We start from the raw sequence: 56,767 nt of genomic DNA, 5'->3' as shown, positions 1-56,767 counted from the left end.
CTCGCCTTGGAGCTGACAAAGCCACTCAATTGCACCACCCCTTTGAAGGTTTCCACATTGATTTCTGCCGATTTGAGTTCAGGGTCGGAAAATATCGCAGAGATCACCTTGGTAGTGACCACGGAATCATCGATATATTCTCCCGTTCCTTCCTTGTTGGCCGTTGAGGCGCAGCCCATGGCGATGGCGGCCAGCAACAGGGTGGCAACGAAGGTATTGGTAACATGGTTAGGGTTTTTCATGACGATCTGACTCCCTCTCGAGTGAACATGACGCTGGCAACATCTGGAGAATGACCAGCCATGGCGCCCTGCCTCTCACACCACAGAGCTGTTACCGTTGCTGCACGCTGACTGGCGCATTGACGGCAACCTGTATACCTGACAGCCAGATTATTCCCCTTCCCCCTCCCCGTCTGTACGCTGGCGAACACAGCCATCCTGCTTTCCACCCGGGTTCCGCCGAACCCACCCCACTCAATGCCACGCACCATCAAGGGTGATAAGGCCCTCCGTCAGCAAGGCCCCAAGGTTCAGCCCAAAAAAGAAGGCCCCCGCATCAGCAGGGGCCTTCCGGCACTCTTCAGGCACTCTTCAGGGCACAAGGCCGGGGATCAGCAGTAGCCGTAACCCAGCAGGCGCTGGTAGCGCTGCTCCAGCAACTGGTCGCTGTCCAGCGGGCGCAAGGCAGCCAGGTCTTGCTTGATGCGATCCTTCAGGCGCTGGGCCATCAGCTCCACGTTGCGGTGGGCGCCGCCGAGGGGCTCTTCGACGATGCTGTCGATGAGTTTGAGCTCCTTCAGGCGCTGGGCCGTGATGCCCATGGCATCGGCTGCCACCGGTGCCTTGTCGGCGCTCTTCCACAGGATGGAGGCGCAACCTTCCGGCGAGATGACGGAGTAGGTGGAGTACTGCAGCATGTTGACGCGATCGCCGACACCGATGGCGAGGGCGCCGCCGGAGCCGCCTTCACCTATCACGGTGCAGACCACCGGCACTGTCAGACCGGCCATGACTTTCAGGTTGCGGGCGATGGCCTCGGACTGGCCACGCTCCTCGGCACCCACGCCGGGGTAGGCGCCCGGGGTGTCGATGAAGGTGATGATCGGCATCTTGAAGCGTTCGGCCATCTGCATCAGGCGCAGGGCCTTGCGGTACCCTTCCGGGCGCGGCATGCCGAAGTTGCGACGGATCTTCTCCTTGGTCTCGCGACCCTTCTGCTGACCAATCACCATCACGGGCTCGCCGTCCAGGCGGGCTATGCCGCCGACGATGGCCTTGTCATCGGCGTAGGCGCGATCACCGGCCAGTTCGTCGAAGTCGGTGAAGATATGCTCGATATAGTCGAGGGTGTAGGGGCGCTGGGGATGACGCGCCATCTGGGACACCTGCCAGGCCCCCAGATCGCCGAAGATCTTCTTGGTCAGCTCTTCGTTTTTCTTCTCCAGCCGACGGATATCTTCGCTGAGATCCACGGCACTGTTGTGCTCGCTCACATGGCGAAGTTCATCGATCTGAGCCTGCAATTCGGCGATCGGCTGTTCAAAATCCAGAAAAAGACTCATAGGGACAATAGATCCTCTAATCAAAAACCAATTCAACCCGCTCTCGTCCAAGCAGGACTCGCAAGTCATCTATCAGTTGATCGGTGGGCGTCACCCGCCACTCGGTACCGAGCGTCAATCGCGCCCGGGAGCCGGGCCGACGATAGTTTACCTGAACCGGACAGACTCCGGCACGGGCGGGCTCCAAAATCTCGCACAAACGCGGGAAAAAGCGTTCGTCAATGCGTTGTTCATCGAGGGAAATGCGGATCGCCCTGGCGAAACGCTCCCTCGCATCGTTGATATCCAGCAATTCGCGGGCCGACATTTTAAGGCCACCGGAGAAGTCATCAAAGCTGACCTGTCCAGAAACCACTAAAATACGGTCTTTTTGCATCAATTCTTCGTATTTTTCCAGCGCTTCACTGAAGAGGGTCACATCCAGACGGCCGGATCTGTCGTCCAGGGTGAAGATCCCCATCTTGTTACCGCGCTTGGTCACCATGCTGCGGGCCGCAATCACCAGCCCGGCTGCCGTGGTCACCGTATCCCGGGAGGTGGGATGCAGATCACACAGACGGCCCGAGGTGTAGCGACGCAGCTCGCTGCTGTACTGGTTGATGGGGTGACCGGTGAGGTAGAGCCCGAGGGTCTCGCGCTCCCCCTCCAGCCACACCTTGTCGGGCCAGTGCGGTACATTGGCGAACGCCTTCTTGACGTCGTCTATCTCCTCGGTGAGCACGCCGAACATGTCGACCTGCCCCACCGCCTGCGCCTTGGCGTGCTGCTCGGCGGCGCGCATCGCCTCTTCCAGCGTCGCCATCAGGGCGGCGCGGTGCGGGCCCAGCCGGTCCATGGCACCGGAGAGGATGAGCTTCTCCATCACCCGCTTGTTGAGCTTCTTGATGTCGACTCTGTTGCAGAAGTCGAACAGGTCGCGGAAGGGACCGTCCTGATCCCGCGCGCTGAGAATGGCATCTATGGGGCCTTCGCCGACCCCTTTCACAGCACCTATGCCGTAGACGATATGGCCGTCCTCATTGACGCTGAACCGGTAGCGGCCGGTGTTCACGTCAGGGGGTATGACGGTCAGCCCCATGCGCTGGCACTCGTCCACTAGCGTCACTATCTTGTCGGTGTTGTCCATGTCGGCGGTCATCACCGCCGCCATGAACTCGGCCGGGAAGTGGGTCTTGAGCCAGAGGGTCTGGTAGGAGACCAGCGCATAGGCGGCGGAGTGGGACTTGTTGAAGCCATAGCCCGCAAACTTCTCCACCAGATCGAAGATCTTGATCGCCAGCTCGCCGTCGACGCCGTTCTTGACCGCCCCTTCCTCGAAGCCGGAACGCTGCTTGGCCATCTCGGCGGGGTTCTTCTTGCCCATGGCCCGGCGCAGCATGTCCGCGCCGCCCAGGGTGTAGCCCGCCAGCACCTGGGCTATCTGCATCACCTGCTCCTGGTAGAGGATGATGCCGTAGGTGGGCTCCAGTATGGGTTTGAGGCTCTCGTGCTGCCACTTCTCGTCCGGGTAGGAGATAGCCTCCTTGCCGTGCTTGCGCTCGATGAAGTTGTCCACCATGCCGGACTGCAGCGGGCCCGGACGGAACAGGGCCACCAGGGCGATCATGTCTTCGAAGCAGTCGGGCTGCAGCCGCTTGATCAGATCCTTCATGCCGCGGGATTCGAGCTGGAACACCGCCGTGGTCTCGAAGCGCTGCAAGAGCGCGAACGACTTCTTGTCGTCGATGGGGATGGCGGCGATGTCGACCGGCGGCTTGCCCTCCTTGGCCAGGCGCGGGTTGATCATGCCGAGCGCCCAGTCGATGATGGTGAGGGTCCGCAGCCCCAGGAAGTCGAACTTCACCAGGCCCGCGTACTCCACGTCGTTCTTGTCGAACTGGGTAACAGGGTGATGGCCGGAGTCGTCGCAGTAGAGCGGCGCGAAGTCGGTGATCTTGGTGGGGGCTATCACCACGCCACCGGCATGTTTGCCGGCGTTGCGCACCACACCTTCCAGCCGGCGCGCCATGTCGATGAGGTCCTTGACCTCCTCGTCCTGCTCGTAGAGCTCCGGCAGCTTGGGCTCGGCCTCGAATGCCTTGGCCAGCGTCATGCCCGGATCCGGCGGAATGAGCTTGGAGATGCGATCCACGAAACCATAGGCGTGGCCCAGCACCCGGCCCACGTCCCGCACCACCGCCTTGGCCGCCATGCTGCCGAAGGTGATGATCTGGGACACCGCCTCCCGGCCATACATCTCGGAGACGTGCTCTATCACCTCGTCCCGTCTGTCCATGCAGAAGTCGACGTCGAAGTCGGGCATGGAGACCCGCTCGGGGTTGAGGAAACGTTCGAACAGCAGATCAAACTCGAGGGGATCCAGATCGGTGATCTTGAGGGCGTAGGCCACCAGGGAGCCCGCCCCCGATCCCCGGCCCGGGCCAACGGGGATGCCGTTGTCCTTGGACCACTGGATAAACTCCATCACTATGAGGAAGTAACCCGGGAAGCCCATCTGGTTGATCACCTTGAGCTCGATGTCGAGGCGCTCGTCGTATTCGCCACGCTTGGCGGCGCGTACCTCGGGATCTGGGAACAGGAAGGCCAGACGGTCCTCCAGCCCCTCCTTGGACTTCATCACCAGGAAGTCTTCGGTGCTCATGTCACCGGTCGGGAAGTTCGGCAGGAAGTATTCGCCCAGACGCACAGTCACGTTGCAGCGCTTGGCGATCTCCACCGTGTTTTCCAGCGCCTCGGGAATGTCGGCAAACAGCTCGCACATTTCTTCCTGGCTGCGCAGGTACTGCTGCGGGCTGTAGCGGCGCGGACGGCGCTTGTCCATCAGGGTGTAGCCGTCGTGGATGGCGACCCGGATCTCGTGAGCATCGAAGTCGTCGGCCCCGAGGAACACCACCTCGTTGGTGGCCACCACGGGCAGCTCGAACTCGGCGGCGATGGCCACCGCCATGTGCAGGTAGACCTCTTCATCGGGTCGGCCGGTACGCAGCAGCTCCAGGTAGTAGGCATCCGGGAAGTGAGTCCGGTAGAAGGCGAGGCTCTGCTCCACCATCTGGCGGTTGCCCTTGAGCAGGAACTTGCCCAGATCCCCCTCGCGACCGCCTGAGAGCACTATCACCCCCTTGGCATGTTCGACCAGCCAGCCCTTGTCGATGACGGGGCGCCCCTGCACGTGACCGCGCTGGTAGCCGCGGGAGATGAGCAGGGTGATGTTCTGGTAGCCGTCGTTGTCCATGGCGAGCAGGGTGAGGCGGAACTGCTCGTCGCCGAGCTCATCGCTCTGCACCCAGAAATCCGCCCCGACCAGAGGCTTGATCCCCTTGCCGTGGGCCGAGCCATAGAAGCGCACCAGGCCGCACATGTTCATCTGGTCGGTCAGGGCCAGGGCCGGCATGTTGTTGGCCGCGGCTGCCGAGACGATGGGGCCAATCTTTTGCAGGCCATCGACCATGGAGAAGTCGGAGTGGACCCGCAGGTGGACGAAGCGAGGATCGGCCATGGTTATTCGATCCCCAGCGCCCGGCGCACCGGTTTGAAGCTCTGCCGATATTCGGGCAAGGGGCCGCGCTCGGCCAATATGGCGAGGTGTTCGGCGGTGGGATAACCCTTGTGACGGGCGAAGCCGTACTCGGGATGACGGCTGTCCAGCTCTGTCATCTCGGCATCACGGGTCACCTTGGCAAGGATGGAGGCGGCGCTGATGGCGGCCACCAGGCTGTCACCCTTGACCACGGCGCGCGCCTCCATGGGCAAGTTGGGGCAGCGGTTGCCGTCGATAAAGACCAGCTCGGGGGTCATGGAGAGGCCCGCCACGGCCCGCTGCATGGCCAGCATGGTGGCGTGCAGTATGTTGAGCTGGTCGATCTCATCCGGGGTGGCGCGGCCTATGGACCAGGCCAGCGCCTTTGCCTTGATCTCGCCATACAGGGCGAGGCGCTTCTTCTCGGAGAGCTTCTTGGAGTCGGCGAGGCCTTCAATGGGATTGGCGGGATCCAGGATCACCGCGGCGGTGACCACGTCACCCACCAGGGGGCCACGGCCCACCTCGTCAACCCCGGCAACCAGCTTGTCTTGTGGAATATCGATCGTCATATCACAGGCCTTGAATCAAAACCGGCCCCGCAGGGCCAGTATCAGCACAACATAACGCCAAAAGCGCGCCGCCAGCCACCCTAGCTGTCGAGCAGCTCGGCCACCGCCTCGGCGGCCTGCACATCGGCGTTGCAGCGGATCTTCTGGTGCAACTTGGTGAAGGTGGCGATGAGCTCGCTGTTGTCGTGCTCCAGCAACTTGCTGACCTCTTCCACCAGATTGGCCGGGGTGCACTCATGCTGGATGAGCTCGGGCACCAGCATCCGGTCTGCCAGCAGATTCGGCAGGGAGACGTACTCCGTCTTCACCAGCCACTGGGCCAGCCAGTAGCTGAGCGGCTTGAGCTTGTAACCCACCACCATGGGCCGCTTCACCAGCATGGCTTCCAGCGCGGCCGTGCCGGACGCCAGCATCACCACGTCGGCGGCTATCATGGCCTCACGGCCCTGACCGTCCAGCAGCACCATGTCGAGATCCGGCGCAACTTCGGCCTTGATGGCGAGGAACTGCTCGCGCCGTGTCTCGTTCACCAGTGGCACTATGAAGCCGAGATCCGGGCAGTGCACCGTCAGGTGCTTGCACGCCTCGAGGAAGACGGGGGACATGAAGCCGACCTCGGCGCTGCGGCTGCCCGGCAACACCGCCAGCCAGCGGCGGCCCGGCTCCAAGCCGAGCGTCTCGCGCATCTCCTGCTGATCCGGCACCAGGGGAATGTCGTCCGCCATGGTGTGGCCGACGAAGCGGCAGGGGGCATCAAAACGGTCGTAGAAGGCTTTCTCGAACGGCAGGAAGGCGAGCACCATGTCGGTGGCGGCCTTGATCTTGTGAATGCGGCCCTGACGCCAGGCCCAGACAGAGGGGCTGACATAGTGGACCGTCTTGATACCGGCGCGGCGCAGTTTCAGCTCCACCCCGATATTGAAATCTGGTGCATCCACCCCGACGAAGATGTCAGGAGGATTGGCAATAAAATGCCGCAGCAGCTCGCGGCGTACCTGGAGGATCCGGGGCAGACGTCCCAGCACCTCGCTGATGCCCATGACGGAAAGCTCTTCCATCTCGAACAGGGCCTTGACGCCCAGGGCCTGCATGCGCGGCCCGGCGATCCCTTCGAACTGGGCATCGGGATAGCGAGCCAGCAGCTCGCGCACCAGACCGGCAGCCAGGATGTCGCCGGAGGTCTCTCCGGCGACTATGCCGATGCGGATAGGCTTAGGCACGGATGATCCCGCGCTCGTTGCCCTTGAGGAAATCCACATAGAGCTGGACGGCCGGCTCGGTGGCCGCCATCTCGCTCAGTACCGGCAGCACCTCTTCGATGGTTTTGCCGGAGCGGAAGATCTCCTTGTAGGCACGCTTGACGGCCGAAATGGCTTCCGCGCTGAAGCCACGACGACGCAGCCCTTCGGAGTTGACCCCGAACGGCTTGGCGTAGTTGCCTGCGGCCATCACGTAGGGCGGCACGTCCTTGTTCAGGGCGGCGCAGCCACCGACGAAGGCGTGGGAGCCGACGCGGCCGAACTGGTGGATGGCAGACAGACCGCCGAAGATCACGAAGTCACCTATGTGAACGTGGCCCGCCAGGGTCGCGTTGTTGGCGAAGATGCAGTTGTCACCGATCATGCAGTCATGGGCCACGTGGACGTTGACCATGAAGAGGTTGCCGCTGCCGACCCGGGTCAGGCTCTGATCCTGGGTGGTGCCGCGGTGCACAGTGCAGTTCTCGCGAAACACGTTGTTGTCGCCGATTTCGAGGAAGGTACGCTCACCGGCGTACTTCTTGTCCTGGCAATCCTCACCTATGGAGGTGTGCTGGAAGATCTTGTTGCCGCGACCTATCTTGGTCGGGCCCTTGATCACCACGTGGGAAGCCACCCAGGTGTCGTCACCTATCTCCACCTCGGCACCAATGACGGTAAAGGGGCCGATTTCAACCCCTTTGCCGATCACGGCAGACTCATGGACGATGGCGGTATCGTGGATGATGGCAGTCTGGTCAATCACGGTTACACCTCGCGTTTGGCGCACATCAGTTCGGCGGTACAGACCACTTCACCGTCGACGGTGGCAACGCCGGTGAACTTGGCGATGCCGCGACGCTCCTTCAGGAACTCTACGTCGAGCACCAGCTGATCGCCAGGGCCGACCGGACGCTTGAAGCGGGCGTTGTCGATGGAGGCGAAGTAATAGAGCTCATTGGGGGACGGCTTGCCCACCATGGTAAAGGCCAGGATACCGGTCGCCTGGGCCATGGCCTCCAGGATCAGCACGCCGGGGAACACCGGCTTGGCCGGGAAGTGCCCCTGGAAGATCGGCTCGTTGAACGAGACGTTCTTGATGGCGCGCAGGGTCTTGCGCTCATCGCTGATCTCGTAATTTTCCACCTTGTCCACCATCAGGAACGGATAACGGTGGGGCAGCAGATCCATGATTTCCTGGATCCCCAGGCTTTTCTTTTCAGTAGTCAAAACAGTACCCTATACCAATCGTGATTATTCTTGATCCAGCTTTTTCTCAAGTCGGCTCAACCGCTTGTGCATCTCTTCGATACGCATCACCCGGGCGGCGGTCTTGCGCCACTCTTTATTGGTTTGCAGGGGGATGCCGGAAGAGTAGATGCCGGGCTCGGTAATGGGTCGCATCACCATGGCCATACCGGTGACGGTGGCCTGGTCGCAGATCTCCATGTGCCCGTTAAAGACGGAAGCGCCGCCAATGATACAGTATTTGCCGACCTTGAGACTACCGGCCATCACGGTCGAGCCCGCCACGGCGGTGCCGTAGCCAATCTCGACGTTGTGGGCGATCTGGCACTGGTTGTCGATGATGACGTTGTCCGCGATGCGGGTGTCTTCCAGGGCACCGCGGTCTATGGTGGTGCAGGCACCGATTTCCACCCGGTTGCCTATGGTCACGCCGCCGAGCTGGGGGATCTTGATCCACTCGCCACGCTCGTTGGCATAACCGAAACCGTCGGCCCCGATCACGGTGCCGGCTTGCACCAGACAGTCCGTGCCCAGGGTCACGTTATGATACAGGGTGACGTTGGCCCACAACCGGGAGCGTGCTCCCAGTTGGGTATTCTTGCCAACGAAACAGCCCGGACCTATGCGGACATCATCCCCCAGCACGACGCCGGATTCGATGACCGCATTGGCGCCGATGGCCACTCTCTCGCCCAGTTGCACATCCGCCGCGATGACGGCACTCGGATGAATATCCGTGGCCGGCTGCGGTGTGGTGTCCAGCAGTTGGGCTACCCGGGCAAACCCCACATAGGGGTCTTTGAGCACCAGGGCATTGGTGGGGCAAAACGGCAGGTCCGCCTCAGTGATGAGCACGGCAGTCGCCTTGCTCTGCTCCAGGAAATGCCGGTACTTCTTGTTGGACAGGAAGGCAATCTCCCCCTCCCCGGCTTTTTCCAGTGTCGCTACCTTGCGGATTTCCCGGGTCCCATCCCCATGGACCTCGGCCCCCAGTTGCTGGGCCAGCTGTGCGAGAGTGAATGCCATCAATTAGTTGCTCTTGCTTACCTGAGAGATAACCTGGCTGGAGATGTCCAGCTTGCTGGCGGCATAGGGAGCAGCATTGCGCTCCAGCACCAGATCATAGCCATTGCTCTTGGCGATGGAATCGATGGCAGCCTGTACCTTGGTCAGGATCTTGTTGCGCTCTTCAGCCTGACGACGGCCGTTGTCCTGCTCGAACGCCTGACGCTTCTGGTTGAACTCCATCTGCAGCTTGGCCAGCTTCTCCTGGTTCTGCTTCTTCTGCTCATTGCTCATGAAGGCTTCGTCCTTCTTGAACTTCTCGACCAGAGCCTGACCGTCGGATTCCAGTTTCTGCAGCTCGCGCATGCGCGGCTCGAACTCACCCTTCAGCTTCTTGGCCACGGCTTCACGCTGGGGCAGCTTTTGGAAGACTTCGCCCATGTCTACCACGGCGATCTTGGTCTCAGCCCAGGCGGAGCCCATACCGGCAGCCATCAGTGCAAAACTCAAACCAGCTACTTTCAACGCTTTATTCACACTTACTCCTTGGTCCCTCGGTCGAGGGCTACCTGATTTACCTGATTGTGCAAGCGATCTCTGGGACCGGCTTGTTACCTGGTGAGGCACGCAAGCTGCGCGTCCCATCATTGAATACCCCCACCGAAGTGGGGGAGCGTCCGCACCCTTAGAAGGTACGGCCGATGTTGAAGGAGAAGACTTCGGTATCGTCCCCTTCGTATTTCTTGAGCGGTTGTGCAATCACGAACACCAGGGGGCCCATGGGGGAGAGCCACTGCAGTGACAGACCCGCCGACATCCGGATATTGGTGGGGTCAGAATAGTCCATCAGATAGTTACAGCCACTGAAGCAACGGTTCTGGTACTGACCATATTCGAAGGTGGTGTCCCACACTGTACCGGCATCGATGAAGAAGCTGGTACGCAGCTGGGGCTGGTAGCTTTCAGACGCGAACGGCGTCGGCACTATCATCTCGAGGGAGGCTACCGCCAGGGCATTGCCCCCCACAGAGCTGTCGGTGCCCTGGATCACGTCGTTACCGCCCAGGTTGTAGTAGTAGAGCGCCTTAGGACCGACTGTGTTGCTCTTGAAGCCGCGCAGGGTGTCGAAACCACCGGCATAGTAGTTCTCGAAGAAGGGCAGCACGTGGTCGTAGTCACCGTTGCTGCCGTAGCCATTACCGTAAGAGGCGCGGGCCTTGGCCAGCATGACCCACTGGTGGTCGGCATCAAACGGGAAGTAATGGGAGTCTTCGGCGTTGAGCTTGAAGTACTGCAGATCCATGCCAGGCACAGTCACCTTGGCGTTCACCCGCTGACGGTCACCCGCAGTAGGGAACTGGCCCTTGTTGAGGGTGGAGCGAGTCCAGCCGGCGGTGACATCCACTGTGTTGAACACCATGCGGTTGTCGCCGTCCAGGTTGGCCTGGTACACCTTCCAGAACTCATCCACCTGCACATAGGGGTTGGGCTGGGACAGCTTGTTGTTCTCGTAGCCGAGGCTGAAGTCGAGACGGTTGTTCTCGTTGACCGGGAAACCACTGGAGAGGCGGAAGCCTATGGTGGTGTTCTCGTAGTCGACTATGTTGGCATCGGCCGCGCTGAACTTGTTGTAGTAGAGGCGGCCGCCCAGGCTGACGCCATCGACGGTGAAGTAGGGATCGTTGTAGCTGAGATCGATGTTCTTCGAGTAGTCGTTGGTGCTGGCATTGATGCCGATCTTCTTGCCGGTCCCCATGAAGTTGTCTTGCTGCAGGCCCGCCTGCAGGCTCAGACCAGACTCGGTACCGTAGCCGATGCCGGCGTTGATGGAGCCTGCCGGTTGCTCCTTGACCTTGAAGTCCAGATCGACCTGATCGTCGCTGCCCGCCACCCGCTTGGTGTCCACTTCCGCAGTCTCGAAGAAGCCGAGGCGGTTGAGACGGGTCTTGGACTGCTCGACGTTGTCGGAGGAGAGCCAGGTGCCTTCCATCTGACGCATCTCGCGACGCAGCACTTCGTCCTTGGTGGTGACGTTGCCGCTGAAGTTGATGTTGCGCACATAGACACGGGGGCCCGGCTCTATGTTGACGATCAGCTCCACTTCCTTGGTCTGGTCATTGACCTGGGGGAAGGTGACCACTTTGGGGTAAGCGTAGCCATAACGGCCGAGGAACTTGGAGAGCACCTCTTCGGTGTGGGTCACCTGGCTGGCGGAGTAGACGCTGCCCGCCTCTATGGGGATGAGCCCCTTCATATCGCCGCCACGGTCGATGAGATCGCCCTTGAGCTGCACGCCGGAGACCTTGTACTGATCCCCTTCCTTGATGTTCAGGGTGACGTAGACGCCCTTCTTGTCCGGGGTCATGGAGACCTGGGTGGACTCCTGAGCGAAACGTATGTAGCCGCGGTCCATGTAGTAGGAGCGCAGCACTTCGATGTCACCGGCCAGCTTCTGCTTCTGGTAGCGCTGATCGCCTGTGAAGTTCCACCAGGGCACGTCGTCCTTCAAGGAGAGCTGGGCCAGCAGTTTCTCTTCCGGGAACACCTGGTTGCCGACAATGTTGATCTGCTGGATCTTGGCCGCTTCCCCTTCCACGAAGGTGAACTTGAGGTCGACCCGGTTGCGGGGCAGCGGGGTGACGATGGCCTTGACCTTGGCGGAGTACTTGCCCACGCCGTAGTAGAAATCTTCCAGTCCCTTCTCGAGGGAGCTCAGCACTGTGCGATCCAGGGGATCACCGACGCGGATGCCGGAGGACTCCAGGCTCTGGGTCAGCTGCTCCTCCTTGATGTCCTTGTTGCCGGAAAACTCGATGCTGGAGATGGTCGGGCGTTCCTTCACCACGACTTGCAGCACCTGGCCGTCACGATAGACCTTGACGTCCTCGAAGTTGCCGGAGGCATAGAGCTTCTTGATGGCGTTGGCCAGGGCCACCGAGTCCACGGAGTCACCGACCCGGACCGGCAGATTCAACAGGGCGGCGCCCAGGGTCACCCGCTGCAGACCCTCGACCTGAATGTCTTGCACCACAAAAGAGGCAGGGGCCGCCTGAGCCAGGAAGCTGGCTCCCAGCAGGCAACTCAACACCAATGCTTTTTTAACAGCCATTTTGTTCTTATGTGTCCTTGTTGATGCTCTAGCCTCAGAGGCGAGCGAAATCATTAAACAGCGCAATGCCCATCAGTAACATCAGAATGGCGGCGCCTATCCTGAACCCAATTTCCTGAATTTTTTCTGGTACCGGCTTGCCGGTGACTGCCTCGATGAGGAAGTAGACCAAATGGCCCCCATCCAGCACCGGCAGGGGGAACAGATTGATGATCCCCAGGTTGACGCTGATGAGCGCCAGGAAACCGAGGAAATAGACCAACCCGTAATCTGCGCTGCTGCCAGCCCCCTTGGCGATGGAGATGGGGCCGCTCAGGTTGTCCAGGGAGACGATGCCACCGATCAGCTTGCCAATCATGTCGAAGGTCAGCGTGATCAGGCTCCAAGTCTTCTGGACCCCATGCCACAGGGCTTGCAAAGGCCCATACTGTAACAGAACTCGATACTCATCCGGTAATGGAACCAGTTGCGGCGACAAGCCGACGAAACCGACCATCTGGCCCCGTACTTTTTTCACATCCGGGGTCAGGGTCAGGGTCAGATCGCTGCCCTCGCGCTCCACCGTCACCTGCAGTGGCTGCTCCGGTGATTGCTGCACTCGCTCGACAAACTCGGTCCATTCGGTGATCGCCTGATCACCCACGCCCTTGATGCGATCCCCCACCTGCAAACCCGCCTTCTCGCTGGCGCTCGAGGGCACTATGGCCTGTACCACCGGCAGCACCTTGCCGCCGAGAGGGACTATCCCCAGGCTGCCGATGGGGGACTCTTTGTCCGGATCGAAGGTCCAGCTATCCAGCATCAGCGTCTTGTTGACGGCGTAGCTGGCGCCTGGCGCCTTCAGCTTGAGCTGTACCGATTTGTCTCCCAGATGGCTGATGAGGGCATAGGTCACGCTCTCCCAGTCTTCGGTGGCCTCGTCGCCGACGCCGACGATCTCCATGCCAGGCTCTATGCCGGCCTGGGCCACTATGGACGCAGGGCGCACCTCGCCGACCACCGGCTTGACGCTGGGCACCCCTATCATGAACATCAGCCAGAAGGCGAACAGGGCAAACACGAAGTTTGCCATGGGGCCGGCCGCGACTATGGCCATCCGTGCCCAGACGCTCTTGTGGTTGAAGGCCTGTGCCTCCTCCCCCGGCTTGAGCTCATCGACCCGGCCGTCCAGCATCTTGACGTAGCCACCCAGCGGGATCAGGGCCAGCACATATTCGGTGCCATCCTTGCCGATGCGGCGCCAGATAGCCTTGCCAAAGCCGATGGAGAAACGCTCGACCTTGACGCCGCAGCGACGGGCTACCCAGAAGTGGCCAAATTCATGCACCGCCACCAGCAGCCCCAGGGCCACGATGAAGGCGCCAATATTCCATAACAAGGCGCCCATCAGCCGATCACCTCGGGGTCATGTCCAGTTCGGCGCTCGAGGGCGTAGAGAGCGGCACCAGGCCACCACAGTCCGTTCATACGGCAAGCTCCTCTATCAGTTGCTGGGCATGGGCACGGGCCCTGCCATCCAGCGCAATCAGATCCTCCAGCGAACCTGCGGCACTGGTGCCCAGTGTCGTCATGATGGATTCGTTGACTCTGGCAATATCCATAAATCCAATGCGCTCTGCAAGAAAAGCCGCGACGGCCTCTTCATTGGCGGCATTGAGAGAGGTGGTCGCCGCCTGTCCTTGCTGGCAGGCCGCCATGGCCAGTGCCAGGCAGGGATAACGGGCGTAGTCGGGGCGGATAAAGCTGAACTCTCCGACACTGAAGAAATCCAAAGGTTCCACACCGGACTCAATCCTGGCCGGGTAGGCCAGGGCGTGGGCTATGGGGGTACACATGTCCGGGTTGCCGAGCTGGGCCAGCACTGAACCGTCCTTGTACTGCACCATGGAGTGGATCACCGACTGGGGGTGGATCACCACCTGGATCTGCTCCGGGAGGGCGTTGAACAGCCAGCGCGCCTCTATGTATTCCAACCCCTTGTTGATCATGGTGGCGGAGTCCACCGAGATCTTGGCCCCCATGGACCAGTTGGGGTGCGCCACCGCCTGGGCCGGTGTGACCCTGGCCAGCTCGTCGATGTCGGTATAGCGGAAGGGGCCGCCTGAGCCGGTCAGCAGTATCTTGCTGATGCCCGCCCCGGCCAGATCGCAGAAGCCAGGCTCGCGCTGAATAGCCTCGGGCAGGCACTGGAAGATCGCATTGTGTTCGCTGTCGATGGGCAGCAGCTCGGCGCCATGGTGGCGTACCGCCTCCATAAAGAAGGCGCCGGACATCACCAGGGCCTCCTTGTTGGCCAGCAGGATCCGCTTGCCGGCACGCACGGCGGCCATGGTGGGTGCCAGACCCGCCGCACCGACGATGGCCGCCATGACGCTGTGGGCGTCAGGGTGAGCGGCCACTTCGCACAGGGCAGCCTGACCGCAAAGCACCCGGGTGGCGCAGCCATGGGTCTTGAGGCGACCGGCCAGATCGCTGGCGGCGCTCTCATCCACCATGACGGCGAAACGAGGGGAGAATTCGAGACAGTCCCGCACCATGGGATCCACGTTGCGAGCCGCGGTCAGCGCCAGCACCTGCCAGCGCCCCGGGTTCTGCCGCAGCACCTTGAGGGTGCTCTGACCGATGGAGCCGGAGGCTCCCAGAATGACCAGATTGCGCATCAGAACTCCTGACCGAGTAACAGATAGCTGAGCAGGAAGACGGGCAGCGCCGCCGTCAGGCTGTCGATGCGATCGAGGATGCCGCCGTGGCCCGGCAGCAGGGTGCCGGAATCCTTGATGCCAGCCTCCCGCTTGAACATGCTCTCGGTCAAATCGCCGAGCACGGACGCCAGCACCGCCAGCAGAGAGCAGAGCAGCACCACCCCCATCTTGGCCGGCACGAAGCCCATGAACCAGGTCACGCTGATGGCCAGCACGCTGGCGGTAAAGAGTCCGCCCAACATGCCCTCTATGGTTTTACCCGGGCTGACGGCCGGGGCCAGCTTGTGCTTGCCGAACGCCTTGCCGAAAAAATACGCGCCAGAATCTGCCGCCCAGACCAGGCCCATCACGAACAGCAGGATCCAGGCCCCCATCATGGGGTCGTGATAGAAGTTGTACCCACGGATGGCCACCAGGGACCAGAAGAAAGGCACCAGGGTCACCAGACCGAACAGGGACTTGAGCCAGACGGACTCTTTCCACAGCCTGGCGCTGCGGGGGTAGCGCAGTACCAACAGAAGCCCGAGCAGCCACCAGCTGATGGCGGTCCAGAGCACGCCCATCACCAGCGGATGCAGCTGGGGGATCCAGAGTTGCTCTACCGGCACCCAGAACAGGCTGGCACCGAGCAACAGGCAGAACACCAGCGGCAACCATTGTTGCGGCTGGGCAGAGACGAAGGCGCTCCACTCACGGCTGGCCAGCAGAAAGACCAGGGCAGCGAGCAGGGCAAAGAATTTCAATGGCAGGAAAAACAGTGCCCCCAACACCAGGGGTACTAACAGTAATGCGGTAATAATTCGTTGTTTTAGCAAAAGAAACCTCTCTCTTGGGAGCGGGGTTTAGCCGGTCTGTTGCGCGGCGATCAATTCCCGTATCTGTTCACCCGTACACCCGAAGCGACGCTCGCGAGCAACGAAGGAGGCAACTGCCCCGCTGAACTCGGCCTCGTCAAAGTCGGGCCACAAGACCGGGGTAAAATAGAGCTCGGCATAAGCAAGCTGCCATAACACAAAATTGCTGATGCGATGATCCCCGCCGGTACGGATCAGCAGATCCACCGGAGGCAGGTCGGCCATGCAGACCTGGCGTGCCAGTGCCTTTTCATCGACCGCCTCTGCATCCAGCTCGCCCGCTGCCACGGCGCGAGCCAGCCTGCGGGCCGCCTGGGCTATGTCCCATTGACCACCATAATTGGCGGCGATGTTGAGGGTGAGTCCCTGGTTGCCGGCGGTCAGGGCCTCGGCCTTGGCGATCTTGGCCTGCAGCCGTTCACTGAAACGGGCGGTATCGCCGATCACCTTGAGCCGGATGCCATTGCTGTGCAACTTGTTCACCTCGCGGCCAAGCACCGTCATGAACAGCTCCATCAGGGCATTGACCTCCCCTTCCGGGCGGCGCCAGTTCTCACTGGAGAACGCGAACAGGGTCAGCGCCTCCATCTTGGCACGGGCGGCAAAGGCCACGGCCTCACGCACGGATTTCACGCCCGCCTTGTGGCCAGAGACCCGCATCTTGCCACGGTTCTGAGCCCAGCGACCATTGCCATCCATGATGATGGCGACGTGACGAGGCAAGGACGAGCTGGCGCTATCGCCTAGCGCTGCCAAAAGCGACATTCATTTCTCCCACAAAGACAAAAGCGCCGTGCAGGGGCACTACACGGCGCTCGTAATATACCTGTCGGAGGCTTAGATTTCCATTAGCTCCTTTTCCTTCGCGGCCAGGGCGTCATCCACCAGCTTGACGAAGGCGTCGGTCAGTTTCTGGATCTCTTCCTGGGCGCGACGGTCGTCGTCCTCGGAGATCTCCTTGTCCTTCAGCAGAGCCTTCAGGTCTGCGTTGGCATCGCGACGGATGTTCCGCACGGCAACCCGGGCACCTTCGGCCTCGGCACGGACTATCTTGGTCAGATCGCGGCGACGCTCTTCGGTCAGCGCAGGCAAGGGGACGCGCAGAGTCTGGCCATTGCTGGACGGGTTCAGGCCCAGATCTGAGGTCAGGATGGCTTTTTCCACCGCCTGGATCATGGAGCGATCGAAGATGGAGATGGACAGGGTGCGGGCATCTTCTGCCACTACGTTAGCCAACTGTTTCAGAGGAGTGGCGGCACCGTAATACTCCACCTGGATACCGTCGAGCAGGCTCGGATGAGCACGGCCGGTACGGATCTTGGACATCTGGGTCTTGAGCGATTCTACGCTCTTGGCCATGCGGTCCTTGGCGTCGTTTTTAATCTCGTTGATCACAGTGGTTTTCCTTTTGGCGAACGAGCCGGCATGCGGCCCGTATCTATCTTGTTTACTGGCGTAATGGACAAGCGCGCCAGGCGGCTCAGGCTTGTCTTACTTGCTGACGTGGTGGATCAGGGTACCTTCCGGCTCACCCATGATAACCCGACGCAATGCACCCGGTTTGTTCATGTTGAACACGCGGATCGGCAGATCGTGGTCGCGGGCCAGAGTAAAAGCAGCAAGATCCATCACTTTGAGTTCTTTTTCAAGAACTTCATCATAACTCAGTTCTTGATAGAGCACTGCATCCGGGTTCTTGACCGGATCATCGGTGAACACACCATCGACCTTGGTGGCCTTGAGCACCACGTCGGCTTCGATCTCGATGCCGCGCAGGCAGGCTGCGGAGTCGGTGGTGAAGAAGGGGTTACCGGTACCGGCGGAGAAGATCACCACTTTGCCGGCACGCAGCTGGCTGATGGCCTCGGCCCAGCTGTAGGAATCGCAGACACCCTGCAGGGAGATGGCAGACATCAGACGGGCATTCACATAAGCACGATGCAGGGCATCACGCATGGCCAGGCCGTTCATGACGGTCGCCAGCATGCCCATGTGGTCACCCACCACGCGGTTCATGCCCGCCTTGGCAAGACCGGCACCACGGAACAGGTTGCCGCCGCCAATGACCAGACCGACCTGAACACCCAGCTCAACCAGCTCTTTGATCTCTTGGGCCATCCGCTCCAGCACCGCTGGATCAATGCCAAAACCCTCGGATCCTTGCAGGGCTTCACCACTCAACTTCAGAAGAACACGTCTGTATGCAGGCTTGGGATTGGTACTCATGTCACTGATTCCTGGTCATATAAAGACCGCGACATAAGTCGCGGTCTGGGGAAACGGAAAAACCGGTTCGATTAGGCCTTCTGAGCGGCCGCGATCTGGGCTGCAACTTCAGCCGCGAAATCGGTCTCTTGCTTCTCGATGCCTTCGCCCACTTCGAAACGGGTGAAGGAAACAACGTCAGCGCCTTCTTTCTTCAGCAGCTCAGCCACAGTGATGGACGGGTCCTTCACGAAGGGTTGACCAGTCAGGGAAACCTCACCAGTGAACTTCTTCATGCGGCCTTCAACCATCTTCTCGGCGATGTCTTTCGGCTTGCCGGAGTTGATGGCGATGTCGATCTGAATTTCGCGCTCTTTGGCAACGACTTCAGCAGACACGTCTTCAGGCTTGACGAACTGCGGGCTGTTGGCAGCGACGTGCATGGCCAGATCTTTGGCCAGGTCGGCAGTACCGCCGGTCAGCTTGGTGATAACACCGATACGGGAACCGTGTACGTAGGTACCCAGGTTGTCACCTTCAACCAGCATCACGCGACGCAGGTTCATGTTCTCACCGATCTTGGCGATCAGGTTGGTGATGGTCAGCTCGACGGACTCACCGTTACCGAAATCGGCGGCCTTCAGGGCGTCGATGTCAGCAATTTTCTGGGTCGCGGCGATGTCGGCGATCTTCTGGCCCATGGCCATGAAGCTGGCGTCTTTGGCGACGAAGTCGGTTTCGCTGTTCAGCTCGATCATGGCGGCAATGTTGCCTTCGGTACGGGCGAAGATCACGCCTTCAGCGGCGATACGGCCCGCTTTCTTGGCGGCCTTGGCCTGACCGGATTTGCGCATGTTCTCGATTGCCAGCTCGATGTCACCAGCGGCTTCTTCCAGCGCTTTTTTGCAATCCATCATGCCAGCGGCAGTGCGCTCGCGCAGTTCTTTTACCAGGGCGGCAGTAACGTTAGCCATGTCCAGTATCCTCGGTCTTGAATTGACAAGAAACAGGGGCCACAAGGGCCCCTGCTAACCAATTACATCAGCTTGGTTAATAAGGGCTTTACAGTCCTTATCAATTACTCAGCTTCAACGAAGCCATCTTGTTCGGCTTGAACAACGATGTCCTGAGCGCGAGCTTCCAGTACGGTGTCAGCAGCAGCATTCAGGTACAGCTGTACGGCACGGATAGCGTCGTCGTTACCCGGGATGACATAGTCAACGCCGTCCGGGTTGGAGTTGGTATCAACGATGGAAACTACCGGGATACCCAGGTTATTGGCTTCTTTGATAGCGATGTGCTCGTGGTCGGCATCGACAACGAACAGAACGTCAGGCAGGCCGCCCATGTTCTTGATACCACCCAGGCTCTTCTCCAGCTTGTCCATTTCGCGAGTACGCATCAGCGCCTCTTTCTTGGTCAGCTTGTCGAAGGTACCGTCTTGGCTCTGGGTTTCCAGATCTTTCAGGCGCTTGATGGACTGACGAACGGTTTTCCAGTTGGTCAGCATGCCGCCCAGCCAGCGGTGGTTAACATAGAACTGGTCGCAACGCTCAGCGGCTTCTTTTACGGCTTCAGACGCGGCACGCTTGGTACCTACAAACAGGACCTTGCCCTTCTTGGCAGCTACGGAGCTGATGAAGTTCATGGCATCGTCAAACATCGGAACGGTTTTTTCCAAGTTGATGATGTGAACCTTGCTGCGGGCGCCGAAGATGTAGGACTTCATTTTCGGGTTCCAGTAACGAGTCTGGTGACCGAAGTGAACGCCGGCTTGCAGCATGTCGCGCATAGAAACTTTAGCCATTTTATACCTCTGTATTGGGGTTAGGCCTCCACACATCCCATGTAACCGACCCCAAAGGGGCACCCCGGTACAGGTGTCGATGTGTGTGTGTTATTGATTAAGGGTGATGGCATGAGGACACAAGTTCCCCATTCCGGCGCGCTTTATACCATAACTTTGGTCAGGACACCACCAGATGGACCGCTAAAAATGGATCCCGGCGGGGGCTGCGACCGCTGGATGACGTTGCGATGACGATCACACTGGAAGTAAACGGGGGTTGGGGATAAAATTTTGCCCTGATTGCAAACGCATCTATTTTTCATTACCTGATTGTTGGGCATCGGCAGGATGCGCAGTCGGGCCCCAAGAGAGATCCCATGTCCATTAAAATCAAGACACCGGAAGAGATTGAAAAGATGCGCATTGCCGGCCAGCTGGCCGCCGATGTGCTGGTCATGATCGCCCCCCATGTCAAGGCTGGCGTCACCACAGACGAGCTGAACACCCTGTGCCACAACCATATCGTCGAGATACAGCAGGCCATTCCCGCGCCGCTCAACTATCACGGCTTCCCCAAGTCCATCTGCACCTCGGTCAATGATGTGATCTGCCACGGCATCCCCAATCACAAGAAGCTGCGGGAAGGGGACATCATCAACCTGGACATCACCGTCATCAAGGATGGCTACCACGGCGATACCTCCGCCATGTTCATCGTGGGCCAGACCACCCCCCTGCGTCGCCAGCTGTGCAAGGTGGCGCAAGAGAGCCTGTACGCCGCCATCAAGCAGGTGCGTCCCGGCATGTGCATCACAGAGATAGGCGCCGTGATCCAGCCCATCGTCGAGCAGGCCGGTTTCTCTGTGGTACGTGACTACTGCGGCCACGGCATCGGCAGCGAGTTCCACGAAGAGCCGCAGATCCTGCACTACCGCAACGGCGGCAAGCTGGAACTCAAACCGGGCATGTGCTTCACCATAGAGCCCATGGTCAACAGCAAGAAGTACCACTGCCGCATCAATCCCAAGGATGGCTGGACCGTCACCACCAAGGACGGCGGCGACTCCGCCCAGTGGGAACACACCCTGCTGGTCACCGAGGATGGCTGCGAGGTGCTCACCCTGCGCCCCGACGACACTATCGACCGCGTCATCAAACACAGCTAACATCGAACCCCGGCCCTGACCTCAAAGCGCCGGGGTTTTTACTGCCCGTTCCAGCCGTTTGCCTGCCACTTGTGTGTGAGATGCCATGGATGCCAGTCTGCTTTCCCCCCACCTGTTACCCGACGACCAGCTCACCCGTGACAACTGCAAGGAGTATCTGAGCCGCTTCCTTGTCTGGCTGCACGAGCGCTTCGATGCCGGCGACAACATCATCGAACTGGTGGCCACCCGCTCCGAATACATGGATGCGCTGCTGACAAGGCTCTGGCACAAGTTCGGCTTCGACAAGACCAGCCTGACCCTGATCGCGGTGGGCGGCTATGGCCGGGGCGAACTGCACCCCCACTCCGACATCGACCTGCTCATCCTCTATGAAGGGGACGAGCTGGACGAGGTGCTGGGGCTGCGCATCGGCGAGTTCATCACCTTGCTGTGGGATCTCAAGCTCGAGGTCGGGCAATCGGTGCGCAACGTGAGCGAGTGCATCGAGCAGGGCCGCAACGATATCACTGTCGCCACCAACCTCATTGAGGCGCGCTACATCACAGGGCGCCAGGCGGGGTTCGAGCAGTTGCAGGCCGCCACCCAGCCCCAGCACTTCTGGCCGAGCGAGTCCTTCTTTCGTGCCAAGCGCGAAGAGCAGAGCCTGCGCCATCAGCAGTTTCTCGGCACCGCCTACAAGCTGGAACCCGATCTCAAGAGCAATCCCGGCGGCCTTCGGGACATCCAGACCCTGGCCTGGGTCGCCCGCCGCCACTTCGGCGCTACCACACTGTTCGAGATGACCAGCCACGGTTTTCTCAACCGGGCCGAGTACCGCGAGCTGCTCGACTGCCAGAACTTCCTGTGGAAGGTGCGTTTCGCTCTGCACATGGCCATCAACAAGGGGGACAACCGCCTTTTGTTCGATCGCCAGCGCACCGTGGCCCAGATGCTGGGGTTCGAGGGGGAAGGCAACGGCCCGGTCGAGCAGATGATGAAGCGTTTCTATCAGACGGTCAGACGGGTGGCCGAGCTCAACGAGATGCTGCTGCAGCTCTTTGACGAGGCCATCCTCGGCAACACCGCCATGGATGTGCGCCGCATCAGCGACGAGTTCCAGCTCCGTGGCCGCCTCATCGATGCGGTGGATTCCGAGCTGTTTGGCCGCGACCCCGCCGCCATACTGCGGCTCTTCTACCAGATAGCCCAGCACCCGGACATCGCCGGCATCCACTCCGCCACCCTGCGCCAGCTGCGGGAGGCCAGACGCACCCTCAGCTGCTGGCTGCAGGACTTGCCCGAATGCCGTCGTCTGTTCATGGCGCTGCTGCGCCACCCCAACGGCATCGGCCAGCCCCTCACTCTTATGCATAAGTACGGGATCCTCGCGGCCTATCTGCCCCAGTGGAACCTCATCGTCGGCCAGATGCAGTTCGACATGTTCCACGCTTACACGGTGGATGAGCATACCCATCGCCTGCTCCAGAACATCCATCGCTTCCCCAACACGGCCAGCCGCCAGACCCACCCGCTCTGCCACGAGGTGTTCACCCAGTTGCGCAAGCCGGAGTTGCTCAGCATCGCCGCCCTGTTCCACGACATCGCCAAGGGACGGCGGGGGGATCACTCCGAGCTCGGCGCCGTCGATGCGCTGGAGTTCTGCCAGTTGCACGGGCTGGATCGCTACGAGAGCCGCCTGGTGGCCTGGCTGGTGCGCCATCACCTGCTGATGTCGGTCACCGCCCAGCGCCGCGACATCTACGATCCCGAGGTGGTTACCGACTTCGCCCACAAGGTGCGCGACGAACTGCACCTGGATCTGCTCTATTGCCTGACCGTGGCCGATATCTGCGCCACCAACGACACCCTGTGGAACGACTGGAAAGGTACCCTGCTGCGGGAGCTCTACTTCGCCACCCAGAAGGCGCTGCGCCAGGGGCTGGAAAACCCGCCGGACATGCGCCTCAAGATCCGCGAGAACCAGCGTCAGGCCAGGCAGATCCTGGCCCAGCGCGAGGTGCCCGAGGAAGCAGTCAACGCCCTCTGGAACGACTTCAAGGCCGACTATTTCCTGCGCCACAGCCCGGAGCAGATCGCCTGGCATTGCCGCAAGATCATCGCGCACGGCGACAACCCAGCCCCCCTGGTGCTCATCGGCAAGCACCCCATCCGGGGCGGCAGCGAGGTGTTCATCTATTGCCGCGACACCCCGAATCTGTTCGCCACTGTGGCCTCGGCGCTGGATCAGAAGAATCTCAACATCCACGACGCCCAGATCATGAATTCGCGCAACGACTATGTGCTGGACACCTTCATCGTGCTCGAGCCCAATGGCGAACCCATCAGCCCCAACCGCACCGCCACCATCAAGAAGGCGCTGGAGAAGGCGCTGCAGGAGCCGGGCAAGCTGGTGCTGCGCAACAAGCCCCTGTCACGGCGCCACCGCCAGTTCAGCGTGCCGACCCGGGTGGTCTTCCTGCCCCGCACTTCACCCACGAAGGGGGAGAGCCGCCACACTCTGCTGGAGCTGACAGCCCTGGATACCCCGGGCCTGCTGGCCCGCATCGGTGCCGTCTTCCAGCAGTGCGGCATCGAATTACATGCCGCCAAGATCACCACCATAGGCGAGCGGGTAGAAGACTTCTTCAGCCTCACCACCCTCGAAGGCGAGCCGCTGAACCAGGCCGAACAGCAGGCGCTGGAGGAGCGACTGGTCAATCAGCTCAACCCGCAGGAGCAGGGGGACGAGGAGGGGCGATAAGACCCGGGAAAGGCTTCACAAGACGCCGTTTATCGTTCTGATTTATCAATCAGAACAAGTGGTTGGGCCACTCAAGTACAATAAACCGCCTTTCTTTTGAAGAAATCGGCCAGAGCCCTTAAAAACGATTGGAAAAGTGTGATACAACAAACAGAATTTTTTAAAGGAAACCTGTCATGACCCAGTTGCAACAGACCATCGAAGCGGCCTTCGAGCGCCGTGATTCCATCACCCCCGGCTCCGTCGATGCCGCCACCAAGGCCGCCATCCTGGAGGCCATCGATCTGCTGGACTCCGGCAAGGCCCGGGTCGCCGAGAAGATTGCCGGTGAGTGGGTCGTCCACCAGTGGCTGAAGAAGGCCGTGCTGCTCTACTTCCGCATCAATGACAACGGCATCATCAAGGGCGACGACGCCCAGTACTACGACAAGGTTCCTCTCAAGTTCTCCGACTACACCGCCGAGCAGTTCAAGGCGGCAGGCGTGCGCGTGGTGCCGCCGGCCACCGCTCGCAAGGGCTCCTTCATCGCCCCCAATACTGTGCTGATGCCCTCCTATGTCAACATCGGCGCCTTCGTCGATGAAGGCACCATGGTCGATACCTGGGCCACAGTGGGCTCCTGCGCCCAGATCGGCAAGAACGTGCACCTCTCCGGCGGCGTCGGCATAGGTGGCGTACTGGAGCCGCTGCAGGCCAACCCGACCATCATTGAGGACAACTGCTTCATCGGTGCCCGTTCAGAAGTGGTTGAAGGGGTGATAGTCGAGGAAGGTTCCGTTATCTCCATGGGCGTCTTCATCGGTCAGTCCACCCGCATCTATGACCGCGAAACCGGCGAGATCCACTATGGTCGCGTGCCGGCCGGTTCAGTGGTGGTCTCCGGCTCCCTGCCCTCCAAGTGCGGCAAGTACAGCCTGTATGCCGCCGTCATCGTCAAGAAGGTGGATGCCAAGACCCGTGCCAAGGTCGGCATCAACGCCCTGCTGCGTTCCATCGACGAGTGATCGACCAGCCATCATGGTAAAAGGGGCCTTTTGGGCCCCTTTTGATTTTGGCGATCCTGTCACAGGCAAGCCACTGTGACTCGGTTAAGATAGATGGGTCAGGATCGTTTCAAACCGAGGAAGCCCGATGTACGAGAATCTGAAGAGCCTGGGGATCCAGGAGCCCACCTCAGTGGACAGCTATACCCTACGCCAGGAAGCCAACCACGACATCCTCAAGATCTATTTCAAGAAGCAGAAGGGAGAGTTCTTCGCCAAGAGCGTCAAATTCAAGTATCCCCGTCAGCGCAAGACCATGCTGATAGACTCGGGCACCCATGAGTACAAGGATGTCACCGAGATCAACGCCAACCTCAAGTACGTGGTGGATGAGCTGGATAACCTGACCCAGGGCGTACACGTCGAGATCGATCAGGACATCAAGCAGAAAATCCTGCGCGACCTGCGTCATCTGGAAAAAGTGGTGCAGAACAAGATAAGCGAGATAGAGCGGGACCTGGAAAAACTCTAGGCAGTTTCCCACCCTGTACAAGGCGCCATCAGGCGCCTTTTTTAATGCCGATGCACAGGGAGATGCCAACGCACTCCCCCCGGGTCTGCTCAACGGGCTGACAAGCGCCCAGCAAAAAGGGAGGCTTGCGCCTCCCTTTTCAAGAACTCTGATATTCAGGCAACAGGATTAGTTGCTCTTCATCCAGATGTCCATGTCGGTTTTCAGGTTGTCGGACTTGGTACCGAAGATGGCCTGTACACCGGAGCCAGCAACCACCACACCGGCGGCGCCCAGCTTCTTCAGACCAGCCTGGTCAACCTTGGCCACATCCTTCACGCCGACACGCAGACGGGTGATGCAGGCATCCAGGGAGGCGATGTTCTCTTTACCACCGAAGGCAGACACCAGGGCAGCAGACATCTCGTCTTTGCTTTGACCAACTGTCTCTTCGGCAGCTTCGTCTTCGCGACCCGGGGTTTTCAGGTTCATGGCACGGATCACCACGGTGAAGACCACGTAGTAGATGACGGCGTAGACCAGACCCAGACCGACCAGCAGCAGCATGTTGTCGGCACGGGGCGATTGCACCACGAAGTCGATGAAGCCGTTGGAGAAGGTGTGACCGTGTACGACACCCAGGGAGTTGGTCAGGACGTAAGCCAGACCGGCCAGCAAGGCATGAATCGCATACAGTACCGGTGCCACGAACAGGAAGGAGAATTCGATAGGCTCGGTGATACCGGTCAGGAAGGAGGTCAGGGCAGCGGAGGCCATGATACCAACAATCTTGGCGCGGTTTTCCGGCTTGGCAGCGTGAGCGATGGCAAACGCAGCAGCAGGCAGACCGAACATCTTGAACAGGTAACCACCGGCCAGTTGACCGAAGCCGTTACCGGCAGCGCGAGAAGCGTCATCAGCAGTCAGGAAGCAGGTCATGATGCCGTGTACGGTTTCGCCAGCGGCGTTGACACAGGTACCCGCCTGATAGAAGAAGGGGACGTTCCAGATGTGGTGCAGACCGAACGGGATCAGGGAGCGCTCGACCACGCCGTAGATACCGAAGGCCAGTACCGGGTTCTGGTTGGCAGCCCAGTCGGAGAAGGCACCGATGGCACCACCGATCGGCGGCCAGATGAAGGAGAGCACAACACCCAGGCCGATGGAGACGAAGCCGGTGATGATGGGCACGGCACGCTTACCGGCGAAGAAGCCAAGGTACTCGGGCAGCTGGATCTTGTAGAAACGGTTGAACGCCCAGGCAGCGACACCACCGGCGAGGATACCCCCCAGCACACCGGTATCTATGCTCTCGACACCCATCACAGGTGCCATGACCTTCAGGGTCGCGACCATGATGCCGTAGCCGACGATGGCAGACAGACCGGATACACCGTCGTTATTGGTAAAGCCAAGTGCCACGCCGACGGCGAACAGCAGGGCCATCTGGCCAAACACTGAACCACCGGCCTGCTCCATCAGCTGGGAGACAATTTCCGGCAACCAGCTGAAGTGAGCAGCGCCCACCCCCAGCAGAATACCTGCAACGGGCAAGACCGATACGGGCAGCATCAGCGCCTTACCGACCTTTTGCAGATTAGAGAAAGCATTTTTTAACATGTGTGCGCTCCTGAATGGATTTTTTCCGTCAACGACTCAGTGCAGCTATAGATGACGACCTTCTTCATCTGACGTTGTACTGGATGCGTTTCCCGGGTTGCTTATTTTGACCAACAGAATATAACCCAGCAGCTTTTAAAATGCCTGCACCGCACCCAAGGGAATAATAAATTTGGAGGAGAGATCACAAGATAATTAAATAAGGGGAAGTGAGGGAATCTTGAATATTATTTCGTATTGTTATAGTCACGCGGCAAAAAGAAAAGAATCACTTCAAAATAAATCACAGAGAAACGATATAATACCAAAGGAAACTTATTGTAACCCAATGTAACGCATTGATGTTTTATATTATCCAGTCTACCGATTAAAAAGGCCTCCAACAAGGGAGGCCTGAAATAAATATTAGTCTACATATATTCAGTCATTCAGTTTTTTTGTGAACGCTTCACCGCATCAATAAAGACAGATTTCGCCTTGGTTGAACCGGCACGCTCGGCTTCACTCACGAGCTGCATCGCCTTGTCGATGTCCCCGGCCTTGACCGCTTTCTCGATCTGGCTGTTGTAGAAGGTCTCGGTCTCGCTCAGCATGGCGGGGGGCGGTGTGCTGGGGGTCGCGGCAACAGCGGCAGTAGTCGCCGCCGTCGCAGCCACGGCCGTCGTGGCCGGCTTGGCCTGACTCATCGCGACCTTGTCCGAATACTCGGGCTTGAACACGGCTTCCAGGCCCTGCCCCTTGGCCATGTCGACGACCTCGAGTTGCAGCAGGCCCCAGGGGGAATGTGGGATGACGGGATCCTTGATATCCGGCTCGACAGTGCCATTGGCACGGGCAAACGCCTTGGCGGGATGCAATATGGTGGTGCTGCCGGACAGCTCGTCGGCCGGGGCATAGATCACCATGTAGGTTTCGGTCGCGGGATTGCCCGGCATGCTGCGGTCCACGAACACCTTGCCTTCGATCCTGTCATTGTCGAGCAGGTGGGCTGGCTGATACGTGAAGACAGATTCACCCAGCACGCGGGTTACCTTGAACTGGGCATCCAGCATGATCACCTTGGGCACGAGTACCGTCTTGCTCACCTGGGAGGCCAGGGTGATGGCCAGATTGCCGGTATTGGCCGGCAGACGATAGGCGGCAAAATAGCTCATCCCCTCGTCAAACTGATAGCTGGGTTGCTTGCCATCCAGGGTCAGCAGCGTGTCCCCCTCCGGCAGGGAGACATAATTGAATTCGTTGAATGCCTTGCAGCAGCTCGTCGTCTGAGCGAGCACCTGCTTGGCTTGGTCGGCATTGCTCAGGATGGAGGCGTGCTCTTGCACGGGCACTACCATGCTACCGGAACAACCGGCCAACAGCGCGGTAACCACGGCCGCGATAGACATCTTTACCAGTTTCATTCTTCTTATCTCCATAACCCGGTTGCCAAATCCTGCTAAACAAAACTGCCCCCATCAGGGGGCAGTGACTAACTTAACTGAAGATATTGCTTACCACCAGGCTTCTGCCTGGACGCCAACTTGCCAGGTGTCATCGGAGGTGCCACTTTCGAAGCTGTTCTTGCTACCGGAGCCATCAGCTTCGGTATCAGCCAGATAGGAAGCGAACACACGGATTTCCGGACGGGCCCAGAAGCTGGAACCGGCAGACCAGGCCTGCGCCAGGGTCAGCTTGTAACCGCCATCCTTGTCGCTGCCACCACTGGTGTAGCTGGTCTTGTCCTTGAAGATACCGCCTTCAAAGATGGTCTTGTTGAAGTCATCCCACTTGTACATAGGACGGACAACGGCGGAGAAGGTTTGAGTCTCGTCGTGGCCACTCCACATCTCGTTGCCTACACCGTAGACCAGCTGGTGACCCATCTCCCAGGAGTTACCCATCGGGATGACGCCCCAGTTGATGATACGGTAGCCGTCGGCACCGCTTTTCGCTTCGGCACCGTACCAGGAGCCGTCACCGTAGTAGGCCATGGCCTTGGAGTAGCCTTCGGTACCGTACTGCAGCACGGTCTTGTTGAAGCCACCAAAGATGCCCTGGGTCAGTTCGGCAGTCAGCATGACGCCGTTCTTCATGTTGTCGTTTTTCAGATCTTTCTGGGCTTCGGTCTCATTGACCAGAGCATACATGGCGCCCACTTCCAGGGAGCCGTCTTGCCACAGCGGGATGCCAGCATAACGCGCATCCAGGGTATTGACGTTCAGATCTTCGTTCTTCTGATAAGTCGGATCACCGTTGGCATCTACACCGGTCTGGGTGTACTGACCGAACACATCGGCCGCGCTGCGGTCGTTGCGAACCCAGGCGAAGGAGACCTTGCCAGGACCAGCCTGGATGCCTTCGATACCGGCGCCGGCACCGGAGATGTTCCAGTAGTAGAAGTCAGAGATGTGGATGTCGTGACGTTGGTAGTAACGCTTACCGGCCCAGAGGGTGGCTTCCGGTGCAAAGCCCAGCAGGCCCTTGGCTTGTACGTTGAACTGACGCAGTGCGAAATCGGAGTCGCCGTTGCACTGTTTGGCGTCGAAGTTACAGACGGTACCGGTGCCTTCCCAGTCATTGGAACCGTTGGATGCCATGGCAAACATGGAATCTACATAGAAAGTCTTGCCATCTTTGTTGAAGACTTCCTGACCCAGTTGCACTTCGCCGTAGGTATCATTTTCGTTACCCAGACGGCCAACCTTGTTGACGTTGTATTTAACCATGTCCCCGTCACCGGAAACACCAACACCTGAACGGAAGTAGCCGTGGAAATCAACGGCGAAGGCGGCTTGAGAAGCCAGGGCAGCGGTTACTGCTGCTGCAATCGGGAGCCACTTTGCTTTCATTTTCATTTTCCTTATTCCCGCTGGGAGTGTGATCCTGATATTCAAGTTCTTATCACTGAAAAACGTTTCAGCGATAACCGGGGTCGATTATATGTAGCCAATTTCGCGACAAACATGAGCTGATTCACAAAACGGTGACAAATCGCGCGCCCCCACCCCAGAGGACGCATATCAAGATAAAAAAAGCAAAAATAAGCAATAAAACACCAACAATCACCCACAAAAAGAAAAACAACGCCAAAGAAAGCGCTTTCAACTATTAATTTGCGATGAAGATTAAGTGAATAATCAGTCGCGCCGTGACGAAAACATGATTGAAATCGCTTTCAGTGCGGAACTTTTAATTTTCTGATGTGTCGCCGTTCTGATGAATATGGGTCTGAGGAATCCGATCTGGCGGGGGAAAATAACCGGATAAAGTGCGGGATATATTTCAAGAAAGGTTAAGTGAGTCCCAAAATAACACTCCCCCGTCAGCACGCTCACGGGGGAGAAATTTAAAATACGAAGGCAATCCGGCTAGAGTCTATTTTCCCAGCTTTTCAACCAGGCCAGCGCCGCGACCTCAGGCTCATCTTCCAGTGTCGCGTCTATCTCAAGGTGCGGTACCAGGGCGTCGGCGGCCAGCTCCTGCAGCAGTTCATCGAGCCTGCGTCCGGCCCCGCAGAAGTGTTCATAGCTGCTGTCCCCCATGGCGATGAGGGCATAACGCCATCCCTTCATATAAGGAGCGCGATCGGCCAGGGCCGTGGCGAAGGGTTGCAGATTGGGAGGAATATCCCCCTGCCCCGTGGTGGCACTGACGATCAGCAAGAAGCGGGATGGGTCTATGTCAGTCAGCTCGGCTTCATCGAAGAGCTGGCAGACATGCCCCTGGGCTTGCAGGTGATCCCGCAGTGTCTCGGCCACCAGCATGGCCGAGCCATAGACGGTGCCGACCAGGATATCGATGTCGGCCATCAGCGACTCCTCGAACGAAGGAGAGGGCCCGACTCTGGCATCATGCCCGGAGTCTTGGCCCCGGACAGGGTCTGGGTGCGCGGGGTTGCTGGCGGGGTATCTCGTTGAGTCATAAGTGGTTCCTCTGACGGGCGTGGCCTACAGCATGCCACAGCCCGGTCAGAGGCCACAAATCATGACGGGTATCAGGCGCCGTAGTCGCTCTCGCTGGCGGGCCATCCCAGCCTGGCGAACAAGCCCAGCACTTCCGGGCCGAGTGGCGCCTGGATCCGCATCGGCACCTTGAGCACCGGGTGCTCGAAGCTCAAGCGGTGGGCGACCAGCAGCAGCCGCTCGCAACCATAGTGCTCGCGAAAGAAGCGATTATGCCGACCATCACCATGGGTGGTGTCACCGACTATGGGGTGGAACAGGTGATCCAGATGACGACGCAGCTGATGCTTGCGGCCCGTCTTGGGGAAGAGCCGAACCAGACTGTAGCGGCTGGTAGGATGCTTCTTGGAGACGGCGTGGGGCAGCTCGACCTGATGCAGACGACGGAACGTCGTCACCGCCTCCTGGGCGGGGCGATCGGGGCTGCTCATGGCGTCGGCTATCTTGTCCAGCTGCTCCTTGAGGGGATAGTCGATCAGCCCCTGCTCGGGGGCCCAGCCCCGCACCAGCGCCAGGTACTCCTTGTGTACCCGACGGGCGGCAAACGCCTCTGTCAGGGTCCGGGCCACGGCGGGATCGAGGGCAAACAGCAACACCCCTGAGGTGGGCCTGTCGAGCCGGTGCACGGGGTAGACATGACGCCCCCCGATAAGATCCCGGGTCATCTGCATGGCGAAACGGGTCTCGGCCTTGTCGAGCCAGCTGCGATGCACCAGCAGGCCCGACGGCTTGTTGACCGCCACCAGCCACTCATCCTGGTAGAGCAGGGTCAGTTTCATGCCGCCACCCGGGTATCACCAATGAAGCGCGCCGCGGCCAGGGCAGGCAGGGGATTGATCATTGCTCCACCACTTTTCCGGTCAGCAGCAGATCGAAACGACCGATGAGGCGCAGCAGCCCGGCCACCTCGGCCAGCTCGTCCTTGTAGGCTTCGCTCGCCATGGGATAGAGGGATACGCTGGTGGGCAGCGGCGCCTGCAGCAGCACCAGTTGCTCCATGCGCGGTATCAGCACGAACTGCAACCATTGATCGAAGCTCAGGGTATCGACGCAAAACGGCAGCTCGCTCGCCAGCGCCTCGGCCCCCGGATGTTCGGCTTGCCAGCGTTCGAGGCGTTGCAACTCGGCGGTGAGTTCACCCAGCAGACCGGCGACCAGCAAATATTGATTCATCTCGTCCTCTTCCTCGTCTCGACGATCATCCCGCTGCCAGAGGGCAGGGATCCCGTCTTCTTTAAACACGCGTGCCAAAAAGGGGCGTTACTATACACCGCCCCCGGGGTGGCTGCCATGCTGCCATCACTTTCATGGCCCGCACCTGCACCACTGGCTATCTGATGCAGCCTCCTTATAATCGCCCGCATCACATTTAGCCGGATGCCTTCATGTCTGCCATCAATACCCTGACCGAATTCCTGACCCAGGCCGAGACCCAGTTCCAGCTGTTCGACATGGGCCGCCAGGTGCGCCCGCTGGCGAGCGATCTCTTCGTTCGCATCGAACAGCAGCAGGAGCCCTACCCCTGGCCACTGCAACAGCATGCCTGGCTCGGCGTGCACTTCTTCCAGCCAGCCGAATCCAGGCACTACCTCTGGTTCCTCAAGTTTGCCCTCGACGAGCATGGCCTGCTCATCGCCAGCGGCCCCAAGCACTTCATGGATCAGGTGGTCGAGACCCTGGGCTACAAGCTCACCGGCGATCTGGACGAGGAGAAGGCGCAGCGACTGGCCGACAATCCCTACACCTTCCGGCCGGCCGAGGCCAAGATGGCCAGCCTGCATGCCAAGCTGGCCCGTCAGCTGGAGCAGGCGCCTTCCGCCTACTACGAGGCCCTCTGCCACTACCTGGCGGCACCGGGGGAAGAGGGGTGGCAGGCCCTGGGGCTGCAAGGCTTCGCCGATCTGGCGGAGCGGCTGCAGGATGAACGCAATCTGGCCCTGGTGTGCAAGGCGCTGCCAAGGCTGCCTCAGGAGCCGCTCTACGCCCTGTGCCAGAGCCTGGAAAACGCCCCCCTTCCCCCGGCGCTGCAAGGTGCCCTGCTCGAGCGCATCGGCAAGGAGCAGGAGTGCGCCGACCCCAGTGCCGAGACCCTGGCCTACCTGTGCCGGGCACTGGCCTCCTGCTCAGGCAATGCCTTGCGCAGCAACAAGCTGCTGACCCTGCTGCACACCCGGCCGAGCCCGGCCCTGCTGCTCGCCATCGCAGGCCGTCTCTGGCCCGATCTGAAAAACCCCGAACTGCTCGGACTGTTTCTGGAGCAGCTCGCCCTGCAGCCCACCCAGTTCTTCAATCAGGTCTTTGCCGAGCTGGTGACACTGCCCGCCCTGCGCAATGATATGCTGGCAAGACTGCGTGACCCCGAGCGCAGCGAGGCCCTCGGCCAGGCCATAGGCCGACTGTTCGCCTCGGTATAACCACTCTAGGCGGGGCTGTGCTTTCCCGGGGAAGCACAGCCCAGGCCATACATCACAGAAGGAAACCGCTGATGGGAGAAATGCTTGGAATCTTGCTGCTGGGAGCCATCGGCTGGGCCTTCTGGCAACAGCGCCGCCAGGCGGAGCTGGCCTGGCAATATATGCGGCGCTACTGCCAGCATCACGATCTGCAACTGCTGTCGCTGGCTCGCACCCATCGCGCCCTGGGGCACAAGCCACTGCGCCTGCTGACCTATTACCAGTTCGAGTTCTCAAGCGACGGGGAGAGTCATTACCAGGGTCAGCTCTGCATGCAGGGCTTGCATGTCGCCGGGGTCGAGCTGCCGCCCCATCGCCTCCCCTCCTAGCCCATAAGGGCAAGGCCGTGGCGGCTGGCTATAATTCTCGACAATCGCCCTTCAAGGAGACACGAGATGGAATTGCTGACCCATGACATGCCTGCCCTCTTCGCCCAGCTGGGTCTGGCCAATGACGAGATAAGCCTGCACCGCTTCATCCGCGAGCACCATCTGGACAATCAGACTCTGTTGCCAGAGGCCAGCTTCTGGAGCCCCTCCCAGGCCGTGTTCCTGCGCGACGCACTCTGGAACGACTCCGACTGGTCCGAAGCCATCGATCAACTGGACGTGATGCTGCGCCAGGCAAACTGAGCCGCCCGCGTCCCCCGCTTTCCCGAGGGCCGGGGTTTGAGCTCTGTGCCACTGATTCAGATCTCAATCGCCCTGGCTTCCCCCACCTCAACAAACTGAGCCTCCCCCCTTGGCGCCGCTTTCCTGATGGACAGGCTTTGATTAAGCTCTGTGCCACCATCCGCAAGCAGCAAGACAGCAGCGCAGGAGCCAAGATGTCAGCCCAAGAGATCATCCAGATAGCCAACGAACTGAGTGCCAGGGGGATCACCCCCTCCACCGCCATGGTCAAGGCTCGCCTCAGTCACCCCGTGCCCATGGCCGAACTGCTCAAGGTGTTGAGCCAATGGAAGCAACAGCCCCAGTCGGCAGACCCAGCCCCGGCCAGCGCACCCGCCGCTGCCGCCCCGGCCCAGGACATCGATTTGCAACAGCTGGGCGAGCAGCTCAATCGCCTCGAGCAGAAGGTCGATCGCCTGACCGCCCTGCTGCTCAAACAGCAGCCGGATTGATGCCTCCCCATGTATATCCTCGAACTCAACTTTGAATGTTACCGTGACACCTCCCTCGGCGAAGCCGAGCCGGCCATCGTCAACTACCTCGACATGCTGCGCTACCAGGGGCAGATCCTGGGACGGGAGTTTCCCACCAGCATGCAGGATGGTGGCTTCGTCAGCCGGGTGGTCTGCCCGGAGCAGGACAGCCTGCACCCGGACAACCAGAGCGAACAGGTCGCGCTGGCCGAACAGGGCCTGCACCAGGCGGGGCTGCTGGCCCCCAAGCCCCATCTGCTCGGCATGGATCTGCTCTCCGACAGTACGGATCCTTGCGGCCAGGAGGGCGAGCGGCCGAGCTGGATGCTGCTCTACACCAGCTTTGTGCACACTTGCTCCCCCCTGCGCTGCGGCGATCACTTCGCCCCCATTCCGCTCTACCGCCTACCCGCCATCGCCAATGGCGACCACAAGCAGATCATCAAGTGGCAGGAGGATTGGGAAGCCTGCGATCAGTTGCAGATGAACGGCTCCATCGCCGAGCACGCTGTGCTGCACGAAATCAGCGAGGTGGGCAGCCGCCTGCAGCGCCGGGGCAGCGATCTGGCCAGACGACTGGAGGGGCTCTGCGGGATCCCGACTTACTACTACCTCTATAGGGTCGGCGGCCTGAGCAAGGCGGCGGAGTTGGCACGACCCTGCCCAGGCTGTGGCGGCGACTGGGCACTGGCAGCGCCACTGCACGAGATCTTCGACTTCAAGTGCGATCCCTGCCGGCTGGTCTCCAACCTCTCCTGGGACTTCAAGGACTAACTCCTGCACCGTTCCCCCCATGAAAGAAGGGCCTTGCCATCTGGCAAGGCCCTTCTCGTTCATACAGGGCGAGAGAAAACGGGTCCGCTTATTGCGGCAAGGTTTCCAGCCGCGCGAGAAAATCGGGCAGGGAGGGGGCCAGCACCAGACGGCGACCGGAGTCCAGCCACTCCAGCCACACCTGGCCGCTCTCGTTATCGAGCGACACCAGCGTCATCTCGTTGCGGGTGGTGGCGATGAAGAGCGAAGGGGTGCGCTTCAACTTGCGCAGCATCAGCAGGTGACCGATGAGGTTCTCCTTGAGCAAGTCCAGATCGGCCTCGTTCCACGGCAGTATGAGTTCGATGCGCAGCCCCTTGTAGGAGCAGGGGAGCGGGCGGCTGAACCAGTGGCCAAACAGGGCAAGGGCACTCGGGTGCAGAGTCAGCTCCAGGGCATCGGCCATGGCCGCAAAGTCGGCGGGCACAGGGCGCCGGTGCGGACGCCAGGCCACCCGCCCCTCCCTGGGCTCATCCAGCTCGCAAGGGGAGCGCCAGTCGGCCTCCCACTCACACAGAGGCAGCCCTCGCCTGGCCTCGCCATCGCGCTGCCAGCGTAAAAAGAACTGCTCCAGGGCAGACAGGACTTGATCCGACATCGATATTCCCCACAATAGCGGCCTCTGATCGCCGCAAGAACCTGACCGAAAAATCCGGGCATTGCACCATCAAACCCTTTATCAGACAAGCGTGAGCATACAAGCATGAGCAAACAAGAGAGATACGCAGGCGCCAGCGCGTTGCAGGGCCTGAGCCTGGGGCAGCAGTCTGCCTACATCAGCCAGTACACCCCGTCCCTGCTGCAACCCGTGCCACGCAGTCTGAACCGCGACGATCTCGGCCTTGGCGAAATGCTGCCCTTCCAGGGCTGCGACGTCTGGACCCTGTATGAACTCTCCTGGCTCAACGCCAAGGGCAAGCCCGTGGTCGCGCTCGGCGAAGTGGCCGTGCCCGCCACCAGCCCAAACCTCATCGAATCCAAGTCGTTCAAGCTCTACCTCAACTCCTTCAACCAGACCCGTTGCGACTCGCTGGCGGCGGTGCAGGCACTGCTAGCCAAAGACCTGAGCGCCTGTGCCGGGGCGGAGGTGAGCGTCACCCTCTTCCCCCTCGATCAGGCCCCCCACCAGATAGCGCTGCTGCCGGGTGAATGCATCGACGAACAGGACATCGAGATCGACGGCTACGAGTTTGACCAGACCCTGCTGCAAGGGGCCGCAGAGGCGGACATAGTGGAAGAGACACTGCACAGCCATCTGCTCAAGTCCAACTGCCTGGTCACCAGCCAGCCGGACTGGGGATCCCTGGTGATCCACTACCGCGGCCCGCGCCTCAATCGGGAGAAGCTGCTGCGCTATCTCATCTCCTTCCGCCAGCACAACGAGTTCCACGAGCAGTGCATAGAGCGCATCTTCATCGATCTCAAGCACTTCTGCGCCCCGCAGCAGCTGACCGTCTATGCCCGCTACACCCGCCGCGGGGGCCTGGACATCAACCCCTTCCGCAGCGACTGGGAGCCGGTGCCCGCCAACCTGCGCCTCATCCGCCAGTAAACCCGGCGCCACAACCCGGGGAGCAGGCCCATCACCCATGTCATCAATGAACTCTGGACGGGCGGGGGTGGGCTTGGATAACATGCCTGCACCTCGGTGCCGTTCTTAATCCAATGAATCAACTGTTTTTTCTGGCAATGATGATGTCCTCCCTGTCGGCTCCGGATCTGGATCTGGCCAAGGAGCAGTTGTCTATCGATCTGCAGCAGGCACAGACCCTGGTGCTGACCGATCCCGCCAGATGTGTCCAGATTGCCACCTCCTTCCTCGAACGCACGGCCAATAACCCCAAGCAAATCATCAGCAACCGTCAGGAATACGGCTATCGGGAGCCGATCCTGAGCTATGGCACCGCGACCCAGACCACGGGTGCCTACCTGCTTCAGGGCGAGTGCCTGCAACAGCTGGGACAAAGCCAGCCGGCCCAGGACTCCTTCGACAAGGGCATCGCCATGGCCGAGAAGGAGCAGCAGTTCGAGCTGCAGGCCCATGGTCTCTACCTCAAGATCCGCAGCCGGGAGATGCAGGAGCATGCCCCTGGCGCCAGCACTATGGCGCTCGAACAGCTGGACAAGCTGCTGACCAACCCCGGCCTCAAAGAGAGTCAGCTGCAGGTCTACAGCCGCCTGCTGCACGTCAATGCCAGCATGGAGGGGCGGCAGTTCGATCTGGCCAAGCGCCAGCTGACAGAGGCGCGCCAATGGGCGGAACAGGCCAAGAACCCCCTGGCCAGGGCCTGGGTCAGCGCCGTGGGAGGGGATCTCTATCAGGCGCTCGGACAGCCCCAGCTCGCCCTCGGGGAGTATATCGACGCCCAGCAGCAGGCCAAGAATCTGCAGGATCCCCTCTTCCTCGGCCTGCTGTCGAACCAGATGATCAGCCTCTATCAGGCGGAGCAGGAGCCGCAAAAAGCGCTGCAGTATGCCAACGAGGCGGCCAACTACTTCCATGCCCTCGGTAACCCCTCCCTGCTGAGCGACGCCCTGATAGTGCTCGCCCGGCTCAACCGGGATCAGGGGGAGATGAACATGGCGCTGGTCTACTTCTTCAACGCCCTGGATCTGCTGGGCGAGAACAACAACCGCACCCGCATCGCCCACCTCAAGTTCGAGATAGGCAAGACCTATCTGCAGACCGGCAACCTGACCCTGGCCCGCAACTACCTCAATGCGGCGCGCCAGTCCCACGAGCTGGGGGACGACAAGGAGTCGCTGATCGACACCCTGTTGCTGCTGGGAGAGCTGCACCTCAAGCAGCAGGAGGCGGGCATCGCCATCCTGCAGCTGGAGAATGCCCTGACCCTGGCCAACCGGATTGGCGACATCCGCCGCCAGTTTGAAATCTTCCGGCTGCTCGCCATCGCCTACGAGCAGAAGGGCTACCTCCAGCAGGCCCTCGAGAGCTACAAGAATTATCACCAGCGCAGCGAGCTGGTCCGCCAGCAGCAGCTCGATCTGGAGCAGGAGGCGGTCCGCGACAACTACGCCCAGGTGGAGCGGGTCCAGCAGGTCAAGGAACTGGAGCAGCGCCTCGACCAGAGCCAGCATCAGCAGGAGCGCTATCTCTGGACCAGCGTCAGCACTGGCCTGCTGCTGGTCCTGTTCATCTACCTCTTCTTCACCCTCTGGCTCAAGCTGCGGGTCGCCCGCCTCAATGCCAGACAGCTGGGCGAAGCCCTGCTCATCGAGCCGCGCAGCGGCCTTGCCAACTGGCAGCGACTGATGAGCCGCTGGCCTCGCGAGATGGCCAAGCGCCAGCAAAAATCCGATCGCTGGTACCTGAGCGAGCGCCCCACCAGCGAGTTTGACGACAAGCTCCACTACCTGCTGTTCCGGGTGCCCTTCCTGGTCAACAGCCTGGAGCAGCATGGATATCAGGTCAGCCGCGAGATTGAGCAGGCCTTCGGCCGCTACGTCAATCAGCTGACCCCCCAGGATGGCCGCATCTACGACCTGCGCGAGGGACACCTGCTCTATGTGGTGCCCCAGCGTCACGTGGCCCAGCTGCACCAGCTGGCACAGGAGCTGCTGGAGACCCTGGCCGCCTTCCCCTGCGAATACCCGCTGGACAGGCACATCAGCCTCGGCATCGTCAGCCATCCCTTCCTGCCCAAGGCGGCCATGGCCCTCGATCATCACGGCCTGTTCGACCTCTGTTATCTGGCGCTCTCGGGGGCCATGCAACTCAGTGACAAATACCAGCAGAGCGTCTGGCTGGAGCTGGCGGCCATCGATTGCCAACAGGCCGCATTTTTTAATGGCGATGTGTGGCAATGCTGCTTGATGGCAATTGACAAGGGACTGGTAAAAGTAAATTCTTCTCATGAAAAGCAATGGGTTAATTGGCTTTTGCTTTCACGGACGAAAGTGCCGGATAACCCATAACAAAAGGTACTCAACGGGGTCTTTCATTGGCTTACTGTTGCTGGACGACACAAAAACGATAATGACAACAGGGCGACCTGCACAATGAATGATATCGCTGCCGTAACAGGACAACTGGCAAGACTCAGGGAATCCCTTCAGCAAAAACAGCAGGAGCTCGATGGCATGGCCACGTTCTCCGATGCCGAACGCACCCGCAGCATCCAGTTTATCGGCAAGCTGATGCAGGCCTGCCGTGGTCACGATCGTGAACTGGACAGCCGGCTCGCCAAGCTCAAGCAGAAGCTCGATGGCAATCCTCCCCTCTCCTCGCTCGACGCCGATCTCGCCGTCATCGAGAAGCTGTTGCAGCAACATGGCCACGCCATGGAGGAGTCCATCAGTCTGACCCGGGCCGCCATCGAACTCGGCAGCAAGCAGCTCAAGTCATTGAAGGGCTTCCCGGAAGATACTCGTCGCTCCCTCAAGGAGTTTCTCGCGAGCCCCGAGGGCTATGGCATAGGCGATCACCAGAAGAAGGTGATCCGCTTGCTGGAGTTCTACCAGCAGGCCATCAAGATCCAGCTGCTGCCACGCCAGCCGCTGCTCGCCCCCGAGATGGCCACCGAGCTCTCCAACCCGGCGCCCACCGACTCCTTCGATATCAAGGCCCACGCCCAGATCTCCGATGAGCTGCAGCGGCTCATCACAGAGCTCGACTTTGCCGGCGCCGTGGGGGAGAGCCTGGCGGACATCCGCCGCCAACTGCTGGGAGGGATCACTCCACCCCTGCTGGCGGAGATCTGCCTGCAGATCATCGAGCTCATCATTGAGGGGACCCGGGAAGAGCGTAAATCCTCCCAGGCCTTCCTCAGCTCCCTCAACGAGAGCCTCTCAGCGGTACATTTCAACTTTACCGAATCCCTGGACGAGGGGCGGGCGCTGCAAAATGCCACCCACCTCAGCGGCCAGGCGCTGGAGCGGGAACTCGCGGCCATCGATCACACCATGGCGACCCACAACTCCCCGCTGTCTCTCAAGGGAGCCATCTCCAGCCACCTGGATACCATACGCCGCCTGCAGCAGGAGCGGGAGGCCATGGCCAGCCGCGAGCGTCACCTGCTCACTCACCTCTCCAACATGGAAGCCAAGCTGCGACTGATGAAGGAGGAGACGGCCGAGTACAAGAAACGGCTCACCATCCAGAAGCACAAGCTGTTCCTCGACAGCCTGACCCAGGTGCACAACAGGGCGGCCCTCGACGAGCGGCTCGAGCTCGAGTACAAGCGCTGGCTGCGCTATGGCACCCCCCTGTGTCTGGCGATTATCGACATCGACCACTTCAAGAACATCAATGACAACTACGGCCACATGGCCGGTGACAAGGCATTGAAAGTGGTCGCCAAGGCCCTGCAAAACGCCTTGCGTGACACCGATTTCATCGCCCGCTTCGGGGGAGAAGAGTTCGTGGTGCTGCTGCCGAACATCAATCCGGACAAGTACCAGAAACCCCTGGAGAACCTGCGCCAGACGGTCAAGAGCATCCCGTTCCGGTTCAGGGATGCCAGAGTCGAGATAACCATCTCCATCGGCGCCACCCTGTTTCGCGAAGGGGACCACACCACGGACGCATTCGAGCGCGCCGACAAGGCACTCTACAGCTCCAAGAATCTGGGCCGGGATCAGGTCAATCTGGCCTGAACCCGGGTTGAACTGCGGCTAAAAAACAGGCAAACGCACCGCCCCCCTATTCCCCTGCCCCACCCCTTGCCTCTACTATCGAAATCGAGGGATGCCATGGCATCCCGTTTTCTCCCCAGGGAAAGCACAACGATAACAAGCGAGTGAAAGGGGAAATTATGATTACACACATCAATCCCGTGGGCAGCATGGACCTGCTGTCCCAACTTGAGGTGGATCGCCTCAAGCAGACCGCCTCCAGCGATATCTATCAACTGTTTCGCAACTGCTCGCTGGCGGTGCTCAACTCCGGCAGCCACACCGACAGCTCCAAAGAGATACTGGAGCGCTTCAAGTCCTTCGATATTCATGTGATCCGGCGCGAGCGCGGGGTCAAACTCGAGCTGTTCAATGCCCCCGAGCACGCCTTCGTCGATGGCGAGATCATCCGCGGCATCCAGGAGCACCTGTTCTCCGTGCTGCGCGACATCCTCTATGTCTCGACCCAGCTGGAGTCCAATCGCCTGGTCAACCTCACCAGCTCCACCCATATATCCAACGTGGTGTTCGCCATACTGCGCAACGCCAAGGCGATCCTGCCCGGCGCCGATCCCAACCTGGTGGTCTGCTGGGGCGGTCACTCCATCAACGAGGTGGAGTACCAGTACACCCGCGCCGTGGGCAGCGAGCTGGGTCTGCGGGAGCTCAACATCTGCACCGGCTGCGGCCCGGGTGCCATGGAAGGCCCCATGAAGGGGGCCGCCGTCGGCCACGCCAAGCAGCGGGTGCGCAACGGCCGCTACATAGGTCTCACCGAGCCCTCCATCATCGCCGCCGAACCGCCAAACCCCATTGTCAACGAGCTGGTGATACTGCCGGACATCGAGAAGCGGCTGGAGGCCTTCGTGCGCCTGGGCCACGGCATCATCATCTTCCCGGGCGGGGTCGGCACCGCCGAGGAGCTGCTCTATCTGCTCGGCATCATGATGCACCCGGCCAACGAGCGGCAGCCCATGCCCATCATACTGACCGGGCCGAAGGAGAGCGCCGACTACTTCCGCGCCATCGACGACTTCGTCAAGGCTACCCTGGGTGAGCCGGCCACCAGCCTCTACCGCATCATCGTCGGGGATGCCCCGGAAGTGGCGCGGGTGATGAAGGAGGCGATGCCGAAGATCCGCGAATACCGCAAGTCGGTGGGCGATGCCTACTCCTTCAACTGGTCCTTGCGCATAGAGCCGGAGTTCCAGCTGCCGTTCGAGCCGGATCACGCCAGCATGGCGAGCCTGGATCTGCACCGCAACCAGCCGCCCCAACTGCTGGCGGCCAACCTGAGGCGCGCCTTCTCCGGCATAGTGGCGGGCAACGTCAAGGAAGGGGGCATTCGCGCCATCGAGAAGAAGGGCCCCTTCAAGCTGCACGGCGACAAGGAGCTGATGCACCTGATGGACAGGCTGCTGGAGAGCTTCGTCAGGCAGCAGCGGATGAAGCTGCCTGGCAGCCAGTACATTCCCTGCTACGAAATCGTGAAATAAGGGCGCAGCGCCCATGATGACAGGAGGGGCCCCAGGCCCCTCCTTCACTTCCCGGCCCTGGCGTCCGGGGTTAGCACGGCGCCCATCCCTTGTTACAATGGGCCGTCCCGACCGCCAAGAGTGCTCCCTGCCATGCCACACCCCAGGCCACACCTGCTCATCATCGATGCCCTCAACCTCATCCGCCGACTGCACGCGGTGCAAGCCCAGCAGGCGCTGACCCCGGCCCAGGCCCTGATCGCCACCCGCGCCAACCTCATCAACACCTGCAAGAAACTGCTGGCCGGCAGCGAACCGACCCACGCCATCGCCGTGTTTGACGGCGAGGTGCACAGCTGGCGCAAGGAGATCTATCCGGCCTACAAGGAGGGACGCACTCCCATGCCACAGGAGCTGAGGGAGGGACTGGCCGACTTGCAGGACGCCTTCTGGGAGTGCGGTGTGGATGCCCTGCTCTCCCAGACCGACGAGGCGGACGATCTTATCGCCACGTTAGCCAGTGGAATTGCCCAGCACGGCGCCAGGGCCACCATCATCTCCACCGACAAGGGCTTCTGCCAGCTCATCTGCCCGCAGATCCGGGTCCGCGACTACTTCAACAAGCGCTGGCTGGATGAGGCCTTCATCCAGCAGCAATATGGCGTCGTCCCGGCGCAGCTGGTGGACTTCTGGGCCCTGACCGGCATCGGCGGCTCCAACATCAAGGGAGTGCCGGGCATAGGGCCAAAGACGGCGACCCAGCTGCTGCAACAATATGGCGATCTGGCCGCCATGCTGGACGCCTGCCAGCAGGAAGACGCGGGCAAGCCTCTGCTCAAGTTGCGCCAGCACAAGGAGGAGGCCCTGCTGGCCCAGCGGCTGGTGCGGCTGCAGCAAGACATCCCCTTAGGCTTCAACCTGAGAGAGATACGCTACCCGCCCGAGCCCGACTCTGGGGCGTGATCCCCGGCACACTATTCCCCGAAACAGGCCATACCTGTTGACATAAATGGGAAAAATGTAAAGAAACATGGAGGAAGTGGTGCAAAAATGGTATAAAACCGCCGAATCCTCCCCCTCTGTTCCCTAGAAGTGGATACGTCTCATGTCAAAAAGAAAAATTACCGTCATTCCGGGCGACGGCATAGGCCCCAGCATCATCGAATCCGCCATCCAGATCCTGACACACGCCGGCTGTGATTTTGACTATGACTATGCCGATGCCGGTCTGGTCGCGCTGGAGAAGCACGGTGAGCTGCTGCCCCAGTCCACCCTCGATTTGATTGAGAAGAACAAGGTCAGCCTGAAGGGCCCCCTCACCACCCCGGTCGGCGGCGGCTTCACCTCCATCAACGTCTCCCTGCGCAAGAAGTTCAACCTCTACGCCAACGTGCGCCCGGTGATCTCCTTCAAAGGCACCAGGAGCCGTTACGACAACATCGACATCATCACTGTGCGTGAAAACACCGAGGGCATGTACTCGGGCGCCGGCCAGAAGCGCAGCGATGACAACCAGAGCGCCGAGGCGATGAGCATCATCACCCGCGACGGGGCTGAACGCATCGTCACCTTCGCCTTCGAGCTGGCGCGCCAGGAAGGGCGCAAGAAGGTCACCATCATCCACAAGGCCAACATCCTCAAGTCCACCTCTGGCTTGTTCCTGGAAGTGGCGCGCGAGGTGGCCGCCCGCTATCCGGATATCCAGAACGAAGAGATGATAGTCGACGCCGCCTGCATGAATCTGGTGATGTACCCGGAGCGGTTCGATGTCATGGTCACCACCAACCTGTTCGGCGACATCCTCTCGGATCTCTGCGCCGGTCTGGTGGGGGGCCTGGGGATGGCCCCTGGTGCCAACATAGGTGAGGGCGCCGCCATCTTCGAAGCGGTGCACGGCTCGGCGCCGGACATCGCCGGCAAGAACATCGCCAACCCGACCTCGGTGATCCTCGCCTCCATCCAGATGCTGGAATACCTGGGCATGCAGGACAAGGCCGAGCGCATCCGCGAGGCAGTACGGGCGACCATCGAGTCCGGCGATCGGGTGACCCGGGATCTGGGGGGCACGGCCTCCACCAGCGAATTCACCCAGGCCATCATAGACCGTCTATAAATCATATCTAACTGATTGATTTAAAAAGGGAGCTTCGGCTCCCTTCGTTTTATACCGGATCCCCCTATCTCCCTCGTCAGATGAATACTATGTTCATATGAGGGATAAGGAGATCCATCATGCGTGCTACTTTCATCGTGCTGATCTTCAGCAGCAGTACCATGGCATTAGACAGGCCCATCGACAACGCCTGGTTGACACCGCCCCCTCAGTACGAGCCGCCGGCCAAGCAGACCTGGCAGTCCAATATCGATACCAACGACCTGCTCAAGAGCCCCAAGCCGCTCTCCCTCGGCGTGGATATCATGACCGACAGCAACGGCACCCAGCGGGTCACCCCCTACCAGAAACTGAACCTGACGGCCGAGAAGAGCGTGAGCCTCTCGTTCGAAAAGCACAAACCGAGGATCAAGTTCAACGCCGGTGGCATCCATACCTCGGTCAAGCTCAGGGGGGACGGCGTCAAGATGCAGTTCAACCCCACCGACAAGACAATTCCGCTCCAGATCGAGCTCAAGATCACCGATGACGAGTCCATGATGCGCTTCGACTACCGCTTCTGATGGCGCCAGAAAGCAAAAAACCGGACGGGGTCAGCCGTCCGGTTTTTATTTGGCGTCACACCGGGTGACGCAGGGGCCCTGCTCAGGACTTGGGTTCGAGCTTGGAGACCCAGAACTTGTTGTAGACGTGCACGGTGATCTCTTCGCGATCGTGGTAGAGCTGCTTGGCCTGGATCACGAACGCATTGTCGATCTCCTTGAGCATCTCCCGCAGCACCTCTATGTTGTGCACCGCCTCGGCATAGCGCTTCTTCATCGGCAGCTTGAGGTTGAACATGGCCTCCTGGCAGTCGTTCTCACGGAACCAGTCGGCAATCATGTGGACCACCCGCGCCGGCTTGTCCACCATGTCGCACACCAGCCAGTAGGTGTTCTTCTTGCCTGGCCGCCAGACGAAGCCGTCGTCGCGAATGTGCTTGACCTGGCCGGTATCCATCAGGGACTGGGCCATGGAGCCGTTGTCCACCGCGGTCACCATCATGCCACGACGCACCAGCTGATAGGTCCAGCCGCCCGGGCAGGCGCCCAGATCCACGGCCTTCATGCCGGAGGTGAGGCGCAGCTCCCACTCTTCCCGCGGCACGAACACATAGAAGGCCTCTTCCAACTTGAGGCTGGAGCGACTCGGGGCATCCGGCGGGCAGCGCAGGCGCGGAATGCCCATGTGGAACTCGGAGTTGTTGAAGGAGTAGGAGTACCCCAGCAACAGGTGATCATTGGCCATGAAGAAGGCGTGGAACACCGGACGGTGCGGCGTCTCCTTCTTGGTCAGGATCTCGTTGCCGCGCAGCGCCTGGCGCAGCGGCACCGTGAACTTGCGGCAGAAGGCAGAGAGCTCCTTCGCCTCGTTGGTGTCGGCCGTCTCCACCCGCAGATCGCCACAGATGGCATAGTCACGGGTCGCCTCTATGATGGGGGAAACCCGATCGGAGAGGTCCAGATCCTTCAGCTCATGGGTCACCACCAGCATCTGTCGGATGAAGATGAGCTCACGGAACGGCAGCTTGCGGGCCAGCAGATCGGCCTGCTCCTCGTCATACAGTTCGAAAATCACGTAACCGCTGTCGTCCTTGACCCGGGCGAAGCCGTAGCACTGCATGTTGCTGGCTCGTTCGGTGATCTCTGCCGCCGCCTCTTTCTCAAAACCCGGGCGGCAATAAAGCAGCAGATTATTCATTTTTTCCTCCAAGACGACAGCCGGCCCATATCAGAGCCGCCCATCCCAACATAAAACAGAGGCCACCGGCCGGGGTGATGAGCCCCAGCCCCTTGCTGCCAAGCAGCACCATGGCGTAAATACTGCCGGAGAATCCCAGGATCCCCAGCACAAAGGCGGTGCCCGCGAAGGTAATCACCTTGCTGCGCACGCCGCACCACCCCAGCACCAGCAGGGCCAGGGCGTGAAAAAACTGATACTGCACCGCTGTGTTGAACGCCGCCAGCAGTGAAGGGGCTATGCCTGTCGCCGCCAACCCGTGAGCCCCATAGGCTCCCAGCATGGTGGCCGTCAGGCCGAAACAACCCGCCAGCACCAGCCAATGTCGATGGACTTGCATCCTCTCTCCTCGTTCTCTGCGCGCGGCCATCCCTTCAGGCACACCGGGACGGGGTCGCCGCGATAAACCCCTTGATCCGCTCCGCAGCCTGTCGCAGGTTCTCCTGCTCGCTCACGCCGCTGGCCTTCCTCGGCTTGAAGCCATGATCCCCATCGGTCAGCCAGTGGACCGATACGGCGGGGGAGAAGGGGAAATCGGCCAGCTCGGCGCGAGAGCCAAAGGTGTCGCGCTCCCCCTGCAGCAGCAGGATCGGCGTCGTGATCTGCTTGAGCACGTCACCCCGCCAGCGGTCGGGGCTGGCCGGGGGGTGGAAAGGATACCCGAGAATGAGCAATCCTGCAGCATTCATCTCGTCGCCCCCTTCGTGATATAGCTCGGCCGCCATCCGCCCCCCCATGGACTTGCCCGCCAGGAACAACCGGGGATGGGCAAACGCGCGCACCATCTCGCGCCAATGGGCGAGCAGCACGGGTTGCCGGTCCGGCGGCCTGCGCTTGCCATCCTGGGCCCGCTTGCTCATGTAGGGGAAGTTGAAGCGCACCACCTCGATATCCGGCCCCGCCAGCAGCCGCGACAGCTCGGCGAGAAAGGCATGATCCATGCCGGCGCCCGCGCCGTGGGCCAGCAGAATGCGAACGGGGGCGTCGCTCGCCCCCTCTCTTGTTACATCCATCCCCTCAACCATCGGCGAGACGGGCCCGGCGACGGGCCTCCTCCTGCTCCACCAGCTCCAGCATCCAGTCGCGGAAGGCCACTATCTTGCCCTGATCGGACTGCTGCTCCTGGCACACCAGGTAGAAGGCATTCTTGCTCACCAGCACCTGCTCGAACGGGCAGATGAGGCGACCCGCCTCGATCTCGGGCTGGGCCAGCACGCTGTGACCGAGCGCCACCCCCTGACCGTGGATAGCCGCCTGGATCACCATGGTGGAGTGGCTGAAGATGGGCCCCTGGTTGACGTTGGGGGCGTCGATGTCGAGCTGGCGGAACCAGGCCTTCCAGTCGCGCCGGGAGGTGTCGTGCAGCAGGGTGTGCCTGGTCAGATCCTCCGGGGTGCGCAGGGGCTTGGGGCCGGTCAGCAGCAGGGGGGAGCAGACCGGGATCAGGTACTCGGTGTGCAGCTTGTCCGAGCGCAGCCCGGGCCAGTTGCCACGGCCGTAGTAGATAGCCACGTCCACGTCGTCGGTCAGGGATCCCTCGTCCATATCCACCGCCTTGATCCGCACATCGATGTCGGGGTGGCGCTCGCTGAACTTCACCAGCCTGGGCACCAGCCACTGGATGGCGAAACTCGGCTGCAGGGAGACGGTGAGCGCCCCCTTGGCGCTGCGGGCCAGCAGCTTGTCGGTGGCCTCTGAGATGGAAGCGAAGATGTCCTTGATGTCGAGGAAGTAGCTCTGCCCCTCCTCGGTCAGCAGCAGGGAGCGGTTCTTGCGACGGAACAGCTTGATGCCGAGGTACTCCTCCAGCGCCTTGATCTGGTGGCTGATGGCGGCCTGAGTCACAAACAACTCTTCTGCTGCGCGGGTAAAGCTTAAGTGGCGAGCCGCTGCTTCGAATGCTTTCAGGGCATTGAGCGGGGGTAAACGACGAGACATGACACCAGCCGACGATGAGTTTTTCTAATGGGGCGCATTATAAATTGTCGGTTGCGGGTCGACCAGTGAATAAACATAATTCGCCACGCAATCCGTTGCCATATGGCTCACACCTTCTCTTCCATGTTGGTTTACATGTGGTTTTTGTGAGTGGGCCGACAGCGATTGTGGTGTTGTGTTTCTTCCTCTGCGGGAAGAAGGGCTAAATCAATGCGATTTAACCCAGTCTGTCATCTGAATGTGTTTGGCGCCTCCGGTTGGATGGCGCCTTTTTTCTTATCGCTATACCCTGAATTGCCCCACCAGTTGCTGCTGCTTGTCCGCCAGTTGCGACAACTCCCGTCCGTTGTCGGCCGAGGTCGCCGCCTCGGCCCTGATGGTATGGCTCACGTCGCGGATGTTGCTGACGTTGCGGTTGATCTCGTCCGCCACCCCGCTCTGCTCCTGCGCCGCCCTGGCTATCTGCTCGTTCATCTGATGGATAGTGGCCACCGCATGGATGATCTGCTCCAGCACGCTGACCGACAGCTCCACCTTGCCAAGGGTCAGACCCGCCTGACTGTGGCCCGTCATGATCGCCTTGACCACAGCCTCTGTGCCCGACTGCAGCTCGGTGATCAGCGTCTGGATCTCGACGATGGCATTCTGGGTACGGCCGGCCAGGTTGCGCACCTCGTCGGCCACCACGGCGAAGCCGCGGCCCTGTTCACCGGCCCGCGCCGCCTCGATGGCGGCATTGAGCGCCAGCAGGTTGGTCTGCTCGGCTATCCCCTGGATCACGATGAGGATGTCGTTGATGTTGTCGCTGTTGGCGGCCAGCCGCTCCACCACGGGCTTGGCGTCGCTGATCACCGCCATCAGCCTGGACATGGCCTGCTGGGTATCGGCGACCACGGACTTGCCCTCCTGCGCCGCCATGTCCGCCTGGTTGGCCGCGCTCACCGCCGAGCTGGCATTGCCCGCGACCTGCAGGGCGGTGGCGCTCAGCTCCTCGAACGCCGTGGCCACCAGATCCACCTCCTGGTACTGGGACTGCATGCCGGCACTGGTGCGCTCGGCCCCCTGCGCCGCCAGCGACGCGCTGGCCCGGGTACCGGCCACCGTATCGATCACCTGGCTGATGGTGGATTGCAGCTTGTCCAGGAAGTTGTTGAACCACTTCGCCAATTCGCCGATCTCGTCATCACGGTGCAGGTCGATGCGCTGGGTCAGATCCCCCTCGCCGCTGGCGATGTCCTTGAGGCGGGCCACCACGGTGCGAATGGGGGCAACGATGCGCTGAGCCATGAGCCAGATGCAGAGCAGGGCCAGGGCCGAGATGGCCCCGCCGATCAGCAGCTGGGTGGCGACGCTGCGCTGGGACTGGGTCTCGAGCTCATCCTGCAGTTGCAGGGCAGAGGCGAGCACCACGGCGCGGGGCAGTTCGATGTAGATGCCCCACTGGCGATCCGTCCCGCGCATGCTGACCGGCACGAAGGTCTGCAACAGGGCGCCATCCGGGCTCCAGCGCGTGACCACCTCCCCCTTGGCGAGCCAGCCGTTGAGATCCGTCGACAGCCCCTGCTGATCCAGGGTATCCCCAAGAGCGACCTTGAACCCTTCGACCCCGGCCACCCGGCCCTCGTGACTGAGCAGCAGCACCTTGCCCTGACCGTCATAGAGCGTCTTGTCCATCTCCTCCACCAGGCTTTGCAAGGTGGCCAGCGAGATGTCGACCCCGACCATGCCGAGCAGGGTCCCCTGATCCAGCAAAGGGGCCGTCACCGAGGTCATCAGCACCTGCCGGGTGCCCACCTCGTCCACATAGGGATCGAGCAAACAGAGGGCACGGCTGCGAATGCTGCAGCTGTACCAGTCATTCTCCAGGCCACCGTGCTCGGACGGCTTGTCGTTGGCCAGCAGCGCCTCGTCCATCACCTCCAGGGTCACCTTGCCGTCGACTCTGGCCCAGTAGCTGGAGAAGCGCCCCTTGTCGTTGGCCCCGAGCGCGGTCGAGCCCTGATAGTTGTCGTCTTCGCCGTCGAGCTGATTGGGTTCGAATACCGCATAGACCCCGAGCAGATTGGCCGATGACTCCGCCGCGTCCTGCAACTGCTGGTTCACGGCATTGCGCAGCGCCTCGGAGTGAACGAAGTTGTCGGCCGCGTTCTTGCGCTGGAACAAAATGCCCTCCGCCAGCAGGGTGGCTCTGAAATAGGCCTCGTCGAGGTAGCTGGTCACTCTGGCCGCCTGGGTGGACCCCATGGCCTTCATCCAGTTTTCTGCCGCGTGCTGCCCCTCCAGGGTGGTAGAGGTGAGCACCTGCTCCTGCATACGGGCCGCATTGAAGAGGGAAGAAGCGACCAGTGCGGCGGCACTGGCCAACAGGCAACAACCGGCAATCAGGGTGATCCGTCCCTGAACAGAAAGAGAACTCATGCCACGATTTCCTAACGTCTACAGATGTGAACACTGTATCGGTTTTGGACACAAAAACTTAACTAAATCAGCTGAGATCCAGGCTCAGTTGATTGATTTCCCCGGCCCCGGGCAGTCCTACCACCAGACCGAGCAGGCGAATGGGTTTTCCTTGAGCCCGCAGCAACCCCTCGTGCAGCAGATCGTGGAAGCGGGCGGCCTGATAACTGCCCTTGCGATAGACTGTGGTCTGCTGAAAATCGGCGAATTTCAGCTTGATCCCCTGCCCCATCAGCGCCTCCGCAGGGCAGGCCCTGGCAAAGCGCAGCTCCAGCTCGGGGATGAGCCGGCTGAGCACCTCCCAGCAGGCGGCTTCATCCAGCACGTCGCTGGCCAGGGTCGTCTCCACCCCTATGGTCTTGCGGGTCCGCTGGGCCTGCACCGGTTGCTCATCGTGCCCCCAGATGCGACCGGCGAGCATCTCCCCCAGCTTGCCGAAGCGGCTCACCAGCTCCTCGTTGCCGAGCTGGCGCGCATCCTCGCAGGAGTAGAGCCCGAGGGACTCCAGCCTCTGGGCCGTCTTGCGGCCTATGCCGGGTAGTTTGCCGAGCTGCAGCTGGCGCACGAACTCGTCCACCTCCCGGGGCCTTATCACGAAGAGGCCGTCCGGCTTGCGCTGCTCGGAGGCGAGCTTGGCCAGAAACTTGTTCGGCGCCACCCCGGCCGAGGCGGTCAGTCCCAGCTCGAGGGCGATGGCGGCGCGGATCTCGGCCGCCATCAGGGTGGCGCTGCCGCCGCAGTGGGGGCTGTCCGTGACATCGAGGTAGGCCTCATCGAGTGAGAGCGGCTCCACCCTGTCGGTGTAGCGCAGGAAGATGGCCTGCAACTGGCGGGAGGTCTCCTTGTAGACGGCCATCCGCCCCGGCAGCAGCACCAGCGGCGGGCAGAGCTTCCTGGCCAGGGCGCTCGGCATGGCTGAGCGCACCCCGAAGCGGCGCGCCACATAGTTGCAGGTGGAGATGACGCCGCGCCGGTCGGCCGAGCCGCCGATGGCCAGCGGCACCTCCCGCAGGGCCGGGTTGTCCCGCATCTCCACCGCGGCGAAGAAGCAGTCCATGTCGATGTGAATGATCTTGCGCATGCCAGAGTCTGTTGAGCTGTCGGCGCCTGCCGCGTGGTTGGGTGCACCCGCCGCTGTCGTGACGAGGCGGCAACACCACTGTATGAATAACCAGTCAAGACCCCATGCTACCCCAGCCCTGTCATTTCTGCCAGCGCACGGGAGGAGACGGGCGGATAGACTCTCAAGGCACCATCCACATGAGACTCAAGGAGGAGAGAGATGAGAGCAATCTGGCCGGGACTCTGCCTGCTGCTGTTGCCGCTGACGGGCATGACCAAGGACCATCCGACCGCCGAGTGCAGCTGGCTGTTTGAGCGCATAGAGATACTGGAGAAGGCCATCAAGCAGGGGGACGAGCTGGGCACCAGGGAGGAGCTGGCGCAGAGGAAAGCGGAATTTAGCAAGAAATCCTGCCACAAATACGATTACTGAGTGCCATAAAAACGCGAGCCGACCCTGGGTCGGCTCCCGTGCATTCGATGCACCCGCACTCGGGTGCTCGCCCTCAGAGGATGCGGTTGTCCACCAGCATCTTGCGACGGGCCTCTTCCTTGGCCATCTTCTTCTTGCGGTTGTCGCAGGGCTCCGGGCAGTCACACTCCTTCTCGATCCCTATGGTGCCAAGGCCGCCACAGGAGCCGGAGATGGTCTTCTTCTGGAAGATGTAGCCGATGGCCATGGCCACCACCACCACCAGAAACACCCCGAAGGTGATCAGAAAGATCTGCATGGTATTACCCCTTTACTGTTTAACCAGATACGGCTCAACGGCATCCGGCGACAAGATTCTCAGGCAGCGCCACCCCGGTGAGTGATGGCGGTGCCTGCACTGTTAACCGGGCTGCTTGGCCAGGTAGGGCTTGAAGGCATCCGAGTAAGCCTCCTCGAAGCCCTGGTCCGTCTTGGTGATGACGAAGATGGCCAGACCCCGCTCCTTGGCATAGGCCAGGCTCTTCTGCGTTCCCATGACGGTCAGCGCCGTGGCCAACCCGTCTGCCGTCATGCAGGAGGGGTGGATCACTGTGACCGACACCATGCGATGGGTGATGGGCTTGCCCGTCAGCGGATCTATGGTGTGGGAGAAGCGCTTGCCATCCAGCTCGTAGTAGTTGCGATAGTCCCCCGAGGTGGCGACGCCGTTATCCCCTGGCACTATCACTTCCTGCACCGAGCCGGCATTGGCGGTCGGCTTCTCGATGGCGACGCGCCAGGGGTGACCCTTGCCGTTGACGCCATTGATCCGCAGCTCGCCGCCGATCTCCACCAGGTAGTTGCGCGCCCCCAGGGATTCCAGGTACTCGGCCACCTTGTCCACCCCGAAACCCTTGGCGATGGCGGAGAGATCCACATAGAGATCCGGGATGTCCTTTTGCAGGGTGTCGGCGTCGACCGAGGTTACCACATGCAGATTGCCGAGGCCCGTCTTCTGCCGGGTCTGGGTGATCAGCTCGTCGGATGGCACCTTGGTCGGTTTGGCATCCGGCCCAAAGCCCCACAGATTGACCAGGGGGCCCACGGTGACGTCCAGCGCCCCGCGGCTCTCGCGGCCAATGTGAATGGCCTCGGTCACCACCCGGGCTGTGTCACGGGAGACCACCAGCGGGGTATTGCCCTTGTGCTGGTTGAAGCGCGACAACTCGGAATCCGGGCGGTAGGTGGACATCTGATCGTTGACCCGCTCCAGCAGGACATCCACCTCGGCCTGAAGCTTGGCGGCATCCGTGACGGCGGCATCCGCCACCTTGATGGAGTAGTAGGTGCCCATGGTGCTGCCGGTGATGTGGATCTCCGGCTTGGATTGGACCGATTTCTGACCGCACCCAGTCAAGAAAAAGGCTAGCCCTAAGGCTAGCCAGGTCTTTACAACACTGTGCATGGATTAACCACCAAAGTCATCCAGGAGGATGTTCTCGTCTTCAACGCCGAGGTTTTTCAGCATGTTGATGACGGCAGCGTTCATCACGGGAGGTCCACACATGTAGAACTCGCAATCTTCCGGTGCCTCGTGGTTCTTGAGGTAGTTCTCGAACAAGACGTTGTGGATGAAGCCGGTGTAGCCATCCCAGTTGTCTTCCGGTTGCGGATCCGACAGGGCGACGTGCCACTGGAAGTTGTCGTTCTCGGCGGCCAGCATGTCGAAATCCTCGACATAGAACATCTCGCGCTTGGAACGGGCACCGTACCAGAAGCTCATCTTGCGCTTGGTCTTCAGGCGACGCAGCTGGTCGAAGATGTGGGAACGCATCGGCGCCATGCCGGCACCACCACCGACGAACACCATTTCGGCGTCGGTGTCCTTGGCGAAGAACTCACCGAACGGACCCGAGATGGTCACCTTGTCCCCAGCCTTCAGGCTGAAGATGTAGGAGGACATCTGGCCGGGAGGCGCGGTCCAGTTGCTGGGCGGCGGAGTCGCGATCCGCACGTTCAGCATGATGATGCCGAACTCTTCCGGATAGTTCGCCATGGAGTAGGCACGAATGATCGGCTCGTCGACCTTGGACTCCAGCTCGAAGATCTTGAAGCGATCCCAGTCCCCGCGATACTCCTCGGGAATATCGAAGTTCTTGTACTGCACGTGGTGGGCAGGGGCTTCGATCTGGATATAACCACCGGCGCGGAACGGCACGCTCTCCCCATCGGGGATCTGCAGCTTGAGTTCCTTGATGAAGGTGGCCTTGTTGTCATTGGAGATGACGGTACAGTCCCACTTCTTCACGCCGAAGATCTCTTCCGGCAGCTCGATGTCCATGTCGGAACGAACGGTGACCTGACAGGCCAGACGCTCGCCATGACGGGCTTCGCCCTTGCTGATGTGATCCAGCTCGGTCGGCAGTATGTCGCCGCCGCCGGCTTTCACCCGCACCTTGCACTGACCACAGGAGCCACCGCCGCCACAGGCGGAGGAGACGAAGATACCGCTGCCGGCCAACACGCCGAGCAGCTTGCCACCCGCCGGGCTGGTCACAGCCTTGGCCGGGTCGCCGTTGATGCTGATTGTCACGTCACCTGCGGTCACCAGCTTGGACTTGGCGAACAGAATGACTGCCACCAAGGCCAGCAGGATCACGGTGAACATGACCACACCCAGAATAATTTCCATCTATATTTCCTTTCCGATTACAGGGAAATACCAGAGAAGGACATGAAGCCCAGCGCCATCAGACCCGCGGTGATGAAGGTGATGCCGAGGCCACGCAGGCCTTCCGGAACATCGGAGTACTTCATCTTCTCGCGGATCCCTGCCATCGCGACTATGGCCAGCATCCAGCCTGCACCCGACCCCACGCCATAGACCACAGACTCCACGAAGTTGTAGTCACGCTGCACCATGAAGGAGACGCCGCCGAAGATGGCGCAGTTCACCGTGATGAGCGGCAGGAAGATGCCGAGGGCGTTGTAGAGCGCCGGGAAGTACTTGTCCAGCGCCATCTCCAGGATCTGCACCAGGGCCGCGATCACCCCGATGAAGGTGATGAAGCTCAGGAAGCTGAGATCCAGGCCGGAGACCAGGGCACCGTCTTTGAGCACGTAGTTGTAGATCAGGTTGTTGGCCGGAACGGCAACGGTCTGAACCACGATAACGGCAATCCCTAAGCCCATGGCTGTCTTGACCTTCTTGGACACCGCCAGGAAGGTACACATCCCCAGGAAGAAGGAGAGCGCCAGGTTTTCGATGAAGATCGAACGAATCAACAGACTCAGATAGTGTTCCATACCTTAATCCTTTGCCTCCACCTGCTTGGGATCCTTGGTGCGTACGCCCCAGATGATCAGACCAATGATGAAGAATGCACTCGGCGGCAGCAGCAGCAGGCCGTTAGGCACATACCAGCCACCATTGTTCACCAGCGGCAGCAGCTCGATGCCGAACCAGGTGCCTGACCCCAGGATCTCGCGCACTGTGGCCACGGCCAGCAGCACGGCGCCATACCCCAGACCGTTGCCGATGCCGTCCAGGAAGGAGGGCAGCGGGGCGCTCTTCATGGCATAGGCTTCGGCACGACCCATCACGATACAGTTGGTGATGATGAGGCCGACGAACACCGACAGTTGCTTGGAGATGTCATAGGCATAGGCCTTGAGCACCTGGTCAACCACGATAACCAGCGAGGCAATCACCGCCATCTGGGCGATGATCCGCACGCTGTTCGGGATCTGGTTGCGGATCAGGGAGATGAACAGGTTGGAGAAGGCGGTGACCGCGGTAACGGCCAGCGTCATCACGAACGCCGTCTTCATCTGGCTGGTAACGGCCAGCGCGGAACAGACACCCAGCACCTGCAGTGCGATGGGGTTGTTGCCGAGCACAGGCGTCAACAGCAATTTTTTCATTTCGCTCTTGTCAGCCATTGTTGATTTCTCCTGCACGTACCTTGGACAGGAAGGGACCGAAACCCTTGGGGCCCATCCAGAAGTCGAAGGTGTGCTGTACGCCATTACCGGTCAGGGTTGCGCCAGACAGGCCGTCGATTTCATGCTCGGAACCAGCCGGAGCATGGCCCTTGATCACCCGCAGCGCAGGCTGACCGTCCTGATCGAACAGCTTCTTGCCGACGAACAGCTCGCGCCAGGCCGGGTTCTCGATCTCACCGCCCAGACCCGGGGTTTCACCGTGGTCATAGTAGGTGATGCCCTTGATGGTCTGGCCATCGGCCGCGACCGCCACGAAGGCATACATGGTGGACCACAGACCCTGGCCGTAGATCGGCAAAATGATGTTGTCGACCTTGCCCTCGGCATCTTTCGCGAAGAACACCGGGATCAGCTTGGAAATCTGACGCAGGCCAGCCTTGTCGTCGGCAGGTGCCAGACGAACACTCTTGGCCGGATCTTTGGCTGCCAGCTTGGTGTCGAAGTTGTCGGCATCGCCGTCAACGAACTCACCGGTGGCCAGATCCACCAGACGCGCTTCAATCTTGTCGCCATACAGCTGGGCCAGGTCACGCTTGGCCACAGAGCTGACATCGACACCGGCAACGGACAGTATGTTGCTTTGCTTGTCCAACGCCTTGTTTTCCAGCTGAGCCGGACGCAGACCCACGGCGGCCACGGAGACCACGATGGAGCAGACCAGACACAGACCGGTCACTACGGCGAGAGTGCCGATGGTAGAGTCTTTATTAAA

At 60.7% G+C, this 56,767-nt stretch carries 55 protein-coding genes (3 of these 55 only partly in view); 17 read left to right on the top strand and 38 right to left on the bottom strand.

The features are described from left to right. From AB5Y91_RS08690 to rpsB, 18 genes are all read right to left on the bottom strand, one after another. Nucleotides 1–242, bottom strand: partial view of a BON domain-containing protein gene (locus tag AB5Y91_RS08690; protein ID WP_368169557.1) — the 5' portion only. The gene continues 76 nt to the left of window position 1, outside the view; only the first 242 of its 318 coding nucleotides appear in the window; its start codon is at nucleotides 240–242; the stop codon falls past the left edge of the window. Nucleotides 243–613: 371 nt separating this feature from the next. Further along, on the bottom strand, nucleotides 614–1,564 hold the full coding sequence (gene accA / locus AB5Y91_RS08685) for an acetyl-CoA carboxylase carboxyl transferase subunit alpha (RefSeq protein ID WP_368169556.1): 951 nt from the start codon (nucleotides 1,562–1,564) through the stop codon (nucleotides 614–616). Nucleotides 1,565–1,580: 16 nt separating this feature from the next. After that, nucleotides 1,581–5,060 (bottom strand): DNA polymerase III subunit alpha, encoded by a 3,480-nt coding sequence (gene dnaE, locus AB5Y91_RS08680; RefSeq protein WP_290070975.1) that lies wholly within the window; start codon nucleotides 5,058–5,060, stop codon nucleotides 1,581–1,583. 2 nt (nucleotides 5,061–5,062) lie between these two features. Continuing rightward, nucleotides 5,063–5,653 carry a ribonuclease HII gene (rnhB, locus tag AB5Y91_RS08675; RefSeq protein ID WP_368169555.1) on the bottom strand — a complete coding sequence of 197 codons (591 nt, stop codon included), beginning with the start codon at nucleotides 5,651–5,653 and terminating at the stop codon, nucleotides 5,063–5,065. Nucleotides 5,654–5,733: 80 nt separating this feature from the next. Then, nucleotides 5,734–6,873 carry a lipid-A-disaccharide synthase gene (lpxB, locus tag AB5Y91_RS08670; protein WP_163136515.1) on the bottom strand — a complete coding sequence of 380 codons (1,140 nt, stop codon included), beginning with the start codon at nucleotides 6,871–6,873 and terminating at the stop codon, nucleotides 5,734–5,736. After that, nucleotides 6,866–7,657, bottom strand: a complete 792-nt coding sequence (gene lpxA / locus AB5Y91_RS08665; protein ID WP_106886076.1) for an acyl-ACP--UDP-N-acetylglucosamine O-acyltransferase — start codon at nucleotides 7,655–7,657, stop codon at nucleotides 6,866–6,868. Before lpxA ends, lpxB begins: the two co-directional genes overlap by 8 nt. 2 nt (nucleotides 7,658–7,659) lie before the next feature. Continuing rightward, nucleotides 7,660–8,121 (bottom strand): 3-hydroxyacyl-ACP dehydratase FabZ, encoded by a 462-nt coding sequence (gene fabZ / locus AB5Y91_RS08660; protein WP_010673414.1) that lies wholly within the window; start codon nucleotides 8,119–8,121, stop codon nucleotides 7,660–7,662. 24 nt (nucleotides 8,122–8,145) lie between these two features. Next, complete coding sequence (lpxD, locus tag AB5Y91_RS08655; protein ID WP_290030439.1) at nucleotides 8,146–9,165, bottom strand: UDP-3-O-(3-hydroxymyristoyl)glucosamine N-acyltransferase; 1,020 nt, start codon at nucleotides 9,163–9,165, stop codon at nucleotides 8,146–8,148. A gap of 3 nt (nucleotides 9,166–9,168) precedes the next feature. Next, on the bottom strand, nucleotides 9,169–9,681 hold the full coding sequence (locus tag AB5Y91_RS08650) for an OmpH family outer membrane protein (RefSeq protein ID WP_025327908.1): 513 nt from the start codon (nucleotides 9,679–9,681) through the stop codon (nucleotides 9,169–9,171). A gap of 148 nt (nucleotides 9,682–9,829) precedes the next feature. Then, complete coding sequence (bamA, locus tag AB5Y91_RS08645) at nucleotides 9,830–12,253, bottom strand: outer membrane protein assembly factor BamA (RefSeq protein ID WP_111909928.1); 2,424 nt, start codon at nucleotides 12,251–12,253, stop codon at nucleotides 9,830–9,832. Nucleotides 12,254–12,287: 34 nt separating this feature from the next. Then, a complete protein-coding gene (gene rseP, locus AB5Y91_RS08640; protein ID WP_368169554.1) occupies nucleotides 12,288–13,640 on the bottom strand; it encodes a sigma E protease regulator RseP in 1,353 nt (450 codons plus the stop codon). A gap of 76 nt (nucleotides 13,641–13,716) precedes the next feature. Then, the gene (gene ispC / locus AB5Y91_RS08635) at nucleotides 13,717–14,913 is read right to left on the bottom strand and encodes a 1-deoxy-D-xylulose-5-phosphate reductoisomerase (protein ID WP_368169553.1); all 1,197 of its coding nucleotides are present in this window, start codon (nucleotides 14,911–14,913) and stop codon (nucleotides 13,717–13,719) included. Beyond that, the gene (locus tag AB5Y91_RS08630) at nucleotides 14,913–15,770 is read right to left on the bottom strand and encodes a phosphatidate cytidylyltransferase (protein WP_111909925.1); all 858 of its coding nucleotides are present in this window, start codon (nucleotides 15,768–15,770) and stop codon (nucleotides 14,913–14,915) included. Before AB5Y91_RS08630 ends, ispC begins: the two co-directional genes overlap by 1 nt. Before the next feature lie 27 nt (nucleotides 15,771–15,797). After that, on the bottom strand, nucleotides 15,798–16,574 hold the full coding sequence (uppS, locus tag AB5Y91_RS08625) for a polyprenyl diphosphate synthase (RefSeq protein WP_368169552.1): 777 nt from the start codon (nucleotides 16,572–16,574) through the stop codon (nucleotides 15,798–15,800). Nucleotides 16,575–16,646: 72 nt separating this feature from the next. Beyond that, nucleotides 16,647–17,204, bottom strand: coding sequence for a ribosome recycling factor (frr, locus tag AB5Y91_RS08620; RefSeq protein WP_106886072.1), 558 nt, complete (start codon nucleotides 17,202–17,204; stop codon nucleotides 16,647–16,649). Between the two features lie 96 nt (nucleotides 17,205–17,300). Next, entirely contained in the window at nucleotides 17,301–18,035 is a 735-nt protein-coding gene (gene pyrH, locus AB5Y91_RS08615) for a UMP kinase (protein WP_025327915.1), read from the bottom strand. A gap of 71 nt (nucleotides 18,036–18,106) precedes the next feature. Beyond that, a complete protein-coding gene (gene tsf / locus AB5Y91_RS08610) occupies nucleotides 18,107–18,988 on the bottom strand; it encodes a translation elongation factor Ts (RefSeq protein ID WP_025327916.1) in 882 nt (293 codons plus the stop codon). 104 nt (nucleotides 18,989–19,092) lie between these two features. Further along, nucleotides 19,093–19,821: a 30S ribosomal protein S2 gene (rpsB, locus tag AB5Y91_RS08605; RefSeq protein WP_025327917.1), complete on the bottom strand. Its 729-nt coding sequence runs from the start codon at nucleotides 19,819–19,821 to the stop codon at nucleotides 19,093–19,095. 359 nt (nucleotides 19,822–20,180) lie between these two features. Here rpsB and map point away from each other — a divergent pair, with 359 nt between their 5' ends. From map to AB5Y91_RS08585, 4 genes are all read left to right on the top strand, one after another. Continuing rightward, nucleotides 20,181–20,969 (top strand): type I methionyl aminopeptidase, encoded by a 789-nt coding sequence (gene map, locus AB5Y91_RS08600; RefSeq protein ID WP_368169551.1) that lies wholly within the window; start codon nucleotides 20,181–20,183, stop codon nucleotides 20,967–20,969. A gap of 85 nt (nucleotides 20,970–21,054) precedes the next feature. Further along, nucleotides 21,055–23,712, top strand: a complete 2,658-nt coding sequence (gene glnD / locus AB5Y91_RS08595; protein ID WP_368169550.1) for a bifunctional uridylyltransferase/uridylyl-removing protein GlnD — start codon at nucleotides 21,055–21,057, stop codon at nucleotides 23,710–23,712. Nucleotides 23,713–23,888: 176 nt separating this feature from the next. Next, on the top strand, nucleotides 23,889–24,716 hold the full coding sequence (dapD, locus tag AB5Y91_RS08590; RefSeq protein WP_005330795.1) for a 2,3,4,5-tetrahydropyridine-2,6-dicarboxylate N-succinyltransferase: 828 nt from the start codon (nucleotides 23,889–23,891) through the stop codon (nucleotides 24,714–24,716). Between the two features lie 127 nt (nucleotides 24,717–24,843). Next, on the top strand, nucleotides 24,844–25,227 hold the full coding sequence (locus AB5Y91_RS08585; RefSeq protein WP_005330793.1) for a DUF3461 family protein: 384 nt from the start codon (nucleotides 24,844–24,846) through the stop codon (nucleotides 25,225–25,227). Between the two features lie 168 nt (nucleotides 25,228–25,395). On the opposite strand, the gene ptsG is transcribed toward AB5Y91_RS08585, so the two are convergent. The 6 genes from ptsG to AB5Y91_RS08555 all read right to left on the bottom strand — a co-directional run bounded on the left by ptsG (nucleotide 25,396) and on the right by AB5Y91_RS08555 (nucleotide 31,943). Further along, nucleotides 25,396–26,826, bottom strand: a complete 1,431-nt coding sequence (ptsG, locus tag AB5Y91_RS08580) for a PTS glucose transporter subunit IIBC (protein WP_005330791.1) — start codon at nucleotides 26,824–26,826, stop codon at nucleotides 25,396–25,398. Between the two features lie 428 nt (nucleotides 26,827–27,254). Continuing rightward, on the bottom strand, nucleotides 27,255–28,229 hold the full coding sequence (locus tag AB5Y91_RS08575; RefSeq protein WP_368169549.1) for a MalM family protein: 975 nt from the start codon (nucleotides 28,227–28,229) through the stop codon (nucleotides 27,255–27,257). Nucleotides 28,230–28,319: 90 nt separating this feature from the next. After that, nucleotides 28,320–29,657 (bottom strand): maltoporin, encoded by a 1,338-nt coding sequence (locus AB5Y91_RS08570; protein WP_111909922.1) that lies wholly within the window; start codon nucleotides 29,655–29,657, stop codon nucleotides 28,320–28,322. 519 nt (nucleotides 29,658–30,176) lie between these two features. Next, the gene (locus AB5Y91_RS08565) at nucleotides 30,177–30,617 is read right to left on the bottom strand and encodes a flavodoxin (RefSeq protein WP_106886067.1); all 441 of its coding nucleotides are present in this window, start codon (nucleotides 30,615–30,617) and stop codon (nucleotides 30,177–30,179) included. Between the two features lie 185 nt (nucleotides 30,618–30,802). Then, complete coding sequence (gene truC, locus AB5Y91_RS08560; RefSeq protein WP_139745750.1) at nucleotides 30,803–31,549, bottom strand: tRNA pseudouridine(65) synthase TruC; 747 nt, start codon at nucleotides 31,547–31,549, stop codon at nucleotides 30,803–30,805. Nucleotides 31,550–31,607: 58 nt separating this feature from the next. After that, complete coding sequence (locus AB5Y91_RS08555; protein WP_025327927.1) at nucleotides 31,608–31,943, bottom strand: YqcC family protein; 336 nt, start codon at nucleotides 31,941–31,943, stop codon at nucleotides 31,608–31,610. A gap of 212 nt (nucleotides 31,944–32,155) precedes the next feature. Here AB5Y91_RS08555 and AB5Y91_RS08550 point away from each other — a divergent pair, with 212 nt between their 5' ends. From AB5Y91_RS08550 to AB5Y91_RS08530, 5 genes are all read left to right on the top strand, one after another. Beyond that, complete coding sequence (locus AB5Y91_RS08550; RefSeq protein WP_163147691.1) at nucleotides 32,156–33,184, top strand: DUF3549 family protein; 1,029 nt, start codon at nucleotides 32,156–32,158, stop codon at nucleotides 33,182–33,184. A gap of 71 nt (nucleotides 33,185–33,255) precedes the next feature. Beyond that, on the top strand, nucleotides 33,256–33,552 hold the full coding sequence (locus tag AB5Y91_RS08545) for a DUF3301 domain-containing protein (protein WP_025327929.1): 297 nt from the start codon (nucleotides 33,256–33,258) through the stop codon (nucleotides 33,550–33,552). 66 nt (nucleotides 33,553–33,618) lie between these two features. Then, nucleotides 33,619–33,855 (top strand): DUF2789 domain-containing protein, encoded by a 237-nt coding sequence (locus tag AB5Y91_RS08540; protein ID WP_025327930.1) that lies wholly within the window; start codon nucleotides 33,619–33,621, stop codon nucleotides 33,853–33,855. A gap of 194 nt (nucleotides 33,856–34,049) precedes the next feature. After that, the gene (locus tag AB5Y91_RS08535) at nucleotides 34,050–34,346 is read left to right on the top strand and encodes a hypothetical protein (RefSeq protein WP_368169548.1); all 297 of its coding nucleotides are present in this window, start codon (nucleotides 34,050–34,052) and stop codon (nucleotides 34,344–34,346) included. Nucleotides 34,347–34,355: 9 nt separating this feature from the next. Continuing rightward, complete coding sequence (locus AB5Y91_RS08530; protein ID WP_234677239.1) at nucleotides 34,356–35,141, top strand: Zn-ribbon-containing protein; 786 nt, start codon at nucleotides 34,356–34,358, stop codon at nucleotides 35,139–35,141. An 88-nt stretch (nucleotides 35,142–35,229) separates the two neighbouring features. On the opposite strand, the gene syd is transcribed toward AB5Y91_RS08530, so the two are convergent. Then, nucleotides 35,230–35,778: a SecY-interacting protein gene (gene syd / locus AB5Y91_RS08525; protein WP_368169547.1), complete on the bottom strand. Its 549-nt coding sequence runs from the start codon at nucleotides 35,776–35,778 to the stop codon at nucleotides 35,230–35,232. A gap of 105 nt (nucleotides 35,779–35,883) precedes the next feature. Between syd and queF the strand changes: the two genes are divergently transcribed. The 7 genes from queF to AB5Y91_RS08490 all read left to right on the top strand — a co-directional run bounded on the left by queF (nucleotide 35,884) and on the right by AB5Y91_RS08490 (nucleotide 44,965). Continuing rightward, a complete protein-coding gene (queF, locus tag AB5Y91_RS08520; RefSeq protein WP_368169546.1) occupies nucleotides 35,884–36,732 on the top strand; it encodes an NADPH-dependent 7-cyano-7-deazaguanine reductase QueF in 849 nt (282 codons plus the stop codon). Nucleotides 36,733–36,845: 113 nt separating this feature from the next. Next, on the top strand, nucleotides 36,846–39,116 hold the full coding sequence (locus AB5Y91_RS08515; protein ID WP_106886061.1) for a hypothetical protein: 2,271 nt from the start codon (nucleotides 36,846–36,848) through the stop codon (nucleotides 39,114–39,116). Nucleotides 39,117–39,200: 84 nt separating this feature from the next. Next, on the top strand, nucleotides 39,201–40,796 hold the full coding sequence (locus AB5Y91_RS08510) for a diguanylate cyclase (protein WP_368169545.1): 1,596 nt from the start codon (nucleotides 39,201–39,203) through the stop codon (nucleotides 40,794–40,796). Between the two features lie 158 nt (nucleotides 40,797–40,954). Next, nucleotides 40,955–42,310, top strand: a complete 1,356-nt coding sequence (gene ppnN / locus AB5Y91_RS08505; protein WP_106886059.1) for a nucleotide 5'-monophosphate nucleosidase PpnN — start codon at nucleotides 40,955–40,957, stop codon at nucleotides 42,308–42,310. Between the two features lie 132 nt (nucleotides 42,311–42,442). Beyond that, nucleotides 42,443–43,252 (top strand): flap endonuclease Xni, encoded by an 810-nt coding sequence (xni, locus tag AB5Y91_RS08500; RefSeq protein ID WP_368169544.1) that lies wholly within the window; start codon nucleotides 42,443–42,445, stop codon nucleotides 43,250–43,252. Nucleotides 43,253–43,394: 142 nt separating this feature from the next. Then, nucleotides 43,395–44,402 carry an isocitrate dehydrogenase gene (locus tag AB5Y91_RS08495; RefSeq protein ID WP_025327939.1) on the top strand — a complete coding sequence of 336 codons (1,008 nt, stop codon included), beginning with the start codon at nucleotides 43,395–43,397 and terminating at the stop codon, nucleotides 44,400–44,402. A 119-nt stretch (nucleotides 44,403–44,521) separates the two neighbouring features. Beyond that, entirely contained in the window at nucleotides 44,522–44,965 is a 444-nt protein-coding gene (locus AB5Y91_RS08490; protein ID WP_005330733.1) for a hypothetical protein, read from the top strand. A gap of 82 nt (nucleotides 44,966–45,047) precedes the next feature. Here the strand turns inward: AB5Y91_RS08490 and rlmM are convergent, their stop codons facing one another. From rlmM to dinB, 6 genes are all read right to left on the bottom strand, one after another. Next, nucleotides 45,048–46,142, bottom strand: a complete 1,095-nt coding sequence (rlmM, locus tag AB5Y91_RS08485) for a 23S rRNA (cytidine(2498)-2'-O)-methyltransferase RlmM (RefSeq protein ID WP_025327941.1) — start codon at nucleotides 46,140–46,142, stop codon at nucleotides 45,048–45,050. Beyond that, nucleotides 46,135–46,521 carry a DUF423 domain-containing protein gene (locus AB5Y91_RS08480; RefSeq protein WP_043130931.1) on the bottom strand — a complete coding sequence of 129 codons (387 nt, stop codon included), beginning with the start codon at nucleotides 46,519–46,521 and terminating at the stop codon, nucleotides 46,135–46,137. Before AB5Y91_RS08480 ends, rlmM begins: the two co-directional genes overlap by 8 nt. Before the next feature lie 34 nt (nucleotides 46,522–46,555). Further along, the gene (locus AB5Y91_RS08475) at nucleotides 46,556–47,194 is read right to left on the bottom strand and encodes an alpha/beta family hydrolase (protein WP_368169543.1); all 639 of its coding nucleotides are present in this window, start codon (nucleotides 47,192–47,194) and stop codon (nucleotides 46,556–46,558) included. A gap of 4 nt (nucleotides 47,195–47,198) precedes the next feature. Then, on the bottom strand, nucleotides 47,199–48,119 hold the full coding sequence (locus tag AB5Y91_RS08470; RefSeq protein ID WP_025327944.1) for a transcriptional regulator GcvA: 921 nt from the start codon (nucleotides 48,117–48,119) through the stop codon (nucleotides 47,199–47,201). 282 nt (nucleotides 48,120–48,401) lie between these two features. Continuing rightward, the gene (locus AB5Y91_RS08465; protein WP_289983707.1) at nucleotides 48,402–50,537 is read right to left on the bottom strand and encodes a methyl-accepting chemotaxis protein; all 2,136 of its coding nucleotides are present in this window, start codon (nucleotides 50,535–50,537) and stop codon (nucleotides 48,402–48,404) included. 67 nt (nucleotides 50,538–50,604) lie between these two features. Further along, complete coding sequence (gene dinB, locus AB5Y91_RS08460; RefSeq protein ID WP_368169542.1) at nucleotides 50,605–51,657, bottom strand: DNA polymerase IV; 1,053 nt, start codon at nucleotides 51,655–51,657, stop codon at nucleotides 50,605–50,607. Between the two features lie 201 nt (nucleotides 51,658–51,858). On the opposite strand from dinB, the gene AB5Y91_RS08455 reads away from it, so the two are divergent. Next, on the top strand, nucleotides 51,859–52,071 hold the full coding sequence (locus AB5Y91_RS08455; RefSeq protein WP_005330720.1) for a hypothetical protein: 213 nt from the start codon (nucleotides 51,859–51,861) through the stop codon (nucleotides 52,069–52,071). 73 nt (nucleotides 52,072–52,144) lie between these two features. Here AB5Y91_RS08455 and nqrM read toward each other — a convergent pair whose 3' ends face one another. Next, nucleotides 52,145–52,369: a (Na+)-NQR maturation NqrM gene (nqrM, locus tag AB5Y91_RS08450; RefSeq protein ID WP_005330718.1), complete on the bottom strand. Its 225-nt coding sequence runs from the start codon at nucleotides 52,367–52,369 to the stop codon at nucleotides 52,145–52,147. A gap of 102 nt (nucleotides 52,370–52,471) precedes the next feature. Beyond that, nucleotides 52,472–53,515, bottom strand: coding sequence for an FAD:protein FMN transferase (locus AB5Y91_RS08445; protein ID WP_368169541.1), 1,044 nt, complete (start codon nucleotides 53,513–53,515; stop codon nucleotides 52,472–52,474). A 3-nt stretch (nucleotides 53,516–53,518) separates the two neighbouring features. After that, nucleotides 53,519–54,742 (bottom strand): NADH:ubiquinone reductase (Na(+)-transporting) subunit F, encoded by a 1,224-nt coding sequence (nqrF, locus tag AB5Y91_RS08440; RefSeq protein WP_103244418.1) that lies wholly within the window; start codon nucleotides 54,740–54,742, stop codon nucleotides 53,519–53,521. 17 nt (nucleotides 54,743–54,759) lie between these two features. Further along, nucleotides 54,760–55,356, bottom strand: a complete 597-nt coding sequence (gene nqrE / locus AB5Y91_RS08435; RefSeq protein WP_005330713.1) for an NADH:ubiquinone reductase (Na(+)-transporting) subunit E — start codon at nucleotides 55,354–55,356, stop codon at nucleotides 54,760–54,762. A gap of 3 nt (nucleotides 55,357–55,359) precedes the next feature. Beyond that, entirely contained in the window at nucleotides 55,360–55,992 is a 633-nt protein-coding gene (locus tag AB5Y91_RS08430; protein WP_042654098.1) for an NADH:ubiquinone reductase (Na(+)-transporting) subunit D, read from the bottom strand. Beyond that, a protein-coding gene (locus AB5Y91_RS08425; RefSeq protein WP_368169540.1) for a Na(+)-translocating NADH-quinone reductase subunit C crosses the window boundary here: on the bottom strand, nucleotides 55,985–56,767 show its 3' portion. The gene runs 6 nt beyond the window's last position; only the last 783 of its 789 coding nucleotides appear in the window; the start codon falls outside the window, past its right edge; it ends in the stop codon at nucleotides 55,985–55,987. Before AB5Y91_RS08425 ends, AB5Y91_RS08430 begins: the two co-directional genes overlap by 8 nt. Next, on the bottom strand, nucleotides 56,763–56,767 hold the final stretch of the coding sequence (locus tag AB5Y91_RS08420) for an NADH:ubiquinone reductase (Na(+)-transporting) subunit B (protein WP_042649549.1). 1,225 nt of this gene lie beyond the right edge of the window; only the last 5 of its 1,230 coding nucleotides appear in the window; its start codon lies beyond the right edge, outside the window; the stop codon is at nucleotides 56,763–56,765. Before AB5Y91_RS08420 ends, AB5Y91_RS08425 begins: the two co-directional genes overlap by 11 nt.

The organism is Aeromonas sp. R4-3 (assembly GCF_040908275.1).
GTDB classification, from domain to species: domain Bacteria; phylum Pseudomonadota; class Gammaproteobacteria; order Enterobacterales; family Aeromonadaceae; genus Aeromonas; species Aeromonas rivipollensis.
The sequence above is the reverse complement of the archived record's forward strand: the minus strand, read 5'-3'. Positions and strand labels throughout refer to the sequence as shown.

Bases quoted from the DNA above. Each gene is read 5' to 3' on its own strand.
- accA (WP_368169556.1), bottom strand. From the start codon at position 1,564: ATGAGTCTTTTTCTGGATTTTGAACAGCCGATCGCCGAATTGCAGGCT.
- dnaE (WP_290070975.1), bottom strand. From the start codon at position 5,060: ATGGCCGATCCTCGCTTCGTCCACCTGCGGGTCCACTCCGACTTCTCC.
- rnhB (WP_368169555.1), bottom strand. From the start codon at position 5,653: ATGACGATCGATATTCCACAAGACAAGCTGGTTGCCGGGGTTGACGAG.
- lpxD (WP_290030439.1), bottom strand. From the start codon at position 9,165: ATGGCATTCACTCTCGCACAGCTGGCCCAGCAACTGGGGGCCGAGGTC.
- bamA (WP_111909928.1), bottom strand. From the start codon at position 12,253: ATGGCTGTTAAAAAAGCATTGGTGTTGAGTTGCCTGCTGGGAGCCAGC.
- rseP (WP_368169554.1), bottom strand. From the start codon at position 13,640: ATGGGCGCCTTGTTATGGAATATTGGCGCCTTCATCGTGGCCCTGGGG.
- ispC (WP_368169553.1), bottom strand. From the start codon at position 14,913: ATGCGCAATCTGGTCATTCTGGGAGCCTCCGGCTCCATCGGTCAGAGC.
- uppS (WP_368169552.1), bottom strand. From the start codon at position 16,574: ATGTCGCTTTTGGCAGCGCTAGGCGATAGCGCCAGCTCGTCCTTGCCT.
- pyrH (WP_025327915.1), bottom strand. From the start codon at position 18,035: ATGAGTACCAATCCCAAGCCTGCATACAGACGTGTTCTTCTGAAGTTG.
- tsf (WP_025327916.1), bottom strand. From the start codon at position 18,988: ATGGCTAACGTTACTGCCGCCCTGGTAAAAGAACTGCGCGAGCGCACT.
- rpsB (WP_025327917.1), bottom strand. From the start codon at position 19,821: ATGGCTAAAGTTTCTATGCGCGACATGCTGCAAGCCGGCGTTCACTTC.
- map (WP_368169551.1), top strand. From the start codon at position 20,181: ATGTCCATTAAAATCAAGACACCGGAAGAGATTGAAAAGATGCGCATT.
- glnD (WP_368169550.1), top strand. From the start codon at position 21,055: ATGGATGCCAGTCTGCTTTCCCCCCACCTGTTACCCGACGACCAGCTC.
- dapD (WP_005330795.1), top strand. From the start codon at position 23,889: ATGACCCAGTTGCAACAGACCATCGAAGCGGCCTTCGAGCGCCGTGAT.
- AB5Y91_RS08585 (WP_005330793.1), top strand. From the start codon at position 24,844: ATGTACGAGAATCTGAAGAGCCTGGGGATCCAGGAGCCCACCTCAGTG.
- ptsG (WP_005330791.1), bottom strand. From the start codon at position 26,826: ATGTTAAAAAATGCTTTCTCTAATCTGCAAAAGGTCGGTAAGGCGCTG.
- AB5Y91_RS08575 (WP_368169549.1), bottom strand. From the start codon at position 28,229: ATGAAACTGGTAAAGATGTCTATCGCGGCCGTGGTTACCGCGCTGTTG.
- AB5Y91_RS08570 (WP_111909922.1), bottom strand. From the start codon at position 29,657: ATGAAAGCAAAGTGGCTCCCGATTGCAGCAGCAGTAACCGCTGCCCTG.
- AB5Y91_RS08565 (WP_106886067.1), bottom strand. From the start codon at position 30,617: ATGGCCGACATCGATATCCTGGTCGGCACCGTCTATGGCTCGGCCATG.
- truC (WP_139745750.1), bottom strand. From the start codon at position 31,549: ATGAAACTGACCCTGCTCTACCAGGATGAGTGGCTGGTGGCGGTCAAC.
- AB5Y91_RS08555 (WP_025327927.1), bottom strand. From the start codon at position 31,943: ATGAATCAATATTTGCTGGTCGCCGGTCTGCTGGGTGAACTCACCGCC.
- AB5Y91_RS08550 (WP_163147691.1), top strand. From the start codon at position 32,156: ATGTCTGCCATCAATACCCTGACCGAATTCCTGACCCAGGCCGAGACC.
- AB5Y91_RS08545 (WP_025327929.1), top strand. From the start codon at position 33,256: ATGGGAGAAATGCTTGGAATCTTGCTGCTGGGAGCCATCGGCTGGGCC.
- AB5Y91_RS08540 (WP_025327930.1), top strand. From the start codon at position 33,619: ATGGAATTGCTGACCCATGACATGCCTGCCCTCTTCGCCCAGCTGGGT.
- AB5Y91_RS08535 (WP_368169548.1), top strand. From the start codon at position 34,050: ATGTCAGCCCAAGAGATCATCCAGATAGCCAACGAACTGAGTGCCAGG.
- AB5Y91_RS08530 (WP_234677239.1), top strand. From the start codon at position 34,356: ATGTATATCCTCGAACTCAACTTTGAATGTTACCGTGACACCTCCCTC.
- syd (WP_368169547.1), bottom strand. From the start codon at position 35,778: ATGTCGGATCAAGTCCTGTCTGCCCTGGAGCAGTTCTTTTTACGCTGG.
- queF (WP_368169546.1), top strand. From the start codon at position 35,884: ATGAGCAAACAAGAGAGATACGCAGGCGCCAGCGCGTTGCAGGGCCTG.
- AB5Y91_RS08515 (WP_106886061.1), top strand. From the start codon at position 36,846: ATGAATCAACTGTTTTTTCTGGCAATGATGATGTCCTCCCTGTCGGCT.
- AB5Y91_RS08510 (WP_368169545.1), top strand. From the start codon at position 39,201: ATGAATGATATCGCTGCCGTAACAGGACAACTGGCAAGACTCAGGGAA.
- ppnN (WP_106886059.1), top strand. From the start codon at position 40,955: ATGATTACACACATCAATCCCGTGGGCAGCATGGACCTGCTGTCCCAA.
- xni (WP_368169544.1), top strand. From the start codon at position 42,443: ATGCCACACCCCAGGCCACACCTGCTCATCATCGATGCCCTCAACCTC.
- AB5Y91_RS08495 (WP_025327939.1), top strand. From the start codon at position 43,395: ATGTCAAAAAGAAAAATTACCGTCATTCCGGGCGACGGCATAGGCCCC.
- AB5Y91_RS08490 (WP_005330733.1), top strand. From the start codon at position 44,522: ATGCGTGCTACTTTCATCGTGCTGATCTTCAGCAGCAGTACCATGGCA.
- rlmM (WP_025327941.1), bottom strand. From the start codon at position 46,142: ATGAATAATCTGCTGCTTTATTGCCGCCCGGGTTTTGAGAAAGAGGCG.
- AB5Y91_RS08480 (WP_043130931.1), bottom strand. From the start codon at position 46,521: ATGCAAGTCCATCGACATTGGCTGGTGCTGGCGGGTTGTTTCGGCCTG.
- AB5Y91_RS08475 (WP_368169543.1), bottom strand. From the start codon at position 47,194: ATGGATGTAACAAGAGAGGGGGCGAGCGACGCCCCCGTTCGCATTCTG.
- AB5Y91_RS08470 (WP_025327944.1), bottom strand. From the start codon at position 48,119: ATGTCTCGTCGTTTACCCCCGCTCAATGCCCTGAAAGCATTCGAAGCA.
- AB5Y91_RS08465 (WP_289983707.1), bottom strand. From the start codon at position 50,537: ATGAGTTCTCTTTCTGTTCAGGGACGGATCACCCTGATTGCCGGTTGT.
- dinB (WP_368169542.1), bottom strand. From the start codon at position 51,657: ATGCGCAAGATCATTCACATCGACATGGACTGCTTCTTCGCCGCGGTG.
- AB5Y91_RS08455 (WP_005330720.1), top strand. From the start codon at position 51,859: ATGAGAGCAATCTGGCCGGGACTCTGCCTGCTGCTGTTGCCGCTGACG.
- nqrM (WP_005330718.1), bottom strand. From the start codon at position 52,369: ATGCAGATCTTTCTGATCACCTTCGGGGTGTTTCTGGTGGTGGTGGTG.
- AB5Y91_RS08445 (WP_368169541.1), bottom strand. From the start codon at position 53,515: ATGCACAGTGTTGTAAAGACCTGGCTAGCCTTAGGGCTAGCCTTTTTC.
- nqrF (WP_103244418.1), bottom strand. From the start codon at position 54,742: ATGGAAATTATTCTGGGTGTGGTCATGTTCACCGTGATCCTGCTGGCC.
- nqrE (WP_005330713.1), bottom strand. From the start codon at position 55,356: ATGGAACACTATCTGAGTCTGTTGATTCGTTCGATCTTCATCGAAAAC.
- AB5Y91_RS08430 (WP_042654098.1), bottom strand. From the start codon at position 55,992: ATGGCTGACAAGAGCGAAATGAAAAAATTGCTGTTGACGCCTGTGCTC.